The 56,791-nt window shown below is 63.6% G+C and carries 50 protein-coding genes (2 of these 50 only partly in view); 24 read left to right on the top strand and 26 right to left on the bottom strand.

Translation table 11 applies throughout. The annotated features are described in order from the left end of the window. Positions 1–405, bottom strand: partial view of a LamB/YcsF family protein gene (locus LOC57_RS11940; protein ID WP_229959936.1) — the 5' portion only. The gene continues 354 nt to the left of window position 1, outside the view; 405 of the gene's 759 nt are visible here — the first part of the coding sequence; it begins with the start codon at positions 403–405; the stop codon falls past the left edge of the window. A gap of 395 nt (positions 406–800) precedes the next feature. Between LOC57_RS11940 and LOC57_RS11935 the strand changes: the two genes are divergently transcribed. After that, positions 801–1,193: a hypothetical protein gene (locus LOC57_RS11935; protein ID WP_229959933.1), complete on the top strand. Its 393-nt coding sequence runs from the start codon at positions 801–803 to the stop codon at positions 1,191–1,193. A gap of 2 nt (positions 1,194–1,195) precedes the next feature. Next, the gene (locus LOC57_RS11930) at positions 1,196–1,765 is read left to right on the top strand and encodes a hypothetical protein (protein WP_229959931.1); all 570 of its coding nucleotides are present in this window, start codon (positions 1,196–1,198) and stop codon (positions 1,763–1,765) included. A 56-nt stretch (positions 1,766–1,821) separates the two neighbouring features. Here the strand turns inward: LOC57_RS11930 and LOC57_RS11925 are convergent, their stop codons facing one another. Next, positions 1,822–2,946 carry a thermonuclease family protein gene (locus LOC57_RS11925; RefSeq protein WP_229959929.1) on the bottom strand — a complete coding sequence of 375 codons (1,125 nt, stop codon included), beginning with the start codon at positions 2,944–2,946 and terminating at the stop codon, positions 1,822–1,824. Positions 2,947–3,256: 310 nt separating this feature from the next. Between LOC57_RS11925 and LOC57_RS11920 the strand changes: the two genes are divergently transcribed. The 5 genes from LOC57_RS11920 to LOC57_RS11900 all read left to right on the top strand — a co-directional run bounded on the left by LOC57_RS11920 (position 3,257) and on the right by LOC57_RS11900 (position 8,433). Then, positions 3,257–3,649 carry a hypothetical protein gene (locus LOC57_RS11920; protein WP_227913432.1) on the top strand — a complete coding sequence of 131 codons (393 nt, stop codon included), beginning with the start codon at positions 3,257–3,259 and terminating at the stop codon, positions 3,647–3,649. A gap of 249 nt (positions 3,650–3,898) precedes the next feature. Further along, positions 3,899–5,020, top strand: coding sequence for a multiple monosaccharide ABC transporter substrate-binding protein (chvE, locus tag LOC57_RS11915; RefSeq protein WP_229959928.1), 1,122 nt, complete (start codon positions 3,899–3,901; stop codon positions 5,018–5,020). 122 nt (positions 5,021–5,142) lie between these two features. Next, positions 5,143–6,705 carry a multiple monosaccharide ABC transporter ATP-binding protein gene (mmsA, locus tag LOC57_RS11910; protein WP_229959926.1) on the top strand — a complete coding sequence of 521 codons (1,563 nt, stop codon included), beginning with the start codon at positions 5,143–5,145 and terminating at the stop codon, positions 6,703–6,705. A gap of 23 nt (positions 6,706–6,728) precedes the next feature. Further along, entirely contained in the window at positions 6,729–7,904 is a 1,176-nt protein-coding gene (mmsB, locus tag LOC57_RS11905; protein ID WP_229960078.1) for a multiple monosaccharide ABC transporter permease, read from the top strand. Positions 7,905–8,016: 112 nt separating this feature from the next. Continuing rightward, the gene (locus LOC57_RS11900; RefSeq protein WP_229959924.1) at positions 8,017–8,433 is read left to right on the top strand and encodes a VOC family protein; all 417 of its coding nucleotides are present in this window, start codon (positions 8,017–8,019) and stop codon (positions 8,431–8,433) included. Positions 8,434–8,444: 11 nt separating this feature from the next. On the opposite strand, the gene LOC57_RS11895 is transcribed toward LOC57_RS11900, so the two are convergent. Next, positions 8,445–8,714 carry an Atu4866 domain-containing protein gene (locus LOC57_RS11895; RefSeq protein WP_229959922.1) on the bottom strand — a complete coding sequence of 90 codons (270 nt, stop codon included), beginning with the start codon at positions 8,712–8,714 and terminating at the stop codon, positions 8,445–8,447. A 154-nt stretch (positions 8,715–8,868) separates the two neighbouring features. Here LOC57_RS11895 and LOC57_RS11890 point away from each other — a divergent pair, with 154 nt between their 5' ends. Next, positions 8,869–9,672, top strand: coding sequence for a helix-turn-helix domain-containing protein (locus tag LOC57_RS11890; protein ID WP_229959920.1), 804 nt, complete (start codon positions 8,869–8,871; stop codon positions 9,670–9,672). 30 nt (positions 9,673–9,702) lie between these two features. Here the strand turns inward: LOC57_RS11890 and LOC57_RS11885 are convergent, their stop codons facing one another. After that, on the bottom strand, positions 9,703–10,299 hold the full coding sequence (locus LOC57_RS11885; RefSeq protein ID WP_229959918.1) for a VOC family protein: 597 nt from the start codon (positions 10,297–10,299) through the stop codon (positions 9,703–9,705). 98 nt (positions 10,300–10,397) lie between these two features. Here LOC57_RS11885 and LOC57_RS11880 point away from each other — a divergent pair, with 98 nt between their 5' ends. The 3 genes from LOC57_RS11880 (at position 10,398) to LOC57_RS11870 (ending at position 13,492) form a co-directional block, all read left to right on the top strand. Continuing rightward, positions 10,398–11,264, top strand: coding sequence for a helix-turn-helix transcriptional regulator (locus tag LOC57_RS11880; protein ID WP_229959916.1), 867 nt, complete (start codon positions 10,398–10,400; stop codon positions 11,262–11,264). Positions 11,265–11,317: 53 nt separating this feature from the next. Continuing rightward, positions 11,318–12,496, top strand: a complete 1,179-nt coding sequence (locus LOC57_RS11875) for a GDSL-type esterase/lipase family protein (protein ID WP_229959914.1) — start codon at positions 11,318–11,320, stop codon at positions 12,494–12,496. Between the two features lie 150 nt (positions 12,497–12,646). Continuing rightward, a complete protein-coding gene (locus LOC57_RS11870; protein WP_229959912.1) occupies positions 12,647–13,492 on the top strand; it encodes a DUF3883 domain-containing protein in 846 nt (281 codons plus the stop codon). A 273-nt stretch (positions 13,493–13,765) separates the two neighbouring features. On the opposite strand, the gene LOC57_RS11865 is transcribed toward LOC57_RS11870, so the two are convergent. The 8 genes from LOC57_RS11865 to LOC57_RS11830 all read right to left on the bottom strand — a co-directional run bounded on the left by LOC57_RS11865 (position 13,766) and on the right by LOC57_RS11830 (position 25,960). Beyond that, positions 13,766–16,855, bottom strand: coding sequence for a Z1 domain-containing protein (locus LOC57_RS11865; protein ID WP_229959910.1), 3,090 nt, complete (start codon positions 16,853–16,855; stop codon positions 13,766–13,768). After that, on the bottom strand, positions 16,855–17,853 hold the full coding sequence (locus tag LOC57_RS11860) for a PD-(D/E)XK motif protein (protein WP_229959908.1): 999 nt from the start codon (positions 17,851–17,853) through the stop codon (positions 16,855–16,857). Before LOC57_RS11860 ends, LOC57_RS11865 begins: the two co-directional genes overlap by 1 nt. Beyond that, positions 17,850–19,415 (bottom strand): ATP-binding protein, encoded by a 1,566-nt coding sequence (locus tag LOC57_RS11855; RefSeq protein ID WP_229959906.1) that lies wholly within the window; start codon positions 19,413–19,415, stop codon positions 17,850–17,852. Before LOC57_RS11855 ends, LOC57_RS11860 begins: the two co-directional genes overlap by 4 nt. 4 nt (positions 19,416–19,419) lie before the next feature. Further along, a complete protein-coding gene (locus LOC57_RS11850) occupies positions 19,420–22,758 on the bottom strand; it encodes a sacsin N-terminal ATP-binding-like domain-containing protein (protein WP_229959904.1) in 3,339 nt (1,112 codons plus the stop codon). A gap of 107 nt (positions 22,759–22,865) precedes the next feature. Then, entirely contained in the window at positions 22,866–23,975 is a 1,110-nt protein-coding gene (locus LOC57_RS11845; RefSeq protein ID WP_229959902.1) for a DNA cytosine methyltransferase, read from the bottom strand. Positions 23,976–24,480: 505 nt separating this feature from the next. Continuing rightward, the gene (locus LOC57_RS11840) at positions 24,481–24,765 is read right to left on the bottom strand and encodes a hypothetical protein (RefSeq protein WP_229959900.1); all 285 of its coding nucleotides are present in this window, start codon (positions 24,763–24,765) and stop codon (positions 24,481–24,483) included. Positions 24,766–24,945: 180 nt separating this feature from the next. Beyond that, a complete protein-coding gene (locus LOC57_RS11835; protein ID WP_229959898.1) occupies positions 24,946–25,590 on the bottom strand; it encodes a hypothetical protein in 645 nt (214 codons plus the stop codon). Between the two features lie 7 nt (positions 25,591–25,597). After that, a complete protein-coding gene (locus tag LOC57_RS11830) occupies positions 25,598–25,960 on the bottom strand; it encodes a hypothetical protein (protein WP_229959896.1) in 363 nt (120 codons plus the stop codon). A 299-nt stretch (positions 25,961–26,259) separates the two neighbouring features. On the opposite strand from LOC57_RS11830, the gene LOC57_RS11825 reads away from it, so the two are divergent. From LOC57_RS11825 to LOC57_RS11815, 3 genes are all read left to right on the top strand, one after another. Then, a complete protein-coding gene (locus LOC57_RS11825) occupies positions 26,260–26,778 on the top strand; it encodes a hypothetical protein (protein ID WP_229959894.1) in 519 nt (172 codons plus the stop codon). A 257-nt stretch (positions 26,779–27,035) separates the two neighbouring features. Continuing rightward, complete coding sequence (locus LOC57_RS11820; protein WP_229959892.1) at positions 27,036–28,307, top strand: arginine deiminase; 1,272 nt, start codon at positions 27,036–27,038, stop codon at positions 28,305–28,307. Between the two features lie 298 nt (positions 28,308–28,605). After that, entirely contained in the window at positions 28,606–30,054 is a 1,449-nt protein-coding gene (locus tag LOC57_RS11815) for a basic amino acid/polyamine antiporter (protein WP_331460665.1), read from the top strand. Positions 30,055–30,209: 155 nt separating this feature from the next. Here the strand turns inward: LOC57_RS11815 and LOC57_RS11810 are convergent, their stop codons facing one another. From LOC57_RS11810 to LOC57_RS11775, 8 genes are all read right to left on the bottom strand, one after another. Continuing rightward, positions 30,210–30,503, bottom strand: a complete 294-nt coding sequence (locus LOC57_RS11810) for a putative quinol monooxygenase (RefSeq protein ID WP_229959890.1) — start codon at positions 30,501–30,503, stop codon at positions 30,210–30,212. Between the two features lie 90 nt (positions 30,504–30,593). Further along, positions 30,594–30,995, bottom strand: coding sequence for a carboxymuconolactone decarboxylase family protein (locus LOC57_RS11805; protein ID WP_229959888.1), 402 nt, complete (start codon positions 30,993–30,995; stop codon positions 30,594–30,596). Beyond that, complete coding sequence (locus LOC57_RS11800) at positions 30,992–31,906, bottom strand: NAD(P)-dependent oxidoreductase (protein ID WP_229959886.1); 915 nt, start codon at positions 31,904–31,906, stop codon at positions 30,992–30,994. The genes LOC57_RS11805 and LOC57_RS11800 overlap by 4 nt, the downstream gene beginning before the upstream one ends. A 10-nt stretch (positions 31,907–31,916) precedes the next feature. Beyond that, positions 31,917–33,116, bottom strand: coding sequence for an alpha/beta fold hydrolase (locus tag LOC57_RS11795; RefSeq protein ID WP_229959884.1), 1,200 nt, complete (start codon positions 33,114–33,116; stop codon positions 31,917–31,919). Then, positions 33,106–33,906, bottom strand: coding sequence for an N-acyl homoserine lactonase family protein (locus tag LOC57_RS11790; RefSeq protein WP_229959882.1), 801 nt, complete (start codon positions 33,904–33,906; stop codon positions 33,106–33,108). The genes LOC57_RS11795 and LOC57_RS11790 overlap by 11 nt, the downstream gene beginning before the upstream one ends. After that, complete coding sequence (locus LOC57_RS11785) at positions 33,903–34,610, bottom strand: GntR family transcriptional regulator (RefSeq protein ID WP_229959880.1); 708 nt, start codon at positions 34,608–34,610, stop codon at positions 33,903–33,905. Before LOC57_RS11785 ends, LOC57_RS11790 begins: the two co-directional genes overlap by 4 nt. Before the next feature lie 57 nt (positions 34,611–34,667). Then, complete coding sequence (locus tag LOC57_RS11780) at positions 34,668–35,645, bottom strand: carbon-nitrogen hydrolase family protein (protein ID WP_229959878.1); 978 nt, start codon at positions 35,643–35,645, stop codon at positions 34,668–34,670. Continuing rightward, complete coding sequence (locus LOC57_RS11775) at positions 35,638–36,969, bottom strand: MFS transporter (RefSeq protein WP_229959876.1); 1,332 nt, start codon at positions 36,967–36,969, stop codon at positions 35,638–35,640. Before LOC57_RS11775 ends, LOC57_RS11780 begins: the two co-directional genes overlap by 8 nt. Before the next feature lie 309 nt (positions 36,970–37,278). Here LOC57_RS11775 and LOC57_RS11770 point away from each other — a divergent pair, with 309 nt between their 5' ends. Then, positions 37,279–37,890, top strand: coding sequence for a phosphatase PAP2 family protein (locus LOC57_RS11770; RefSeq protein ID WP_229959874.1), 612 nt, complete (start codon positions 37,279–37,281; stop codon positions 37,888–37,890). Here LOC57_RS11770 and LOC57_RS11765 read toward each other — a convergent pair. Continuing rightward, positions 37,887–38,276: a hypothetical protein gene (locus LOC57_RS11765; RefSeq protein ID WP_229959872.1), complete on the bottom strand. Its 390-nt coding sequence runs from the start codon at positions 38,274–38,276 to the stop codon at positions 37,887–37,889. The two genes, LOC57_RS11770 and LOC57_RS11765, sit on opposite strands and share 4 nt — an antisense overlap. A 172-nt stretch (positions 38,277–38,448) precedes the next feature. Between LOC57_RS11765 and LOC57_RS11760 the strand changes: the two genes are divergently transcribed. Continuing rightward, positions 38,449–38,931: a hypothetical protein gene (locus LOC57_RS11760; RefSeq protein WP_229959870.1), complete on the top strand. Its 483-nt coding sequence runs from the start codon at positions 38,449–38,451 to the stop codon at positions 38,929–38,931. 356 nt (positions 38,932–39,287) lie between these two features. Beyond that, on the top strand, positions 39,288–42,044 hold the full coding sequence (locus LOC57_RS11755; RefSeq protein WP_227926803.1) for a beta-glucosidase: 2,757 nt from the start codon (positions 39,288–39,290) through the stop codon (positions 42,042–42,044). 46 nt (positions 42,045–42,090) lie between these two features. Here the strand turns inward: LOC57_RS11755 and LOC57_RS11750 are convergent, their stop codons facing one another. Continuing rightward, positions 42,091–43,026, bottom strand: a complete 936-nt coding sequence (locus tag LOC57_RS11750; RefSeq protein WP_229959868.1) for an alpha/beta hydrolase — start codon at positions 43,024–43,026, stop codon at positions 42,091–42,093. Positions 43,027–43,304: 278 nt separating this feature from the next. Between LOC57_RS11750 and LOC57_RS11745 the strand changes: the two genes are divergently transcribed. After that, a complete protein-coding gene (locus tag LOC57_RS11745) occupies positions 43,305–46,064 on the top strand; it encodes a glycoside hydrolase family 3 protein (protein WP_229959866.1) in 2,760 nt (919 codons plus the stop codon). Positions 46,065–46,167: 103 nt separating this feature from the next. On the opposite strand, the gene LOC57_RS11740 is transcribed toward LOC57_RS11745, so the two are convergent. Next, on the bottom strand, positions 46,168–47,418 hold the full coding sequence (locus LOC57_RS11740; RefSeq protein WP_229959864.1) for a serine hydrolase domain-containing protein: 1,251 nt from the start codon (positions 47,416–47,418) through the stop codon (positions 46,168–46,170). Positions 47,419–47,587: 169 nt separating this feature from the next. On the opposite strand from LOC57_RS11740, the gene LOC57_RS11735 reads away from it, so the two are divergent. Both LOC57_RS11735 and LOC57_RS11730 read left to right on the top strand, forming a co-directional pair. Beyond that, positions 47,588–48,817 carry a sensor histidine kinase gene (locus LOC57_RS11735; protein ID WP_229959862.1) on the top strand — a complete coding sequence of 410 codons (1,230 nt, stop codon included), beginning with the start codon at positions 47,588–47,590 and terminating at the stop codon, positions 48,815–48,817. Then, positions 48,814–49,488, top strand: a complete 675-nt coding sequence (locus LOC57_RS11730) for a response regulator transcription factor (RefSeq protein ID WP_229959860.1) — start codon at positions 48,814–48,816, stop codon at positions 49,486–49,488. The genes LOC57_RS11735 and LOC57_RS11730 overlap by 4 nt, the downstream gene beginning before the upstream one ends. Positions 49,489–49,529: 41 nt before the next feature. Here LOC57_RS11730 and LOC57_RS11725 read toward each other — a convergent pair whose 3' ends face one another. Further along, on the bottom strand, positions 49,530–50,057 hold the full coding sequence (locus LOC57_RS11725) for a hypothetical protein (RefSeq protein ID WP_227926809.1): 528 nt from the start codon (positions 50,055–50,057) through the stop codon (positions 49,530–49,532). Positions 50,058–50,336: 279 nt separating this feature from the next. Here LOC57_RS11725 and LOC57_RS11720 point away from each other — a divergent pair, with 279 nt between their 5' ends. After that, entirely contained in the window at positions 50,337–51,122 is a 786-nt protein-coding gene (locus LOC57_RS11720; protein ID WP_229959858.1) for a hypothetical protein, read from the top strand. A 196-nt stretch (positions 51,123–51,318) separates the two neighbouring features. Further along, entirely contained in the window at positions 51,319–52,509 is a 1,191-nt protein-coding gene (locus LOC57_RS11715; protein WP_229959856.1) for a hypothetical protein, read from the top strand. Here the strand turns inward: LOC57_RS11715 and LOC57_RS11710 are convergent. After that, positions 52,506–53,666 carry an acyl-CoA dehydrogenase family protein gene (locus LOC57_RS11710; protein ID WP_231700787.1) on the bottom strand — a complete coding sequence of 387 codons (1,161 nt, stop codon included), beginning with the start codon at positions 53,664–53,666 and terminating at the stop codon, positions 52,506–52,508. The two genes, LOC57_RS11715 and LOC57_RS11710, sit on opposite strands and share 4 nt — an antisense overlap. Positions 53,667–53,995: 329 nt before the next feature. On the opposite strand from LOC57_RS11710, the gene LOC57_RS11705 reads away from it, so the two are divergent. Together LOC57_RS11705 and LOC57_RS11700 are read left to right on the top strand one after the other, a co-directional pair. After that, complete coding sequence (locus LOC57_RS11705) at positions 53,996–55,132, top strand: hypothetical protein (protein WP_229959852.1); 1,137 nt, start codon at positions 53,996–53,998, stop codon at positions 55,130–55,132. A 51-nt stretch (positions 55,133–55,183) separates the two neighbouring features. Next, positions 55,184–56,368: an acetyl-CoA C-acyltransferase gene (locus tag LOC57_RS11700; protein WP_229959850.1), complete on the top strand. Its 1,185-nt coding sequence runs from the start codon at positions 55,184–55,186 to the stop codon at positions 56,366–56,368. Between the two features lie 103 nt (positions 56,369–56,471). Here the strand turns inward: LOC57_RS11700 and LOC57_RS11695 are convergent, their stop codons facing one another. Beyond that, on the bottom strand, positions 56,472–56,791 hold the 3' end of the coding sequence (locus LOC57_RS11695) for an FMN-dependent NADH-azoreductase (RefSeq protein ID WP_229960074.1). 337 nt of this gene lie beyond the right edge of the window; only the last 320 of its 657 coding nucleotides appear in the window; the start codon falls outside the window, past its right edge; its stop codon occupies positions 56,472–56,474.

Below are 56,791 nucleotides of genomic sequence, written 5' to 3'. Positions count from 1 at the left end.
GGTGCGGACCGCATCGATGACGGCGCGGGCGTGCACCTCATGGCGCACGATGGTGTTGTACAGCGCGCCGTGCGGCTTGACGTAGCGGATTTCCGAGCCGGCCGCGCGGGCCAGGCCCTGCAGGGCGCCGAGCTGGTAGAGGACGTCGTCGAACAGCTCGGTGTAGGAGCAGTCCAGGAAGCGCCGGCCGAAACCGGCCAGGTCCCGGTACGCCGGGTGCGCGCCGATGGTGACGCCGGCGGCGACGGCGTCGCGGCAGGTCTGCGCGATGGTGGAGGGATCACCGGCGTGGAAACCGCAGGCCACGTTGGCGCTTGAGACGGATTCGAAGACGGCGGCATCGTCGCCCATGGTCCAGTTGCCGAAGGACTCGCCCACGTCGCTGTTCAGATCAATGACCGTCATGGTTCTGCCTCCGCGCTCGGGTGATGCAATGGTGTTCCTACAGTGTGCCCCGTCACGTCGGATTGTTCAACAATCAGTGTGAATGTCGTGGGTCAGGGCTCCGAAGTTCCGGCGGTGCATGGGTACTTCTGCCCATGTCCGGCGATCAGCACATGCCATAGGCTGTCCGCGACAAGGGGGAAGTTGTGAATGATATGGCTGTGCCAGCTGACAGGCTGAAAGTACGGGCAGCTGCGCTTGTTGCGTTTTTGGTGGCGGTCCTCTGCGGTTGCGCGGGCGCGGGCGATGCCGCAGATCCGGCAGAGGGCACAAACCATTCGTCGCAAGCGTCTACAAACAAAACGTCCCGGGAGTCGTACGACGAGTTCAGGGCGCAGCTGGATGAAATCCTGGCGGTGACCGGAGAGTCCGCAGGCTGGACCACTGAATTCGGCAAGCCGTGGGACTCTGACCTGGATATCGTCCTGGTGCCGCGGGCCTGTGATACCGAGAACTGGGAGGACTCGCCGCAGCGGCTGCAGCTGACGGTGATCGGACCGGGAACGGAGGACCCGCAGACGGACCGCGCCGCCATAATCCAGTATATGGAGGACAAGGGGCTGACGGTCAGTGGTCTCTTCGGTGACCCTTCCTATCCCGACGGTGTGTCCTGGGATGCTTCCGGCCTCGGTGAAAACGGCTTGGAGATTACTTACGGCACGAGCTCCCAGTCACGGGTGATAAGCCTGTACGGGGAGTGCTCCAGCCACCCGTCCATGCAGAATAAGGTCTCCGGGGACACGCCCTAGCCATGCGGATTTCCCGGCGGCTAGTGATGATGGTGTGTGCTCTGTCCGTCGTGTCGGGCGGGCTTGCCGGCTGCGGAATTGGCGCCCAAGGGCTGGAGGATGCTCCTGCCGGTTCCGCCGACAAAACGTCCCGGGAGTCGTACGACCAGTTCGTAGCCCAGATGGACGAGATCCTGGCCGTCACCGGAGCAACCACGGGATGGACGTCTGAATACGGGTATGCATGGCCCCCGGAACCGGACAAGGCCCTGATCCCGAGGCCGTGCGACAGTGAAAACTGGAAGGATTCACCGCGTCAGATAACGCTCCAGCTCCTTGGACCGGGGACGGAGGACTTTGAAGCTGATCGGGATGCAATGATCCGGTACATGGAGGGGCGGGGTATGGAGATCAGCGGCGTCCTCGGGGATTCGTCATATCCGGAGGGGGTGGCCTGGAATGCCGTCGGCCAGGGCGCGAACGGGCTGACGATTGACTATGCCACCAGTCCGAGCCACCGGGCCGTGACTCTGTACGGAGAGTGCTCCAGCCATCCGTCCATGCAGGAGGGTGTTTCCCGCACCGCGCCCTAGCCCGCAACAGCAACGGCTGCCGAGCGAGCGGCAGCCGTTGCTGTTGCAGAACCCGTTTAGCAGGGACGCCAGGACTTGCCACCGGGTGCGTAGCAACGCGGACCGGTGTAACCGGCATACGGGTTGCTCTGCACCGGCGGGGCAGGCGCAACATACTGCTGGGTCTGGCGGTTGGCCTCCGCCTGACGGTTTGCTTCAGCCTGGGCAGCGGCAACACGGTTGGCCTCGGCCTGCTCGGCCGCAACCCGGTCCGCTTCGGCCTGGGCAGCCTGCGCGGCCTCAGCGGCAACCCGCTGCGCTTCGGCTTCCGCCGCTACACGTGCTGCCTCGTCTTCGGCGGCCTGCCGTTGATCCTGCAGGGTGACGAGCTGGTCGTGCCGGGTATGGATGGTGGACTTGGCCGCAGCAGACCGCGCCTTCAGTGCGGTGCGTTCCGCCTCGGTCAGTGCCTTCCACATCAGGTTGTCCCCGGTCTTGAGCGCGGCTTCCACGGCGTCAGCCGTTTCATCCGCAATGTTGACCAAGGCGTACACGGCGGCGACGGCGGCGGCGGCCTCATCCGCAGTGGAGCCCGTGCCGGCCGCGGCAGCGTCGGAAGCTGCTTGCTCCGCGGTTCCGACCATGGCCGGCACCGTGCATTCAATGGTGGTGCTGTACAGGCCAACCTTGTTATCCCGGGCCTCCTGATACGCCGCATCCACCGGCGGCCGGAACTTTACGTTCTTCCCGAAGGTCACCGGGAAGCCCAGGCCCGCCCGCGCCACTTCGGCGTTCATCAGTCGGTCCTTGGCGTCATATACCCCTGCAAGGGTGCGTCCGTAGCGGTCCTCGCGCTCGACGTCGTACTCCAGTTCCACGGTGCTGCCGGCCGGAAGTGCCTTCTTCAGGAATTCCGTGGCCTCCGGGCCCAGGCACTGCACGGGCTCGTTGGGGTCCTTGGTCTCGGGGGTGTCCACATTCAGCAGCCGAACGGTGACGTCCTCGTCGTCGAGGTCCACCACCAGGGTGTCGCCGTCGATCACCCGGACCACGGTCGCTTCGTCGCGGGGCTGGACCTCTGCATCGGCAGCGGCCGGCGCGGAGCAGGAGGATCCTGCCAGAACAACGACGGCGGCGGCCGCGACGGCGGCCGCCTTTCTTTTCAGTGCGGAGCGGTGAACTCCGACGGTAGTGCGATACAAAATGTTCCCCATCTATAGAAATAACCGGTAGAACTATCGGCACAAACCGTCGAGGGGGTAGCAGTAGGGCTGGAGGTGCACGGCATCGACTGAGCACATAACGGGCTATTGGCGCCCGGGGAAGCCCGGGATCTGCTCAGTAGAACGCTTCCAAAAGAGATTGTGGCCACTAAGGGTGCTGCCAACGGGCATTGCGCGGCGCAAACCTGAAAGAATGGGCAAAAGCCGGCTCGGGGGAGTTCAGCTGAAGAACCCGTTGTGGAATTCCCCGTGCCGACGCGCCACCGTCAGTCTCATGCAGGAGCCCTCCATGTCATCCGAATCATCCGCCTCGCCCTTCGCCATTGCCGACGGCGCCCGCGTTACCGTCTACGGTGCGCACGGCCGCCCTGAGCTGTCCGCGTTTGTGCCCGCCACCGCGTTCCTGGCCGAGGACAGCGGACGGTTCCCGGCCGACGTCGTTGTCCTGTTCGTTTCCACGGCGGCGGACCTGGCCCACGAACTGGCCACCGCGGCGGCCTCGGTGGAGTCGGGCGGCACGCTCTGGGTCTGCTATCCCACCGCAGAGGTGGACGGGGTGGCCCCTGACCTGAACCGCGACACCGTGGCGTCCCTGTTCGAGACGAATGACTGGGAACCGGTGGGAGACACCGTGCTCGACGGCGCGTGGTCGGCAGTGCGGGGACGTCCCGCCGGGGAGTAGTGCAAGTAAACCGGTAGGTAATCTGCTCCGTTCGAGTAGGTATCTGCTCAATTTCTCTTGTCGTAACCGCCGCAGGGTGGATATGTTGTCTGCGCCTACAAATAAGTTGACGGCCTCGGCCCTCAACGGGCGTTACAGCGTTGTATCCGCTCGATCCAGCCGCCGGGCCAGCCGGGGCCCCCTCCGCCGTGTTCCCTAGGTGCCGGGTACCCGAATTCCGTCAGCAGGATCCTTTTCGAAGGTTTCAGCATGAGCAGAATCAAAAATGTCTCGGCTATCCTCCTCGCTTTCGGCCTTGCCAGCGGCATGGCCGCGTGTGCCCCGGCGGGAACTTCGGGAGACGGGGAGGGGGAGGGCGAGGCCGCTTCCTGCAACGTCGGCATCTCCATGCCCACCCGGAGCCTGGAACGCTGGATCAATGACGGCGAGGGCCTGAAGGAAAAACTCGAGGCCAAGGACTGCACCGTGGACCTGCAGTACGCCGATGACAAAACCGACCAGCAGATCAGCCAAATCCAGAACCAGATTGCCGGCGGCGCGGAGATCCTGGTGGTCGCGGCCATCGACGGCGAGGTCCTCGGCCCCACCCTCGAGGACGCCAAGTCCCAGGACATCCAGGTGATCGCGTACGACCGCCTGATCAACGGCACCGACGCGGTGGACTACTACGCCACCTTCGACAACTACAAGGTGGGCCAGCTGCAGGGCGAGTTCATCGAGGAGCAGCTGGGCCTGGCCGACGGCAAGGGACCCTACAACCTCGAACCGTTTGCCGGCAGCCCGGATGACAACAATGCGGCGTTCTTCTTCGCCGGCGCCTGGGACGTGTTGCTGCCGTACGTTGAAAGCGGGCAGCTGGTGGTTCCCTCCGGCAAGTCCCCGGCCAGCAACGAGGACTGGACCTCCATCGGCATCCTCGGCTGGAAGTCCGCGGATGCGCAGGCGGAAATGGACAACCGGCTGCAGTCCTTCTATACGGGGGACAAGAAGGTTGACGTGGTCCTCTCCCCGAATGACAGCCTGGCCCTGGGCATCGAATCCTCCCTGGATGCCGCCGGCTACGAACCGGGCACGGACTGGCCGGTGATCACCGGCCAGGACGCCGACGTCGCCAACGTCCAGGCCATGCAGGGGGACCGCCAGTCAATGACCGTCTGGAAGGACACCCGCGAACTCGGCACCCAGGTGGAAACCATGGTGGACGCGATCGTGGCCGGTAACGAGGTGGAGGTCAACGACACCGAAACCTACGACAACGGGGTGAAAGTGGTCCCCACCTACATCCTGGAACCAGTGGTCGTCACCAAGGACACGGTCCAGGAGGAACTGGTGGACTCCGAATTCATGTCCGCTTCCGACGCCGGCCTCTGACCCGGCGCCCCTTCCGGACTGATCCCGTCCCTCCTCCGGCCAGGACCAGGGGCACGACGACGGCGGCCGCCTCCCGCCGTCGTCGTACCCCCTGGCCCGCGTAAGCGATAGCGAGAACGCGTATGAGTGACGTCATCCTGCAAATGGACGGCATTGTGAAGGAATTCAGCGGGGTCCGGGCGCTCGACGGTGTCTCCGTGGACGTAGAACGCGGCGGTGTGCACGCGATCTGCGGCGAAAACGGCGCCGGGAAATCCACCCTGATGAAGGTGCTCAGCGGGGTGTACCCGCACGGCAGCTTTGACGGGACCATCACGCTGGAGGGCCAGCCGGTCAGCTACGGCTCGATCAATGATTCCGAGCGCGACGGCATTGTGATCATCCACCAGGAGCTGGCGCTGAGCCCGTTCCTCTCCATTGCGGAGAACATTTTCCTGGGGAACGAGGTGGCGCGCGGGGGAGTGATCGACTGGCACAAAACCAACCTGGAAGCAGCGAAGCTGCTGCAGCGGGTGGGGCTGGCGGAGAACCCGGCCACCAAGATCGTGGAACTGGGCGTGGGCAAGCAGCAGCTGGTGGAGATTGCCAAGGCGTTGTCCAAGGAGGTGAAGATCCTGATCCTGGACGAGCCCACCGCCGCCCTGAACGACGACGACTCCGCCCACCTGCTCGGCCTGATCCGGCAGCTGCGCGACACCGGGATCACCTCGATCATCATTTCCCACAAGCTCAAGGAAATCCGTTCCATCGCGGACATTGTCACCGTGATCCGGGACGGGAAAACCATTGAGACCTTCGACGTGCAGGACAGCGACGAAATTGAAACCCGGATCATCCGGGCCATGGTGGGCCGGCCGCTGGACCACCAGTTCCCGGAACGCGACCCGGAAATCGGGGCGGAGAAGTTCCGGGTGGAGGACTGGACCGTGCACCACCCCATAGACGTGGACCGCGTGGTAGTGGACCGGGCGTCCTTCAACGTGCGGGCCGGGGAGATTGTCGGGTTTGCCGGGCTGATGGGCGCCGGCCGGACCGAGCTGGCCATGAGCATTTTCGGCCGCTCCTACGGCAGCGGCATTTCCGGGCGGGTCTTCAAGGACGGCGTCGAAATCCGCACCCGCACCGTGGACGAGGCGATCGGCCACGGCATTGCGTACGTCAGCGAGGACCGGAAACGGTACGGGCTGAACCTGATCGGCAGCGTCACCGTGAACGTGTCCGCAGCGGCGCTGGGCAAACTGGCCCGGCTGGGCATCATCGACCGGAACCGCGAATACGGGGTGGCCGATGACTACCGCAAACGGATGAACATCCGCACCCCCAGCGTCTCGTCCCTGGTGGAGAACCTCTCCGGCGGGAACCAGCAGAAGGTGGTGCTGAGCAAGTGGATCTACTCCGGGCCGGAAGTGCTGATCCTGGACGAACCGACCCGGGGGATCGACGTCGGCGCCAAGTTTGAAATCTACGGAATCATCAATGAAATGGCGGCGCAGGGCAAGGCAGTCATTGTCATTTCCAGTGAACTGCCCGAACTGATCGGGCTCGCGGACCGCATCTACACCATTGCCGAGGGCCGGCTCACCGCCGAAGTGCCGCGGGCCAAGGCCACGCAGGAGGAACTGATGCGCCACATGACCGCCGACCGGACCCAAGCTGACCGGACCCAAGGAGCACAAGCCTCGTGACCACCACAACTCCAGAGCAGGCCATGGCCCCGCTGCCGCCCAAGCCCGGAAAGACCGGCAAGAAACGACGCCGGGTGGACCTGCGCGCGTACGGCATCCTCGGCGCGCTGGCCGTGATCATCCTGCTGTTCCAGATCCTCACCGGCGGCCGGCTGCTCTACCCCGGCAACGTCAGCAACCTGTTCCAGCAGAACGCGTACGTGCTGATCCTGGCCATCGGCATGGTGATTGTCATCATCGCCGGGCACATCGACCTGTCCGTGGGGTCGGTGGTGGCCACGGTCGGGGCCATTGCCGCGCTGGCCATGAACAACTGGGGGATGCCCTGGTGGGCGGCGGTGCTGCTCTCCCTCGTCGTCGGCGCCGTGATCGGTGCCTGGCAGGGGTTCTGGGTGGCGTTTGTCGGGATCCCGGCGTTCATCGTCACCCTGGCCGGGATGCTGGTGTTCCGCGGCACGGCCCTGATCCTGCTCACCGGCGGCACCATCAGCGGCCTGCCCCGCCCGTACACGGCAATCAGCAGCGGCACGCTGCCGTCCACCGGCACACCGGACCTGGTGACGCTGGGCATCGGGGCGCTCGCGTGCGTGGCGCTGGTGGTGCAGCAGCTGCGGGGCCGGGCGGACCTGCGCCGGCTGGACCTGCCGCGCGAACGCAACGGGTCTTTCATCTTCAAGATCGCGCTCGCCGTGGTGGCGATCATGTACCTCTGCTACCTGCTCGCCTACAGCCGTGGCATGCCGATCATCGTGGTCATCCTGGCGGTGCTGGTGCTTGCCTATTCGTTCCTGCTGAACCGCACGGTGTTCGGCCGGCACGTCTACGCGATGGGCGGGAACCTGAACGCGGCCATGATGTCCGGCGTGAAGACCCAGTGGGTGAACTTCTTTGTGTTCGTGAATATGGGGTTCCTGGCCGGGCTGGCCGCAGTGGTCAGCACCGCCCGGGCCGGCGGTGCCGTGGCCTCGGCCGGCGGCGGGTTTGAGCTGGATGCGATTGCCGCCGTGTTCATTGGCGGGGCGTCGGTGCAGGGCGGCGTGGGCACCGTGGTGGGCGCAGTGATCGGCGGCCTGGTCATGGGCGTGCTGAACCAGGGCCTGTCCATCCTGTCCGTTGACGCCGCCTGGCAGCAGGTGATCAAGGGTTTGGTGCTGCTGGCCGCGGTGGCCTTCGGGTTCAGCCGGCGCAAGGCGCGGTAGGAGGTTTTTGCCCTTTTCGCCGGCGGGGCGGGAGGCCTACTCTGGCGAGGTACTGTCCGCGTAAGGAACCCCGTAAGGAACGCCCGCAAGGAACCCCCACAAGGAGACAGCTATGCCCAGCCAGATGAATCCCTACCTCAGCTTCCGGGACAACGCCCGGGAGGCGATGGACTTCTACCAGAGCGTGTTCGGCGGCACGCTGGAATCCAGCACGTTCGCCGACATGAACATGGCTGACGACCCCGCCGAGGGCAACAAGATCATGCACTCCGCCCTGACCACCGACAACGGCTTTGTGCTGATGGCCTCGGACACGCCGTCGGGCATGAACCTGAACGAGGGCAGCAGCTACTCCATCTCACTCAGCGGCAACGACGCGGAGGAACTGCGCGGCTACTGGGATCGGCTGCTCGACGGCGGCCAGATGGACCTGCCGTTGGAGAGGGCGCCGTGGGGTGACCTGTTCGGGATGCTGACGGACCGGTTCGGGACGAGCTGGATGATCAGCATCGAGGGGCAGGACTCGTAGGGCCGGCTGCTCTACTGGATCGGAGTCTCGCGGTAGAGCACGAGGTGCTCGTGGTAGAGGACGCCGTCGCGGATGTCGCCGGTTGCGGTGAAGCCGGTGTCGTCCCGGTAGTCCAGGTGGGCTCCGGTGACCGTGTAGCTGCCGGTGTAGGCGCTGGCCCGGTCGCCGCGTGCTTCGTCGTAGCGTCCGTTGGGCAGCAGTTCCTGCCGGATGTAGCCGTCTGCGGTCACCCACATACCGACGACGTCGAGGTCCTGGGTCTTGCTGCCGTGCGTTGCCATGCTGAGTTCTCCTAGGGGTCGTGCCGGGAAGTGCCGGGAGTCGGGAAGAATCGAGGTAGATCCCGGCAGTCTTGGTTTCGAGCCTAGGGAGAATCCCGTCGTCGAGCATGGGTGCGCTTCACCCACCCTTGGTGGCAATCGATAGGCTGGTGACATGGGGGAAGACAATCTGGGGGCGTTCCTGCGGGCCCGCCGCAACGCTGCGGACGCAGCTTTGTATCCGTTCGCCAGCCACACCCGACGCCGGGTGCCCGGGCTGCGGCGCGAAGAAGTTGCCGAACTGGCGGGGCTGAGCACCGACTACTACCTGCGCCTGGAGCAGGGCCGCGAGAAGAACCCGTCCGGGCAGGTTCTCACCGCCCTGTCGGCGGCACTGCAGATGACCCGGCACCAGGACGAGCGCCTGCACCTGCTCGCCGGGCGCTCGCCGCAGCGGACCTCGTCCCCTCGGGCGGTGGATCCCTCGCTGGCACACCTGCTGGAAACGTCCACGGATTCGGCCGCGTTCATTCTGGATTCACTGCTGAACATCACGCAGCTCAACCCGTTGGCGGAGGCGCTCTTTAGCGGCTTCGCGGACGAGGGGAACTTTGCCCGGAACGTGTTCCTGGACCCGGCGGGCCGGCACTTCTTCGCCGACTGGAACCGGGCGGCCGAGTCCTGTGTCGGCGCGCTGCGCACCACCATGGATTTCCACCCCGATCGGCAGGAACGGGAGGCGCTGATCGCCGAGCTGCGGACCGACTCGGAGTTCGACCGGTTGTGGCAGTTGTTTTCGGTCGAGCCGAAAACACGGGAGGGCAAGGTCCTGCACCACGAGCGGGCCGGCACGATTGCCGTCACCTTCTATACCTTCCAGGTGGCAGAAGCACCGGGGCAGCAACTGGTGGTGTACGAGGCCGAGGCCGACGGTTCCAGCCAGCAGCGGATGAAATCACTGCTGGCTGTGCGGTCCTGATGGCCGCGCGCCCCTAAAAGCCGCGCGGCCCTAGCCGGACTGCTCTGCCGCCCATTCCGCGACCCGGCGGGCGCTTTCCTCCTCGGACTGCTCTGCCGCCCATTCCGCGACCCGGCGGGCGCTTTCCTCCTCGGACAGGTCTTCCACCCGGCTCATCACGGACCAGCGCACCCCGAACGGGTCGCGGATACTGGCGAACCGGTCTCCCGAGACGAAGGTGCTCAGCGGTTCCCGGATGGTCGCGCCGGCGGCTTCGGCCCGCGCCACGGTCTCGTCTGCGTTGGCGCAGTAGAGGCCCATGGAATAGCAGTCCTCGTCGCCGGACGGCATCGGGACCAGCCCGAACTGCGCGTTCGGTTCGCCCAGCTGGAGCCGCCCGGTGCCGAAGTCCAGGTCCGCATGCACCACCACCCCGCCCATCTCGGTGATGTCGACGGGCCGGGCGCCAAAGACGTCCCGGTAGAAGTCGATCGCGGCCCGGGCATCCGGGACGGCCAGGAACGGGGTCAGGGTGGTGGCACCGTGCGGTATGCCGTTGGTGGTGTGGGTTCCGGTGACGCCGGCCGGGGTCTTGCCGGTTGTCCCGGTGTTCGGTGTGCTTGAATTCGGTGTGTTTGTTGTAGTCATGGTGCCAGCGTAGGCAGCGCGGCAGGGGCCGGGCTTGAAGATTCGCGACAGGGTCCGGGCAACCGGTTCAGGAAGTTCATTGCGGGGATAGGGGAGCGATGGTCGAGCAATGGCGCGGCACCTTGTACCCGGCACGGCTGCCTGAGTTCCACCGGATCCTGCCGGCGGAAGAGTTGGCGGACCGGGTCCGCTGGGTGTGGATTCCGGAATGGAACCTTGCTCCGGGGCGGGTGTCCCGGCAGGAGGTCCTGCCCTTTCCAGCGTTGAACCTTGTGGTGGACAAGGACGGGGTCACGCTTTCCGGTCCGGCCACCCGGCGGTCCTTCCGCGACCTGTCCGGCCGGGGCTGGGCGGTGGGCCTGCTGCTGCGTCCCGCCGCAGTGCCGGTATTCACTGACGATCCGGGCAGCATGCGCGACACTGAAATCCCGGTCAATGCTCCGGACTTGCTGGCCGCGGTGGTGGAAGCGATGGCCGGCGAGCCAGAGGGGGACGACGACGCGGCCGGGGCCGACCGCGAAGGTGCCGGGGCCGGCGTCGTACCGCATGCCGCCGTCGACCCCGCTGAGGTGCGCCGCACTGCCGCCGTCGCCACGGCCGCCCGTTGGCTGGAAGCACACGTTCCCGCTCCCGACGCCGAGGGGCAGCTCGCGAACCGGCTGGAGGACCTGATTCCGGCGGATGCGTCGATCACCCGGGTGGACCAGCTTGCCGGGCAGCTCGGCGTCTCGGTGCGGACGGTGCAGCGCCTAGCCCGGCGATATGTCGGCTTGCCGCCGCTGGCCATGATCCGCCGCTACCGGCTGCAGGAGGCGGCGGAACGGCTGCGGCTGCATCCGGAAACCGCCATTGCCGACGTTGCCGCCGACCTGGGCTATGCCGACCACGCGCACCTGGCCGCCGACTTCCGTGAGGTGCTCGGCTTCACACCCAGCGGCTACCGCCGCTCCGCGGCTGAGTCCTAGCGGCACCGCCGGCGCTTTTCGGAATTGACCGAGCCTGCGATAAGACTTAACCCGTGATCACCACTGCCATTACGCCCTCACTCGTTCGCGGCGCCGCGGAACTCGAAACCGCCGCCCGGGGGCTGCGGCCGCACCGGCTGCCCGCATCGGTGCGTACACGTTTCCCCGATCCGCAGCTGATGATGGCCGAGTCCCAGCCCTCCGGCGTCCGGCTGGTGTTCACGACGACGGCGGAACAGGTCGAGCTGGTCACGCATCCCACGCGTGTGGTCTACCTGGGCGCGGACCGGCCGCGGGGATTCGTTGACCTGCTGGTCGACGGCGAGCTGGTGCACAGCGACGAGCTCACCGGCGGTTCGTACACCGAGGTGAACATGTCCACCGGGGCGAGCCGGCATGTGGACGGGGAGTCGCACGTCAGCGCGTTTTCCTTGCCTGCGGGATCCAAGCTGGTGGAGATCTGGCTGCCGCACAACGAAGCGGTGGAGCTGGTCGAGCTGCGGTCGGACGCTCCGCTGGCGGCGCACGACTCCGGGCGGCCGGTGTGGCTGCATCACGGCAGCTCGATCAGCCACGGCTCCAATGCCGCGACGCCGTCGGGCATCTGGCCTGCGGTGGCGGCGCGGCTTGGCGGGGTGGAGCTGCACAACCTGGGCCTGGGCGGCAGCGCCCTGGTGGACCCGTTTACCGCGCAGGTGATGCGGGATACCTCGGCGGACCTGATCAGCGTGAAGCTGGGCATCAACGTGGTGAACATGGATTCGATGCGGCTGCGTGCGTTTGTGCCGGCGGTGCACGGGTTCCTGGACACCATCCGCGAAGGGCATCCGGAAATCCCGCTGGTGCTCATTTCGCCGATCTTCTGCGGCATCCATGAGGACACTCCCGGGCCCGGTGCTTTCGATCCGTCGTCGTTTGGGACGGGGCAGGTGAAGTTCATTGCCACCGGTGCGGCGGAGGGTGTGGCTGCGGGCCAGCTGACGCTGCGGGTGATCCGCGAGGCGTTGGAGTCGCTGGTGGAGCGGCGCGCGGAGGATCCGAATCTGTTCTATCTGGACGGGCTGAGTCTGTACGGGGCCGGGGATGCTGAGGAGCATCCGTTGCCTGATGCGTTGCATCCTGACGCCGCTACGCACCAGCTGATCGGGGAGCGGTTTGCGAAGTATGCCTTTGCGGCTGAGGGGCCGTTTGGGAAGGTGGCTGAAGATACAGATTGTCCGGCGCAAGCCTGATACTCATACTGACTGGTGGAAGTACGGACCCGGCAAGTATTCGATGGGGCTAGCGGGAGCAGCTGCATGCCGTTAGAACGCGACGAGCGACGAAAGCGTTCGCCATTGTATTCTGCGGGGCCGGTTCCATCCGACGGTTATGCTCAGTAAATGACACTGGGGGAAACAGGTAAATCGTGGAGCGACGCAGAGATCGTTCTGACCATTGAAGCGTATTTCCGGATGCTTCGGTCTGAGCTGGAGGGGAAGCCGTATAACAAGCGCGCGGCCAATCGAAAGCTCCAGGAACAGATAGGCAGAAGCCCCGGAGCTATTGAGTTCAAGCACAGCAACATAAGTCACGTACTGCGTGAAATGGGCTCGCTGTATATCGAGGGATACAAACCACGAAGTAATGTTCAGGAAGCGCTGCGCAGCGCTGTGCAAGCGGAACGCCAGAGCAATTACGACCTCGACTCCCTCATGCTGAAGGTGATCGATACACCGGAGATCGGGCCCACTGACTACCTCTTGGAGGAGGTTGCCCCACCGGTGGTCGAAGTCTCCGAAGAAATTTTTCACGGGCATTCCGCTGGACGGATTGATTTTCCGAGAGTTGAAGCGATGAAGAGAGCGCTAGGACTTGCCGGAGAAGAATCAACCGTGGAGTTTGAGCAGCTCCGGTTGCATGCCGCTGGGCGTATGGATCTGGCGAAGAAAGTTCAGCATGTGTCCGTGTCTGAAGGAGACGGTCTGGGGTACGACATTCGTTCGTTCAATACCGACGGAAGCAGCAGGTTCATCGAGGTCAAGACTACTCGCAGGTCAAAGGAGTGGCCCTTTTTCGTGAGCCGCAACGAGTTGAGGTTCAGCAGGGAAGAGCCAATGAACTACTACTTATATAGATTGTTCCAGTTCGGCAAGCCAAAGCAGGCGTTTTATACCCTCCGAGGGTCACTTGAGGAAAGCTGCGTCTTGCGGCCGTACGACTATTCCGCTGTACCTCGCAGTTCCTGAGCAGACGAGATCTCGACCAGAGGGGGCAGTCCATGCCTATATGGTTACCGTGGTGTCCCAGCGTCTCCGACATCCTGCTGTTCCCCGATGGGTGCGTAGGCGCCGCCGTCATCGACGGCGGCGCCTCATCAACTCGGATCTAGCACGACACCGGTGAGCTCCGAGGACTCGGGAACAATCTTGGTGGAACTGGCAGAGGAACAAAGTCGCGTCATCTTTATCCAGCCGTCTACCCAGGGGCTCACGAGGTGCCGACAGACCGTGGGCCAGAAATCAGCGTGCTTCTACGGTCGGTTCATCTCGGCGGTCGGGTACCAGAACGCTGAAGCCGGCCTTGCCCTTCGGCGCAGCAGCATGGGGGAGGGCCCACGAGAAAAGTGTCGCTATATCTTCGGGACTGACCACATCAGGATTCAAACCAGCTGGGTTGGAGAATGGTCCTTGGTCGCCCCACTGATCTGCAGCAAGGGTCACTATGACGGCACCCGTCGTGCGGGAAGACGAATCGTTTGGTTCTTTCTTACTAGTGAAATTTTTCTCAAGAGGCTGTCGCGTCCACCGGGATGATCCGGAGAAATCGCCGCGTGCACGTCTCTTTCGCTCAATGATCGGGAAGTCAGTGGCCCCCGTCTCATCAAGATCGATCATTCGAGTGACTACATCCTTAGGTATTGGCATTACGACCTTGAAGTGCGTGATGCTTCCCTTCCCAATTGATTCTTCAACAAACTTAATATCTGCGTCAGCGAGGCCAGGCTTACTCCAAGCGAAACCGCGTAGGGCGTCAACAACTAGTTGCGCGGGGACAAGTCCGGCTCGCGCCTTATAAGAAGATAGTTCCCCGGTTACTGTCTTGTATTCGAACGACTCCCTATTCGTGAGTAGACGCAGGACGGGGGCGATGGCTTTCAAGTTTTCGCGATTTCGGTTTTGCTTCGGATGGCGAGGAGGGAGATAGAAAAAATCCTTGAAACGATCGCCCTTTGCATATTGAACAATCTGGGCGTTGTACATTCGACTGCGAGCTGTGGGTCGGAGCCATGGCAAACTCTGTGACACCAGCGGTGGTATCTCAATTGGACGCACCTGAGGCTGGCCGTTTTCATCGAGCTCAGCAAACTGCTCAAGCTGATCACGAAATTCTTCCTCATCACCAATAATTGACTCGAAAGCCTCATAGAGATCGTAGGTCTGAGAGCTCTTAGCTGAAGCTGGAACATTGCGCCCGATGTATAGCCGCACGAGATCCCGATAGCCAGGGCGGTACCCGAACCAACGGCCCATCTGCATCAGGGTGTCCGCTGCCAGTGCTTTGCGTGAGTACCAAGTTACCGTGAGCCCTTCGATTGTGTAGCCGCGAGAGAGCTTGGCTCCACCCACGAGTATTTTCCAAACGGGCCCCTTCTGGAAATCCGCTCCAGCCTGGGTGTACTCACTGTCTTTATCGCCGTTCACGACAGCAATTGGCCGGAGGCCGTTCTCTACACGCTTTATAACTTCTGGCAGATAAACTGCAACGTCATCAAACGAGGACGGAATTAGGTGCATTCGTGGATCGGGTAACTCAATATCAGTCCTGCATGCCAGATCCTGCATTACGATGGAATAATCATCTTCCCAGAGCTTCGCCAAGCGGTCATATCCGTCAAACCCAAGATAATCCGACCGCTTCCATAGCCGATGGATTTCGTCAGCGAGAGCATTGTGCTCTACCTGCTTCACCGATTCGTGAAAGAGCATCGTGTGGTGCTTGAAGTCCCCCCGGCTGCCTCTTGCTTCGCGCCATAGTTTGATTACTCCGGAGAGAACAAATGAATCTACGGACCGCTGCATTTCGCATTCTCGGTCTTCGGCCATATCCGGCGTTGAACGAATATCCCTCACATATGCCGCCTGATTACTGGTTGCGGGGGTCTTTTCCTCGTCGGGACCGAGGACTAACTGACGGTCATGAAAGGACCTACCGCCCATGTAGGCGTCGGGAGGAGTCAAACTGAAAATAAAGTCCTTGGGATAGATATCATCGACGTCTGACGCATCGATAAAGACGTTTGCAAACGGGGTTGCGGTGTATCCGACGTACTGGGAGCGCGGCAATATACCCAGCAGTTCCGACAGGAGCTTGTTGATTGCAGTGCGCTCCCTTGTTTGTTTATTTTCTTCCTCCTGTTCTTCCTTAGATAGCTTCACGGGAGGTTTCTTGGTATTGATGCCAGCCTGGTCGGCCTCATCGTCAATAATCAAAGCCGGATAGTCTTGAGTGTTGCCTCTAATCTGTTTGAGATCTTTGATTAGTTTGCGCAGGACTGTGGCGTTCTTCTTGATCACAACCAGACGAACGGGGGTGTCCCACAGGTTGTCTGGATGGTAAATCTTCTGCTCCGGATTACGGATATGGGATTTATAGTCCAATGTGCTGAGGCCCGCGCGAAGAGATTTATAATCGTCACTGCTTTTCGTAAGGCGAATAATATGCGGGACACCCGGAACGCTCTCTGGGTCGTAGCCGAACTTTACGAACTTGTCGCCCGCTAGCCAGTCGGCGTCCTGGTTAGCAATATAGTCGATGGTTTCGCGTGCGAGCATTTCGTCCGACAGATCGATTCCGCCTACGATGTTCTCGAAGCCGACCAGTTCCTTATCGAGCCGGCGTTGGGTTTGGCTTCGAAGGAGCTCGAGAGTGCCGGTCAGGACGATGATGAGGCGGTAGCCAGCATCGATGGCTTTTGCCACTGTGCCGGTAAAGTTCGCTGTCTTCCCGCTTTGGACATGACCTACGACGAGGCCTTTTGCTTGGTAGGTTTCGTCCCACGTGGGGTCCGCGAACCTGCTGACTATCTGGGTAGTTGACTCATCCAGTGCGACGATGGCATCAGGATCGAAACCTCGGCGTTTGAGTATCCCCTGATATACATCCCAATAGTGGCTACGTGCTCGACGGTCTGACGAATACCATGGCCATCGCCCATCCGTGGGATTGGCGACCATGACGCCAGCGTTGATGACGGGGTAGAAGGAGTTGATGGCCTCAAAATCGTGCTCGGAAAAACCGAGTCTGCTCAGTACGTAGGCCCGGCGTTCCCTGCCTTTTGGCTGGATGGCTGCTTGCGGTGCCTCGCTAAGCCAATGGGAATCTGTTGTTTGATCCCACCGGGACAACGCCAATCGGAATTCGACCTGGGTGGAATCGTTCGGATCACCTTCCGCCGTGAGGAGGTCAGTCAGTTCCTCACGCGTGATCGTCTCCACGCCGTCTTCCTCCAGAGAAAAATTGACACGACCGAGGAGGGGTTTGGGTCCTTTTTCAGCAATCATCGCGATGGCGCTGGTGATTGCGTCTTTTTTGGTTTCGGTTTGGAACATCAAGACCTCCGTAAAAGCGTATCGGCATAAGTGGAGAATCCACTTAGTGTTTCAGGAACAGTTGCCGAATCTAGGTGTGAAACATCCGTCCGGTATGAAATATCTGACAAGTGCTCGTAGTTGAGAATTACTCGGCGTAGAACAGCATCCTGGAGAGAGGGAAATCGGTCGTCCACGGGGTAGAACGCCGGGTGGGACCGGAGCATGTACTTACGGCGATATGATTCGACGTCCGATGCCCGCCATCCAAGGTGGGCCATGTAGCCGTTAAAAGCGAGGTCCTCATACCCAAGGAGGGACTGAATGTCTTCTACCAGGTCTACAAGGCTAAATGCCCTGTCTGCGCCGCCGGCAGCGGTGACTTGAATGGACAGGAACATAAGAGGGCGGTTTGCGGTGGGTTCAAGTTGAGTAGCTGACCCGATGCGGTGAATGCGCCGTTCTAACCTGGTGGTTTTAACTTCCAAGTCAAAAGTATTGAACGAGAAGTCGTGTTGCTCTGCCTCCGGTCCTAGCCACGAGGCAAGGGCCAGCCCCGGGTCTATGGTGCAGAGATGCCTCAGGAGCAAAAGTTCCCCCAGGAGTCCTGTTTGCTTCTCTGGACTCAGCAGCTTGCGGCTCCGAAGGAGTAACTCATATTCGGCGATACCGTGTGAGATTGCGGTGGCGAAGAAATGTCCGTGTTGTAGTTCCTCGACGATTTTGGCGATAAATGTGTATGCGGCGTACCGCATTCCGTTAGCTGCGAGACGGAGTATGAAACAATTCCGATCCGGGTCTGTGACATAGTCAATTTCGATGTTCTCGAAAAGACTTAGATCTGGGTAGGATCCGTCGGCAGGGACGCGTAGTTCCATGTATTCCGTGGCAGGTTCGATGCGGAGTTCGCACCTGGGGCTTTGGGAGAGCAGATGCACGACGGTATTTGGGGACCTGAAGTATCGCTCAATAGTTTCGGGGTCAAGTCTCCGGCCCTCTTCGGATGAAGGCCAAATCATTTGCTAGTTCCCCCACTCGGCACTTCGTTTTGGTCTCGGTACTGGCCTATGCAGCCGAAATCCTCAGCGAATGCACGCAAGAGCACGTTATTCAAGATATGATGCCTGTCTTCCCGCACGCCGGTCCACCTTTTCTCAACTTTAAAGTCCTCTTCCAGGAGGAAGTAGAGGAAAGTCTTTAGGAGTTGTCCGTCTCGGTTACTCAGCCTGCCCACGGACCCATAAACTTTTCGGATAACTTCCGCATTAACGTCGATGCGGCGGGCGATGCGATCTGCGCGAAACAACTCCGTGGACGGGAGTGTGACGAAACGCAGGTCGATCGGGTCAAAATCAGCAAATTCTTGAAGATCTCCGAGGTCTGATAGGACGGCTGGATTCAGACCTACAGCGGGTTCTACTAGTCGTATCGCTTGGCGCTTCGATTTCTTCGAGACTTTGTAGTGACGTTGAAGATCGTCAAAGTACGAGTCCAAATACAAAGCCGAAGGACCCGAGGTGCGGGCACTAACCATAGCCTTGGTGAAATCGGCTGAGTATACTGGTGTCACCTTCTCAGGGTTCAGCGCTATGTAATGCTCGTTGTCCGGACCTAAGTCGATTTTTATCCTGCCGAGCCCTAACTCTTTCTTTTGGAGACGGAGGCCCGCCCAGTTGTGTCCCCCGGACAAAAGACGGTCACGTCGGTACAGATAGATTCCCTGTCTGGCTTCTCCTGGCTCGCCATACAAATCGAAGGCAGGAGAGCTCAAACGTGGAGGAAACACATGTGCCTCGATCACGCACGATGCTCCGTTGGGGAGTTCGATGACGAATTCCCGCGGATAACCCTCCTGCTTCAGGGAATCCTCAAAGGGGTCGATAGGGTCGACTTGCAATGGAGGCAGGGTTCTTTCGCGTTCGACATCGAAAGTGTCTAAGTCAATTTCAACGCTGCCTCGCTGCAGATGGCGGTGAAAGGTCACACCCAGATGTTCGCGGATCGAACGAAGTTTAGCGTTTCTCCATTCAACCAGTTCGCCTTGATCGGATGTGTGGATTATATCTTTGAGGCCGCGCCACTCCACCAACGTGCCGCTCGTCAGGTCAATGCCTGGGACGGCATCGAGCCGTTCGGATGCCGCACCTGGATCCATTACACCGACGCTGTAATCCTCGCTCACCGTCTGATCCATTCGCCGGCCCACGGCCGGGGCCCATTTCTGACGAGAGTAGATTTCGAAGGCGGTGGCCTGCGAAAGGGACGCTGCCTTTAGACCGAGTCCGAAGTGCCCAAGGTCTTGAGACGAGTACTCGCGACGGGCACCAAACGTCATTGCCCGTTTGACCCCCTCAGCTGTAAGGCCTTTGCCATTATCGATTATTTGGAGTCCGAGAATGGCGGTGCCCCGCTGGATGAACCGAATCCGAATGCGGCTGGCTTTGGCATCAATGGAGTTGTCGACTAGGTCGGCGATAGCGCTCGTGAGGTCATGGTGCGTTCCTATCGCCGCAATTGTGGAGGGAGCCGGCAAGACGGTCTCGATGGACCATTGCCGTTCGTCCAGCCCATATCCATTCATGTCTCTAGTCCTCGAACTTTGCTTGACCTTGGAGCTTCGAAATGTTCTCTACAACCATATTGACCGTTTCACTTGCCATGCCCTGCGACGTATCCACCTCAAAGTTCAGTCGGAGGTCAAATACATTTGCATCTGGAGTGTCCAAGTAGCGGAGGACCGCTCGTTCGATTAGCTTCATTTGTTCCGTGAGATTCCTTGACGCGTCCAACGGGATAAATCCGGTGACGTGCGTCTTGAGCCGCTCAACCGCTGGTTCGAGCTCTGGTTCCTCCGTCGGTGGTGTTCGATGTATCTGCGCCAGTCTTCGCATCTCTGCTTCGACGTCGGCTCCACGGCGGGAACTGCCAGCATCCTGCAGTAGGGCTGTAAGCAACCGGCGGCTTGACAACGAGGAGGAATAGTAGAAATTGGACCCGAGCCGAAGCGTCTCATGTTGTTCCACGTCTTGCTCGTCGGCATAGCTGTTTGAACGGACGGTGCGCAGCGACAGGCAGGGGATGCACTTGGTGCTCCGCTTAATTTTCGACTCGACCTGGTGAAGGAAGGGATACAGAGCGCCAACCGTGGAAACTTCACGCTCATTATCGGTGTCGTGCTCGAAAGCGCTAAAAAACTGCACTTTGAGAGACTTGAGTTTCCACTGCTCTTCAAGGGCTTCAGTCAGCTCTGCTGTTCCTGTATGAAGGACAGGGACCTTCGCCTTTTGCAGAAGGAATTGATATGTGTCGCCGTCTTCGGCTACCGCGATGAACTCCGCTGGGTATCGGGTAGTTGAGCCATCTGGCTGTTGGACTAGTAGCTCCTTAGGTCGGCTAACTCCAAGTTTTGCCAGTAGACCGTATAGCTCGTGCACGCGCCCACAGGGGAGTTTCTGCTCCGCTAAGGGAAGCGCGAAGCCCCAGTTGACCGCGCCAACAGAGTCTGGAAGCTGCAGCTTTTCAGCGTGTTCGGGCCCGGGGTAGGGAAGGAACCCTATAGGAATTCCTTCCACTGCGCCTACACAGTACTTGACGTCCACTAAGTCAAGCCTGGTTTGTAGGACACCGTAGTTCCGAACCCACCACATATCAGGACCCTCGACGAGTTGTGGTTTCTTGTAGGCCGTACTGTACTCCACTTTAGTTTTGTATTGACTGTTTGAGAGTATCTTCTGCGTAACCTTCTCCCGTGTGCGGGGGGAAGCCTTGGAGAGAAGATGAAGGCCATCAGTTGTCAATGCGGGACCGAAACGCAGAGACGCTTCCGACACAGGTACCGGTGAGCTTTTCGATTCTGCAGAAAGGCGTGCAGACTCGGCTGATTTCCATAAGTCATAGGTGAGCCCACTCTTTGCAGTGGTGGGTTCCGGAAGTGTGGTCCTTACCTTCAGGTTCTTCAGCAGTGTGAGGTCATGCCGATGAAAGAGATCGTCAACGATAAGGTGTTCGTCGCCGCTGCTGTTGCTGGGAATCAGGCCATTGGGCAGCCAGACATCAGTTGTCGGACGCCATCGACCGTCCTTTGCACGAACGCGGAGTTCGCTGACGTCGATCCGGTTGCCAATGATCGCCAGCATTTCCGGGACTGGTAGAGACCTGGAAAGACGCCAAAGCGATTCGGCTGCGCCTTCGTCCTCGTAATCCCTTGCCACCTGGCGGGCGATGCGGTCTACTTTCCCTCGGTCATCAAGGGCCTGAAAATCTAGTGCCTTTAGGTGCGTGCTGGCGTCGCCGTGATGCAGTAACTCGTAGGAGACGAGATTCTCTCCGATGTCATGTTCGTCAATCGGCAGGAAGACCTTGGTAGTGATTGGCGCACGCGCGCTTCCGTCTTGCATGAGCACGATGCGACTTCGGCGCATCGCGGTCCGATGGTCAGGATGACGCTTGTCGATCTCGACTGCTAGCCGTAGGGCATTTTCAAAGTCATCGAGTTGTTTACGGTATGTGATTTCCTCGAGCCACTGTTCTACGGCGGTTCGCCCCTTGTTCGCTAGCGAGAGTAAACGCCGCACGATTACCCGGCGTTCCTTGGACGCGGAAGCCGATCGATGCAACCACGGCCGATCCTGCCCGACCCAGTTGTCCCACATCTCCTCAAGTCGTGTCGCTTCCTCCAGCTCCGGCGGGAACAACAGATCAGATATAGGCTGCAGATCGCCCGCTCTGTCGGGCAGGGATGGTACGGCTGCAAGGGCAATAAAGACTGGTTCGTTAATGGTAGCGTCAGCCCACGACAGAGGCTCGCGTCCACGTGCGGGTAAAAGGTCCAAATAGCTCGCAGGGTCGGATTCGTCTTGGAATGTTGCTATTGCGCCCGCAACCATCATTGGGACAGCTTTTTGCAGGATTTCCTTGTTATAGACCGTGTGCAGCATGCTGTGGCGGTCTTCGTTCATCTTGAAAGCCGCATTCACGATCCCTCGTAGAGAGGTCTTGTAACTGGTTGGGAAGTAGTTCCAAAATTGCCCAACCTGACGTCGGGGGTTGCCTACCATTGGAACAGCCCACGTTACGTCCACTGTCTCCCGTGCTGCAATCGACCCTGCCTCAACGGCGGCCTGGGGACTGACGTGATGCCGGTGCCGGAAGATCTTCCATTCCTCTCGCACATCTCCGTTCTCCAGGAGGACGTCTGAGCCATTTCGTCTCGCGGACCACGCGGTCACCGATCCTTCGACTCGATCGTCAAATTCAAGAAGACCAATATTTTGCGAAAACAATAGGAACTCATGCGGAAACTTTCGCATCTCTTCACTGAGCCAAGCAGTCTGCTGAACCAACGGAAGTTTCACAACCGTTGTCGCCCAGGACATGAGTTCGTCCAGAATGGAATCTGCGTTGGCCGCTTCAACAGGGCTCACCGGCGTAGCGATTCGCAAGACCGGGTACGAACTCAATCCGGGCATTAGCGGCGCCAACAACTCCGTACTATGCGTACGGTCCCACCTGACCGAACCACTCGTACTAAAAATCTGAGGCGAGTCAGATATTTGTATAACGGATTTGAATCCGAGCCCGAAACGACCGATCTGGTCGTCCCGCTTCTCCGATGAATGCGACAGCATTAGCGTGCGGTACCCGGCTTCAGTAAAAGGTGAACCCTCATTGGCGCAATACAATGCTTCAGCAGTCAGAACCACGCGTATGCGTCCATCTGGGACGTCAACAGCGTCTGCAGCATTTTGAATTAACTCGTTGAGCTGCTTGCGCCCATAGCCGCTCTCAGTAATTGCCTGTTCAATATTGCTATGTTCGCGAACAAGATCCGGGCGGGCTCGATAAGCATTCAGGGCTTGGTGTGTCTCACTGGCAACAAAGCGACTTAACTCGCTCTCTATGTCAGCCCAAGAATCATGTGGCAAAGTTTCCCCCCAAAGGATTGCTGTATGTCGACGCTACGCTGCTGTTGATCAGTTTTATCAAGGCTCCATGCGCTGTCAGCGCGGTGTTGACTGGGCCTCCGACTCCGCTACGCCGCTAAAGACTCCACATCAGCAACGCAGACCTCGCGACTGAACTGGCCAGCTATTAGGTCTGCCAGGTGCTTGGCGAGCTGCACAGGCACCGCGTTACCAATCTGGCGAGCGATGGAAGTCTTTGAACCCGCCCATTTATAGTCGTCCGGGAATCCCTGAAGCCTCGCGGCCTCAAAGTGCGTTATAGCCCGGTGCACACTAGGGTTGGGATGCAGGTACCTACCCTTTTCCGGTTTGAAAAATTCGGTGCGGATAGTAACTGATGGCCGGTTGCTTCGTAGACGGCCCATGACATCGCCGGATCCCGTCTTGTGTTTTTTCCAACACTCAGCGAGCAACTCATCAGGGATGTCGAAGCGATTTCCTCCTGCCGGAATCGCTTTAAATCGATCAAGCGAAAGTTTTGTATAGTTCCTGGTCACATGAAGTTCGTGGGAGTGATACGGCCCAGGCATTTGCTGACCATTGTATTCGAACGACATCTTTGGGAACTCAGTTGCTACTACGTGTTCGCTAATTGACGCGAAGGCTTCGCCTACCGTTCGATGAGAGCCAACAAACGGGCCCTGAGGATCTGGTACCGCTGGGAGTTCCCTCAGCCGGCCAATCACTATGCTCCGCACCCGTGATTGGTATGCACCAAAATCTGCGGCATTGAGGAGATACGGCTGCAGAGTATATTTCTCTAAAGGCTGTCCCTGCTGTGTCCATTGCTCGAATTCTTCATACTGTGAAGACTTTAAGAACTGTCGGACGTTTTCAACGACGAAGTATTTGGGTTTCGCCGCTATTATAGTTTCGGCATATTTTCGCCAGAGGAAATTTCGCTCATCCTGGACGTCCTGCTTGCCTAGGGCTGAAAAGCCCTGACAGGGTGGCCCGCCTATGATCACGTCTGCTTCGGGCACACGCCCCTCCGCAAGCCAATCTTCAATTTTTCCTGCGTACACCCGTTCGGCTTTCTGATTGAGGGCATACGTCGCTGCGGCGTGCTGATCATGCTCCACTGCGACAACGGTCTCGAATTTTCCGGTGGACTCAAACCCTTCGGTCATTCCGCCTGCACCGGCGAAGAGATCAATGAGTCGTAGTGGTTCTGCCATGTCTAGGATTCTAGCTGGCTTCTGCGCGCATCCCGTAACAACCACTCCGGCATTGTGGGGATGGAATCATGTCGGTACGCATGCGGGTAGTCACCGGCGAGCGCCTCCCCATCGCAGCCTCCGCCCGATTTCGGTCTCTGTTTATGCGCCCGCGTGATTCAACGCTACCGCACCTCGCAACCGGCTTGCCTACCCCTTCCGGGACCGTACGCTGGCCCGCCGCCGTACGCAGCCTGGCGGAAAGAAACCTAGAAATGACTCGATCTCTGGAACGTTTCCCAGCCCGTTTCGGGGCGGCTTTCCACGTCGGTCTACCAGTCGCCCTAGGGCATGGTTTCAGTGACACTTGCAGAGAGATGGGTGTTCAGCGGAGAGGGGTCGTTCAGGAGAGGGCTGTTAGGGCCCCCACCCCTCCGCCCGCCCCTACGCCAGTTCGACCTCCCTTCCGCCGGCCTCCGCAATCAACTCCGGATCGCCGACCGCCACTACCTAGTCGAGTGCCGCTCTACAAACCTGCGGCTGACGATTCGTTTGAGAGGTTCTCGAACATGCGAGCAGCATTCGCGAGGCGCTCACGCTCAGCTTTCGTGACATGTTCGTAAACCTTTTGTGCATCTTCAATTGTATAAAGAGCGACAGTGCCGGAGCGGTTGGAATAGGTCGCTTGGGGGAAATCAGTGTCACGCGACTGTCGATTCGCGAATGCCTGCGAAGACATCCCAAGTGCCTTAGCAATGTCGGACTTGGACAACAGGTTGTGATTAGTTTGGGGGCTCTTTGAGTGTTCCATCCGGCATTCCTTGGGCATGGGTGTGTTGGCAATATAGGCATAAGAATCGCAATTGGTGCGACTCACCACTTCTGCAGCGATACCTTCGAATGCACGCGTTTATCCTATATTTGTACCAGTATAGTGATGGGTTTGATGCGGCTAGGACAAAGTTTCACAGTACGCTCCGCCGAAGCTGTCTTATGATGCCTGCTCCTGCAGCTCCTCATAGATCAGCCCGCTCAACGTCGCTAGCAGCGCCCGCATCTTCGTCTTCTCACCCAGGGCCTGCAGGCTCAAGTTGTAGTGACTTTCCATCGAGTTCTGAACGGCATCGTTGACCGCGTTTTCAAAATGAGGACTGCTGCCGAAGTGGGTGCGAGAGTTATTGCGCGCCTGGGTTTGAAGGGTCTGATTTTTCACCAGCTCACGCCGCACCCCCTCCACGAAGTGTGCCACGGCGTCCAGCTCTTCGCCTTCGAAAGGCAGATTCGCCTGCTGGATAATCTCCTCCCACGTCGCAAGCGCTGGGTCCTTCGTCTGACCTGAACCTACGTCGAGCGCGGGTTTCAACACCGCGTCGTTATCGCTCAACTGCAGCTGCGCCTGCCCCTTGTCTTTCAGCGCGTACTTGGCCAGGACAACGCCGGACAGGTCCAGTGCCACCGGGGCATCGTTTGCCCGTAGAACTGGCAGCAGGTGCTTGTAGTAGATGGAGCGCTTCTCGAGGTCAGGATCAGCAAAGTTCACGATCTGCGAGAGGAAATCATAGGCCCGGACAAAAGAACCCAAATCCTTGCGGAACAGGTCCAGCTCGTCCTGATCAGTTTTGTCCCCGGCAGCCACACCGGCGTTATACCTGGTGTTGAAGCGCGACTTGGCAGGCGCCACCCAGCCGGAGAGAGCGTTGTTGCCCTCTTCGCGGATATACGCCCAGACCGTCCACTTCGGAATCCAGATAAATCTGCGCGGCGTCCAGCTTGTTTTGCAGATCGTGCACCATATTGGGATCCGAGGTGCCCTCCAGCCGCACCTCACGGAAATATGGCTTGAAGGACGCCAAGATCACGGAAAGCATGCCGGCTTCCTTGGTGGCGGGTTTGTTTAGCACTTTGCACAGCCGGTTCAGCAGCTTGTGTTCTGCCAGGATGCGTTCGGCCGGGGAATCACCGGGTTTGAGGACCTTGGCCAGCTCGTGGGGCTGGGAGTCCTGCAACCAGCCGATAATGTCCTTAGGTACGACAGCGCGTCCGCGGTCAGCGTCACGGGTATGCGTCTAAACTATGCCCGTTTCCCTAGAGATAGACACAGGCGTCCATGGCACATAACTCAGCCTTTGACCGTCCACCAAATGCGCCTCGGGGCAGCTGTGCCGCCCTTTTTGTTACGCCATATCGACATGCGGTTAGAATTACGCTCTTCATAGTTCATACAGGAACGCCGTGCCTAAAAATCTCCGAAACCGCGGCTGTCCGTAAATTGCATCGGCCGGCTGAGGGTCGGAAAGGAGGGGCGTTGCAGCCTGTCGACATCGAGTTAATTGTCGGTATATTTGCGACGGCGGTGGGCTCGGTAGCCACAATTCTCAGTATGTCAAGCCGCAAATCTCGGGCTTTTTCCCTGGCTACAGAGTCTTTTGCGTTAGCTGAAACGCTTAAAATGCAAACAAGTGCCGAAGAAGATGAAGCACAGCGGGTGGCGGTACAGCTACACAGAGAGCTCTTGGCCAGAGGACATGAAGCGTGTCAGGATTTCCTATCCCGTACCGCTCCTAAGAGGATGAATCTGGTCGAGGTCTTGGCAGTGTTGCTCATATGGATTCCTCTAAGTTTCAGCTTTTGGATCATCGATAACTCGACAGTTCCTTGGATGGTGCTGAGATGGACCTCCGCTGGTATCGGCGTCCTGCTTATCGGCGTGCTTTGGAACACGAACAAGAAAATCGATATTGAGGAAGCACTAGCATTGAAAAGAGCCGTTCCAGGCCAGGGGGCTGATTCCCGGGAGGGCCAAGACGTTACCGCGCAGGTTTAGTGCATCCACAAGATGCCCGCCGCGCGACTGCAGCTGAGGCGCGACTTGCTGGGTGGGTCCCAAGTCTATGGGGTGACCCAGAAGCAGCGGGGAACGTCAAAGTGGGTGCAAAGGCATGGGCATTATTCCGACCGCGGCATAGAAGTACTTGGCGTCTATGACATCCGCTCGGTCGTCCCCATATGGCCCCGACCGATTCGGTCCCCGCCCCTCCATCTGGAAGGATGCTGCTAAGCCTGCTGATAAAGGAGTCACCCATGCCTTCCCCCGCCCCCGCCGCCGCACAAGGACCCGCCGCCACCTACGGGGTGCACTCCGAGGTCGGAAAACTCCGCAAGGTCCTCGTCTGCGCTCCAGGCCTCGCCCACGAACGGCTTACCCCTACCAACCGCGAAGACCTGCTCTTCGACGACGTGATGTGGGTGGAGAACGCCCAGCGCGACCATGCCGACTTCGTCACCCAGATGACCGACCGCGGCGTCGACGTCGTCGAACTTAACGACCTGCTCGGCGCCACCATGGACATGCCCGAAGCGCGCACCTGGCTGCTGGACCGCAAGATCATCGCCAACCGGGTCGGCCTCGGCCTGGTCGCCGGCACCAGGGCTTTCCTGGATTCGCTCACCGGCGCGGAGCTGGCGCGCTACCTCATTGGCGGGCTGACGACGTCGGACGTTCCCGACGACTACCTCGGCAGCTACGTCGCCCTGGTCCGCGAATCCACCGGCCGGCCCGAGTACCTGCTGCCGCCGCTGCCCAATACCCTCTACACCCGGGACACCACCTGCTGGATCGGCTCCGGGCTGACCCTGAACCCGCTGTACTGGCCGGCACGGCACGACGAAACCCTGCTGATGCAGGCCATCTACCGGTTCCACCCGGACTACGTAGGCGCCAAAATCTGGTGGGGCGACGCGGAAAAGGACTGGAGCCAGGCTTACCTGGAAGGCGGCGACGTGATGCCCGTGGGCAACGGCACCGTGCTGCTGGGCATGGGGGAGCGGACCTCCCGGCAGGCCATCACCCAGCTCGCCCAGGCCCTGTTTCAGGACGAAGCAGCAGAACGCATCGTCGTCGCCGGCATGCCCAAGCTGCGCTCGGCGATGCACCTGGACACCGTGTTCACCTTCGCGGACCGGGACCTGGCCACCATCCACCCGGCCATCGTGGACGGCATCCACCCGTTCACCATCCACCCCTCGGACAAGGCCCCGGGCCTGGAGGTCCGCGACCACCGGGACCGCCGTTTCGTGGACGTGGTCGCCGAAGCCATGGGCTACAAGCAGCTGCGCCTGGTGGAGACCGCCGGGGACTACCACGCCAGCGAACGCCAGCAGTGGGACAGCGCGAACAACGCCGTCGCCCTGGAGCCGGGCGTGGTGTTCACCTACGACCGCAACACCCAGACCAACGCGGCGCTGCGCAACGCCGGCGTCGAGGTCATCCCGATCGTCGGCGCCGAATTGGGCCGCGGCCGCGGCGGCGGGCACTGCATGACCTGCCCGATCATCCGCGATCCGCTCGACTGACGACGACGACGGCGGGGGGCGGGGGCCGCGGCTGGCATGTGACCGCGGTCCCGGCCACGGTTTCGACGTGGACTCCAGCGAACGCACGGCCTTTGACGGGTACACGCCTTTCCACTGCAAGGACCCCTTCGGCAACCGCCTCCGGGCGCTGGCCACCGATTCGGACCCCGTCGTCTCCTTCTGAGAGGATTGTGGTGAGCCGCTGACGGAGGAGCCTCCGGAGGAAGCGGTCCGTCACCTCCACAGATGTCTAAGCGGTGTTGCCTCAGTGGCCGCAACATCCGATTGGAAAAGAAACGTGTCTAATGCGCCTGCTTCAGGGGACAAAGCCCCAGCGGCCAAACTCTCCCTGCTGACCCTCACCACTGTGGTGATCGGGTCCATGGTCGGGGCCGGGGTGTTTTCCCTGCCCCAGCGCTTCGCCGAGGAAACCGGGGTGTGGGGTGCGCTGGTCGCCTGGCTGATTGCGGGTTCCGGCATGCTGATGCTGGCTTTCGTGTTCCAGCGGCTGTCCATGCGCAAACCAGACCTCGATGCGGGGGTCTTCGCCTACGCCAAGGCCGGCTTCGGGAATTACGTGGGGTTCTTCTCCGCAGCGGGTTACTGGGCCAGTGCCTGTGTTGGAAACGTCACTTACTGGGTGCTCACCATGTCCACGCTGGGAGCCCTGTTTCCGCAGCTGGGCGCAGGGGACACCCTCCTCGCCGTCGTGCTGTCCTCGGCCGGGCTGTGGGGATTCTTCTTCCTGATCAGGCGCGGCATCAGGGAAGCCACGGCCATAAACCGGATAGTCACGATCGCCAAGGTTGTTCCCATCCTGGTCTTTGTGCTGTTTGCTGTCTTTCTGTTCGACCCCGCCGTCTTCGCGGGAAACCTTAGCGGGGCGGACTACACGGGGCCGCTGTTCGAGCAGGTCAGGGACACGATGCTGGTGACGGTGTTCGTGTTCCTGGGTGTTGAAGGTGCCAGCGTGTATTCGCGCCATGCCCGACGGCGGGAGGACGTTGGCAGGGCGACCATCCTCGGCTTCCTGAGCGTCTTTGCCATCTTTGCGTCGGTCACGATCGTCTCCTACGGCGTCCTGCCGATGGAACAGCTCGCCGAGCTGCGCCAACCATCCATGGCGGGGGTCCTGGAAGCGGGAGTGGGGACCTGGGGGCTGGTGTTCGTCAGCGCAGGCCTGATCATTTCAGTGATGGGGGCTTACCTGGCTTGGAGCCTGATGGCAGCGGAGGTTCTCTACGTGGCAGCCACGGAGAAGGACATGCCGCGGTTCCTGTCCCGGGTCAGCAAGGACGATGTCCCGGTCAACGCCCTGCTGCTGAGCACACTGCTCAGCCAGCTGGTCATGGTCATCACCTACTTCTCCGGGGACGCCTTCGACTTCGCACTGGACATGACCGCGGTCCTGACGCTGTTTTCCCTCCTTTTCGCGGCGCTCTACGCCCTGAAGCTCGGCTGGAGCGGCGAGACGTATGAAGGAGCCCCGAGCCGCATTCGGCGGGGCGACCTGGCCATTGCCGTCACTGCCACCATTTACTCGGTGTTCCTGGTCTACGCCGCCGGGCTGTCCCTGGTGCTGTTTTCGATGCTCTTCTATGCCCCCGCCACCGTCCTGTTTGTGATCGCGCGCCGTGAACAACGGCAGCGCGTCTTCCGGGGAGGGGAAATTATCCTTTTCCTTCTTACCTTGGCCGGAGCTGTCGCAGGCGTGCTCGCCCTGGCCAGGGGCTGGATAGAGCTCTGAGCCAGCGGACTGGCGGGCTGGCCACAAAGCAGAACCGTACGCTTTCCACAACCGGCACCGGTAGGGGCACGTCCAACGGCGTGCACTCTGAGGTGGGTAAGTCACGAGGGTGGAGAACGCCCAGCGCTCCCGCCAGCGTCGCCGGTCCTAACCGGTCAGGACCCGTAGATGGATACCGTCCGTTCCTGCAACAGCGGAATGATGCGGCCTACGCCTATCTGCTCGAAATGATCGCTTGCCCGGTGGGCGTCAAAATCGGCAGCCGTGCGGTAGGACTCCAGAATGACGACCTTGAGCGGGTCTTCCACTCCGCGGAAATACTCATAGCGGAGGTTGCCGTCCTCATTCCTGCTGGCTTCAGCCAGCAGCCGCACCTGCGCAAGTACTTCGTTCTCGGAACCGGGCTTGACGGTGTACATGGCCACGACGTCGAAGGTCTTCTCGGGCACGGTTACTTCCTTAGTAGTCGAAGAAGAGTCAGCAGCCCCTCGGGCCGTACCCGAAAGCACGGCCCGAGGGGGCAGTGATACCGCCGGAGCCTATTCGGTGCCGGTATGGACTGAAACAGTCGGTTCCAGACGTTCTGCACCGACGACCTCGGCCCAGGCCTCCACGCCGTACTGGAACGAGACGATGCCGGCCTCGGGCAGCGAGATCTCGATGGCCTCAAGGATTTCCTGAGGGGAGAGGCCCAGACTCAGGCCCACCTGAATGTGGCTCTTGAGCTGCGGTTTGGGGGCACGCATGACGGTCAGGCTGAGGATGAACAGAAGTTCCTTGGTTTTGCGGTCCAGCAGCCGTTCGCTGAGATAGGCGGCCTGGACCAAATCATTGGCCGCTTGAAGGGCAGGGAAGTCGGCCGCGGCCATTACCTTGTGATAGTCGAGGACATATCCCCGGCTGGTGGCCATCTGGTCGATGTATTCCTGTGCTTCACTCATTCTTGGGTCCTTTCGTCGTCCCCGGTGTTACTGATTTTGATGGAGGTGATGGTTTCGTAGTACCGGGCCAGCTCGGTGTGGTCCGGATGCTCTCCGAGCAGGGGACGGTTCTCTTCGGCAACGGTCAGCGCCCGGTCGGTGACGGGTGTGGTGATGCCCCCGGTGAGGCCCTGGGCGATCCGCAGGTCCTTGAGCATCAGGTCATAGGCGAATCCCGAGTCGAAGGTTCCGGTCAGGATGTGGTTCGGGTACTTCACCTCGCTGGCCTGGCTGCGCCCTGTAGACGCGTTCAGGACAGTCACCATGGTCTCGGGTGCGATGCCGAACTTCGCCGCTGCGGTGATGACTTCGGCAGCGGCAACGATGTTTGTTGCGGAAAGCAGGTTGTTGAGGGCCTTCGCAGCATCTCCGCTGCCGGCAGGGCCGATGTGGTGGACGGCGCTGCCCATGGACTGGAGCAGCGGCTTGGATCGTTCGAACGCCTGATGCGTACCGCCGGCCATGATGGACAGTTCGCCGGTTACGGCTTTGCGCTGGCCGCCGGAGACGGGGGCGTCCAGATAGTCGATGCCGCGTTGTGCCGCGGCCGCAGCGAGGGACTTGGAACTTTCCGGTTCCGAAGAACTCATGTCGATAACCAGCGACCCCGTGGCGAGCCGCGCCAAGAGACCGTCCTCACCCTGCAGGATCGATTCAACGATCGCGGAGTTCGGCAACATGAGTACAACGGTGTCTACGGACCTCGGTACGGACGCCAGCGTGGAAAGTCCGGACACGGATAAGTCCCGGGCCAGCTTTTCCGTCACGTCCGGGCGCACATCAAAAACCGTGAGCCTATCGCCGGCATAACCGTGCAGGTTACGCACCATGGGCTCACCCATGGTGCCAAGCCCAATAAACAGGACTGTCATGTATTTGCTCCTAAGAACCACTTATGGATAGTTGCTGTAATGCTTTCTGCAGATACCGGGCAAAGCTGCGCGGTGCCTCCGCATGGGGAAAGTGGCCCAGATCCTCCATCAGGATGAATTCGGCGTTGGGGATCCTGGCCGCAAGGTCCTTCACTTTTTCCGGGGGGACAGTGGTGTCGTAGGCTCCGCCAAGCAGGATTATGGGCAGGGTTGACTCGTCCAGGGTGCTGAGCTCGTTACTCAAATCCCACGCCACATAGCTCTTGATATCCGCGGGATAGGTGCCGTACCCGCCGCTGGTGTAACCCCACCACACGCGGTCGCGCCAGAATTTCGGGGACGACGGCGACATGGCGCCGAAGGTCCATTCGGCCGCGGCGATGTTCTGGTTCACATCCATGGCATCAAACCAGGGCGCTGTCCGATTGCCCACCTGCACGCAGGTTTGCGCCGCAATCGCACCACGGAATACATCGGGGTAACGAATAACTGCCCGGACTGCGGCGGCGCCGGCCATGGATGCACCCAAAATGACAGGGTGATCCAGATCCAGCGCCTGCGCCACGCTGACCACGGTTGTCAGGTAATCGTTCTCGCTGAGGGTGTAATCGGTTCCTGTTCTGCCCCAGGCCGGCTGCGATTTCCCGTGCCACGGCAGGTCCAGGCAGATCAGTTCGATCCCCTCCGGCAGGCACCCCGCAAGTCCGTGGAACTGCGTGGTGTCGCTGCCCGCCGTGGGGACGCACAGTACAGGGATACCGCTGCCGGCACGCTCCACGAAAACATCGCATGTCCCGTAGGTGCTGTGTTCGATGCGGTGGTAACTGCCTTGCAGGGGCGGCGGCGGGGGAACCGGTTCATCTGCTGACGGCGCGCCGCGAAGGACCTCGTGGGCACGGCGGACTATCTGCAGGTGTTGTTCCAGAACCTTCCGGGATCCCGTCAGGCTCAGATCGCCGCGCAGCAGGCAGGACAACACGGACTGCCACTGCGGTTCCGGGGCTGGATCCAGCAGCCGCTGCCAGGTTCCATCGGTGCCGTGCAGGGAAAAATCGACCTGGCCGGGCTCGGCGTCCAAGAGCTTACCCCCGCTGAGGTGAACGGTGAGGCCGCCACAATCGGAGAGCAGTTCAAAAGCCACCTCGGCGCCGCGGGACAGTGCCCCGAACTCGACGTCGTCCCGCAGGGCCTGGATGCCGTTATCCCACATAATGAGTAGCTTTCACTGTGCTGGCGAATGTCCCCAGAGTGCCTTCCAGCCGCTCGTGCCGGTCCAGCTCGCTGATGTCATGGCCGCTGATGACGCCGGCGTAGGCGCTATCCCGGATGCGTTCCAGCACCCCGTAGGAGGTGGGCCAGTCCGCCATGGATTTGAAGAGCATGTCCTTCTCGATCTCCTCGTGGAAATGCCCGGCATCGCTGGCCAACAGCACGGTTCCCGACGGGGTATCCACCTCGACGATGCTCTGGCCCGGGGTATGCCCGCCGACCGGAATCATGCGGACGCCGTCCGCGACCTGGACAATCCCGTCAACAAGCTCAAGCGTTCCCGCGTCATGAAGCTTGACCAGTTCAGCGATTTCCCGAGGCTCGGCGAAATTGGCGAACAAGGGCTTCCCGGCGAGCGGGCCGGTCCAGAACTCATACTCTTTCCGGGCGATGTAGGCACGCCGGGGCGAGACCCGGTCCACGTTGCCGATGTGGTCGTAATGCGCGTGCGTGAGGATTAGGGCGTCGGGACTGGTTGTGACACCCAGGTTCTGGAGCGCCGTCAGCGGATCCACCAATATTTCGCGGTTCCGTGCCAGCGCCGGGGCGGCCGCGTAACCGGTGTCCACGAGGATGGTGGTCTGCGCGCTGCGGATCACCCAGAAGTAGTACCCCATGGCGTACTCGGCGTCGGGTTCGCTGTACCAGTCGTAATTCAGGTACGCGTCGCTGCGTGTGGTGGTGCGTTGTCCGTGCCGGACAATCAGGATTTCCCATTCCTGCCGTGTCATAAACGCGCCCCCTCAGGCTCTGGATATTCGGTTCCGGATAGGCTCTCAGGGGTTTCGCTCCTCAGGTGTGCCAGGGCGATGTCCCGAGCAATGTGGACGTGGGTCCTGGCGCGTTCCAGCGCCCGGACCTCGTCGCCGTCGACCACCGCATCCACCATGGCCTGAATCTCTTGGAGCATCTGCTCGCCCCTACCGGGGGAGGAGAGCGTCAGACGCCGCAACTGGCTGATGCGTGTCTGCACGTTCTGCAGCATTTCCCCGATGGTGTGGTTGCGCGAGATGGACACCAGCAGTGCATAAAAGCGGTCCTTGATGGCCGTGATGTCCTCGACGTCGGCATGGAGCGAATCCCGCAGTTCGACCATCAGGGTCGCCATGTCCGCAATGTCCGTGCTGTCGCGGCGCCGAGCCGCCAGCCGCATGATGGCGCATTCCAGGGCTTCCCGCACTTCGTAAAGTTCCGTGGCTACCTCCACGGTGAGGCGTTCCACGATCGGGCCCACATTCGGTTCAATGCGCACGAGCCGCTCCGATTCCATCTGCCGCAGGGCCTCACGGATCACGGTCCGGCTGACGCCGAACTTTTCCATGAGGTCCTTTTCCTTCAGACGCATTCCCGGGCGGAAGGACCCATTGATGATTTCCCGCCGGATGGCCTCGACGATCTGCTCTCGCAGAGGTGCTGCAGTCTTTTGGATGGTCATAGCGTTATTCCTTACCCGGTCTTTTCTTCGAAGTGCATCTGCGCGGAGCAGACACACTCAGTCTGGTGCCTTTGCAGTGGGGACATCCCACTGACCCGCGAGGGGTACCGGATTATCCAGCCATGTGACCGGAGACTTCGGCTGGCGGTCCACGCGCAGCTGGAAAACATCGGGGCGTCCGTAGTGCCCCACCACATCCATGTCGAGGTGGGCCCTTGTCTGGTCAGCCAGGTCAATTTCGGCGTAGAGGATACCCTCTTCGTCAAAGAGCGGCCCGGCCAGCAGTTCGCCGAGCGGCGAAATAATGGCGCTGCCGCCTCGGAGGGCCAATTCCTGCTCTTGGGGCAGCTCGGGCTCCAGTTCAACCGGGATGTCCCGTTTCCGCAGTATCTGGCAGGCACTGAGCACATGCACCCGTCCTTCCAGCGCAATATGCGTCATGGTGGGCAGCCAAGTGGGGCGGTCGTCCACGGTGGGGGCGCAGTACAGTTCGATCTGCTGGGCGTACATGGCACACCGCAGCAGTGGCATGTAGTTCTCCCAGCAAATGACCGCGCCCACCCGGCCGACGGGCGTGTCCACGACATCGATGGTAGACCCGTCGCCGAATCCCCAAATGAGCCGTTCGGATCCGGTGGGCATGAGCTTCCGGTGGATATTCAGTATCCGGCCCGAGGGGCCGATTGTGACGGCCGTGCAGTAGAGGGTGTTGCCCAGGCGTTCAATCACGCCTATCACGACGGTGGTCTGCCCTTCCCGGGCAGCCTCTCCCACCTCTCGCAGCTCCGCTCCGTTCAATTCCACGGCGGACTCGAAGTAGCGGCGGAACAACTCCCGTCCCTGCGGGGTACGCCGGCCGACGTAGGAGTCCAATCCCGCACCCTTCGGATAGCCCCCAAGGAAAGCCTCTGGAAAAACGACGAGCTGCGCGCCGTTGCCGGCGGCTTCCCGGATGAGGGACACCGCCCGGCCTACGGAGGCCGGCGTATCAAACAGTGCTGATGCTGCCTGCACTACGGCCACTCTTTTAGTCATGGAGGTTCCTGTGTCGCGTCTCGGGCATCAGGGGAATAAGGATCGCACCGCAGACGACAGCGACGGCGATCAGGTAGTACGACGGCGCGACGGGGCCTTGGGAGGCGACCAGCCAGGTGGCGATCAGTGGGCCGGGGCCGGCCAGCAGGGCATAGGAAACGTTGTATCCCAGGGATGATCCGGTGGAACGGATTGAAGCCGGGAACAATTCGACCATGGCGACAACACCCATCACGGCGATCATGGATTGCAGCACCGCCCAGATGATGAGCGCTGCGAGGACCACCCAGAACTCACCGGTGGAAAGCATCAGGAAGAGTGGGTAGCCCAGGACAGCGAAACCAACCGTGGGAATGATGACCATCGGGCGCCGCCCGATCCGGTCCGAGACCATGCCCGCCACCGGATTCAGGAGGGCGTAAATGACCAGGCCGATGATGGAGACGGTCAATGCCGCGATGGTGCTCATGCCTGCAACCTGCTGCAGGTAGTTGTTCATGTAGGTCACCACGTAGTACAGGGAAACCCCGAAAATGCCAGCGATGGCAAAAGCCATGAGGAAGCCGCGCCAGAAGACACTCTGGGAAGTGTGGATCACTTCACCGGCGTCGCGGCGGATTTCGAGTTGCTGGAAGACCACCGTTTCATCGAGGCTGCGGCGGATATAAACCGCAATCACTCCGAGCACGAGGCTGAGGATGAACGGAATGCGCCAGCCCCAGGAAGCTACGGTCTCTTCGCTCAGGACAGTGTTGATGAGCAGCGCGACCCCGGTGCCTGCAATGAACGCCATGGCTGCCGAAGCGGAAACAACGCTTGCACGGGTTGCACGCTGTGAATCGGGCGCGCTTTCCACCAGGAACATCGCGGAACTGGTCCACTCGCCGCCCACGGACAGTCCCTGGATAAACCGGAGTGCGGTGACAATGATCGGCGCCGCAATCCCGATGGTGTCAAAACCGGGAGTCATGCCGAGCAGGGCGGTACACAAACCCATGACCAGCACTGAAATCATCAGCACCAGACGCCGGCCGTAGCGGTCGCCCAAGGGGCCAAGAATCGCTGCGCCGAGCGGGCGGGCTAGGAATCCGACGGCAAAAACGGCGAACGCAGAAAGGGTGGCGGAGGTTTCGTCGTGGGTGGGGAAGAAGGTGGCGCTGATATGGGCAATGAAGTAGCCGTAGATCGCGAAGTCAAACCACTCCATGAAGTTGCCGATACCAACGGCAATCTCGCGTTTGCCGAATGGGTAGCGGGCTTCCTTCACCACCGAGCCAGCGGAACTCGTTACCGGTGACGACGACGTTGTCGGTATTTCGGACATAGCTGCCTTCCAAAGGGGGCTCGTATGACGGTAATACGGTATGACGAGAAACGTAGATCCCCCACGTACGGTGTGTCAAGGGTCACACGCACTGGCGGGGTTGTGGTTCCGCGAGAGGCGACGGTGATCCGGGCGGCCCGACGACGGTGATCCGGGCGGCCCGACGACGGTGATCCGGGCGGCCCGACGACGGTGATCCGGGCGGCCCGACGACGGTGATCCGGGCGGCCCGACGACGGCGATCCGCCGCCCGACGTCGGCGATCCGCCGCCCGACGGCGACACCCGCCGTTCCCAGTAGGATCGACTGATGCCCGAAACCCTCCAGCAGCACACCCCGCAAGCCTCCGCCGCCTCCACGCGCGCGGCGCGCATCGTCACCGAAACAACCGCCCCGACCGTCCTGGTGGGGATCCTCCTGCTGCTCCAGCCCCTGCTCACGCCGGGCGTGACCTGGCTGCAGGGCACCCTCGCGGCGCTGTTCACCGTTGGGCTGCCGTTCGCCGGGATCCTGGTGCTAAAACACCGCGGCAAGGTGAGTGACCACCACATCGGCGTGCGCACCCAGCGGGCTCCGATCCTGGGTGCTTCTGCAGCGTGCATGGGCATCGGCGCACTGATCCTGGTCCTGCTGGACGCCCCGGCGGAATTGTTCGGCGAAATTGGCGGGGTCTTCATCGGCATGATGCTGTGCCTGGGAGCGAACCTGGTGTGGAAGCTTTCGGTACATTCCGCCGTCGCCGCCTACGTCGGGCTGGCCCTGCTGGCCCCCATCCCGGCAGTCGGAGCGGCGCTGGCCCTGCTGCTGGCCTCCGCCACCGGTTGGTCGCGGGTGAAGCTCGGCGACCACACACCCACGCAGGTCCTGGCCGGGCACGCCGCCGGCTGCCTGGCCTTCGCCGCGGCCCTGTTGCTGCCCTAACCGCTCACGCGGGCGGGCTGCACGTTGTTCCTCTCCACAGCCTTTCGGGCGGCAATGTTCCGTCTGTGAAGAACCAGCGCAAGAATGATCAGTGGGACGTGGATGGCGGGAAGGTTCTTTGCCAGCCAGCGGGGGAGATAGATGTCGGTGACCGATCCGGTTTCGTCTCCCAGATCCCGCGCCACCGCCGTAAGCGGGCAATGAAATCCGTTGCCGGCGAAGATCAAGGTCTCAGCAGCGACCACCGCGGCCGCGGCCCCTGCCCTGCGGTCGGAGCGTTTCCGGATCCCGGCAACCAGCACGTAAAGCATGCAACCCTCAATGGTGAACCACGCGACCGTGTGGAACACCTTCACCGCTCGAAGCAGCACCCTGCGCTTATCCATGCCCCATTATCGTGCCGGTTTGGGGGGAAGCGACCTCCTTCGCTCCTCAGGCACCCCGCGCCTGCCCCCCACCAACTCCCACCCCAACGTGCGATAAAGTCGGTTCAGTCTCTTTCCATAGACGCAACTTGTGAAACACGGACGCGTGAAACAACAGGGGGAAGCAATGCCAATGCGTTTTCGGAAGCCGAAGCGGGCAACCTCGAAAGCGGTAGTCGACGCCCTGGAGCTGGACGAGCACGTCACGTTCGATGACCTGCTCGCCGCCGTGACGAAAACGCATGGCAAACCCATTGAACTGCGCGACATTGACTCCTCCGTGATCCCGTCCGTCACCGGGCTCTGGATCGAGAAGGAAACCAAGTCCATCATCCTGCTGCCCTCCGGCGACCACCGGCTGCACCGCACGCACGCCGCCTGCCACGAATTCGGGCACATCCTGCTGCGCCACCGCGGCTGCGGGGGAGTGGAAACCACCATGCCCTCGGTGTTCCAGCACGTCGGCAGCCGGCAGGGCATCCGCCGGATGCTCGCCCGCTCGCTGGACTGGAACGAAACCGAACGCGCCGCCGAACAGGTGGCCTACCTGCTCTCCATGGCCCTGCTGCCCGAGGAATGCGACAGCGACAACCCCTTTGAACGAACCTTCCGGTAATTACCCTGTAAATCCTGCCCGCCCGCCGCGCTGTGGGCAGTGGTTCCCCTGCCGGGGAGGGCGGGCCCTGCTCAACCTGGTTGTCCACCTTGGTTGCGCACCCCCTCGGCAGCACCAATCTGCCCGCGTCGCTCCCAACCCCGCCCATCTCGGTTGACTCTGCCCGGACGCCTCCATAGCGTTCCCCCATCACTCGCCGCACCCGCACTGACGGGGCCGGCAGGTCAGCGGCCGGGGCACCCCGTGGGGGACGCAGGGGAGCCCCGGCGGCGTATTGTCCGCACGCCAGTGGCGGCGGATTCCAGCGGTAGCCGCCGCGCCCAGGGGGTGAACGCGGCCCGTATGAGGGAAGCACCATGGAACCAAAGCGAAGTATCAACCAGTCACCCCGCCGCCGGGCCACCCGGTCCCGGCCAACCCCACACATCTTCCGCAAAACCATCCCCAAGAGAAGCATCCGCAAGAGAACCACCGCCCTGCTCGCCGGACTGCTGATGGCCGGCAGCTTCCTGCCGGTGGCCGCCGTGGCCGCCGAACCGGCGCAGACCGGCGTAGACATCCTGCAGGCCGCCCCGCCGGACATCTCCCAGTTCCCCTGGGGCGATCCCAGCCTTTCCCCGGACCTGCGGGCCACCCTGGTGGTTGCCGCCATGTCCCTGGAACAGAAGGTGGAACTGCTGGTCCAGAGCGGCGGCACCGGGGTTCCCGAGTTCGGCATCCCGCCCATCCGCAGCAAGGACGGCTGCTGCGGGCTGGCCCTGGAAACCGAGCCCAGCACCTCCCTCCCGGTGGGGCTGAGTCTGGCATCCGCCCTCGATCCCACCCTCGGCCGCGCCTACGGTGCCGTTGCCGGGGAGGAAGCCCGCGCCACCGGCTACAACACCATTGCCGGCCCCACCATGAACCTGGGCAAAACCCCCTACAACGGCCGGCTCTGGGAGGCCTTCGGCGAGGATCCGCTGGTCAGCGGGGACAGCGCCGTCGCCCAGGTGCAGGGCGAGCAGGGCGCCTCCGTCTCCGCCCTTCCCAAGCAGTACATGCTCAACAACTTCGAGACCCGGCGCGGAAACGTGGACGTGCTGGTGGACCAGCGGACGCTGCAGGAAACCTACGTCCGGCCCTGGGCGCAGATGGTGGAGGAGTCCGATCCCGGCTCCATCATGTGCTCCTTCAACAAGGTCAACGGTGAGTACGCCTGCGGCAATGACCAGCTGCTGAACCAGATCCTCAAGACGCAGACCGGGTTCGCCGGGTTTGTCACCTCGGACTTCAACGCCGCACACAGCTTCGCGGACTACGCCGCCGGGCTGGACGTCTCCGGGCCGGGGCTGGAATTCTCCGGCCCGAACCTGCTGGCCGCGGTACAGAACGGCACCGTGTCCGAGGCGCGGGTGACCGACGCCGCCCGCCGGGTGGCGCGCACCATGTTCGCCAAGGGCATTGTGGACAACCCGCCCATCGACACCTTCGTGAATCCGCAGCCCACCGATATTCCCATCCCGGCGAACATGCTGGACGCGCACGACGCGATTGCACAGAGCGTCGCCGAGGCGGGCACGGTGCTGCTGAAGAACGACGGCGCCCTGCCGCTGGCAGCGGGCACTCCATCCATCGGGGTGATCGGCTCCGACGCCGACTGGTACATCGACGGCGGCGGCTCCGGTGCCGTGCCGACCCCGGCACGGCTGACCACCATCCTGGACGGCATCACCGCCCGGGCCGGGGACGCAAGCGTGGAATACGCCCGCGGCACCGACCCGGTGGGCCTGGGCGACACCATCCCCGGCCCGCCTCCGCTGCCCAGCGGAGTGCTGACCGACGTGAATGCCGAATACCGGCTCGGGCTGAACAACTTCGAGGGAACCCCCACCCTGGCCCGCACCGAACAGCAGGTGAACCTGCGCACCGGCATCTCCGCGGACGAGATCAACACCTCCCAGGTGCCCGGCGTGGGTGGGGAGCTGGCCGCCTCGCCCATGACGGCGGTGTGGACCGGCACCATCGTGGCGCCGGCCACCGGGAACTACACGTTCTCGCTGACCCACCTTGGCACCGCCCGGCTGTTCCTGGACGGTGCGGAAGTGATCAACGAGCCGGCGGACAACCTGGCCACGCAGGAAATCGGCGTGAACATGGCCGAAGGCCAGCGCATTCCGATCCGGATCGAATACATCACCGACGCCCCGAACCAGTTCAACGGCGGACTGAACGACCAGCCGGGCGCAATGATCCGGCTGGGCTGGACCCCGCCGGCCGGCGTGCTGCAGCCCTCCATCCAGGAGGCCGTGGACGTTGCTTCCCGCAATTCCGTGGCCGTCATCGTGGCCCGGGACTACACCGGCGAGGCCGCGGACCGCGGTTCCCTGACCCTGCCGCAGAACCAGGACGCGCTGATCAGCGCGGTCACTGCGGCGAACCCGAACACCGTGGTCGTGCTGGCCACCAGCGGCCCGGTGACCATGCCGTGGATCGACGCGGTACCCTCCGTCCTCGAAGCTTGGTACCCCGGGCAGGCGCAGGGCCGGGCGGTGGCGTCCGTGCTGTTCGGGGATGTGAACCCCTCCGGCAAGCTGCCGGTCACGTTCCCGGTCAGCGACCAGCAGGCGTCTGCGGTGACCCCGCCGTATCCGTTCAACTTCCTCACCACGGTGTCCCCGGTGGTGCCGTACGCCGAGGGCGTTTTTGTCGGCTACAAGGCGTACACCACCCAGGGCGCGGTGCCGCTGTTCCCGTTCGGGCACGGGCTCTCCTACACCCGGTTCGACTACGCGAACCTGTTCGCGACGCCGGAGGTGGACGCCAACGATCCGGACGCCGAAGTGGCGGTGCAGGTGACCAACATCGGCACCTATCCGGGTGAGGAAACCGTGCAGGTGTACGTGGGGAACCTGCCCACCGGCGTGCCGACGCCGGCCCGGCAGCTGGCCGGCTACGGCAGCATTTCGCTGCCGGCCGGCGGGATCGGGACGGTGAATATCGACCTGGATCCGCAGTCCCTGCAGTACTGGGACGTCAACGCGGGCGGCTGGGTCACCCCCACCGGCCAAGTGCCCATCTACGTGGGCCGCTCCGTGGATGACATCCGGCTGGCCGGGTTCATCACGGTGGTCTAACCCGGACGCAGGGGCCCGGAGCGCTACGCTCCGGGCCCCTGTTTTCCTATCCGGGCAGGACCGCGTCCGCTGCCAGGGCCTGCCGGAGCCGGGCGCCGATGAACTCCCGTGCCGCGCCGGCGTCGTCAATCAATCCGGCCATGTACAGGAAGGGATGCACCTGCCCGCCGAAGCGCACCGCGGTGGTGGGCACGCCCGCCTCCCGCAGCTGACGGGCATACGCCTCGCCCTCGTCCCGCAGCGGATCGCACTCGCCGGTGATCACGGTTGCCGGGGCCACACCGGAAAGATCAGGATTCCGGGCAGGGGACAGCCGGATATCGTCGCGGTCCGCACCACCGGCGTACGTGTCCACGAAGTACTGCATGTCCCGCCGGGTCAGGAAGTGCCCGTCCGCGAACTCGGCGTAGCTCGCCGTGGAGCCCACGCGGGCATCGGTCACCGGATAAACCAGCACCTGGTGCGCCAGCGGCGGCATGTGCCCGGCCAACTGCTGGGCGGTGACCGCTGCCAGGTTGCCGCCGGCACTGTCCCCGGCCACGGCCACCCGGTTCGGATCGATGGCCAGCCCCGACTCCCCGGAGAGCAGGGCAAGGGTGACCGCTTCGGCGTCGTCGGCTGCCGCGGGAAACACGTGCTCGGGCGCCTTGCGGTAATCCACGCTGACGACGACGGCGCCGGAATGCCGCGCGAGGGCGCGGGCCGTCGTGTCTGCGATCTCCAGATCACCGAGGACCCAGCCGCCGCCGTGGAAGTAGGCAACTGCCCCGGGCAGCGTCCCGTTCGGTGCGTCCGGCGAATAGACCCGGACCGGCACCCCAGCAATAGTCCGGTCCCGGACCGAAAACAGGTCAACAGCGGCGCCGGTCAGGGGCAGGGCATTCTCCAGATCAGCGCGGTTCTGCTCGGCGGTCTGGGTGTCCAAGGGCGGGGCATCCTTCAGGAGGTCGAGAAAAGCCTGTGCCTGGGGGTGGACCTGCATGTGCTGCTCCTGGAGTCGCCGGATGGGACAAGCAATCTAGCACGGCCCGCAGCCAACCCCGCACATCTCGGTTGACCCTGCCCGCACGCCTCCATAGCGTCTCCGGCATCACTCGCCGCACCCGCACTTTCGGTCCGGCAGTCCAGCGGCCGGGGCGGCCTCACCGGGGGATACACCGAGCGCCCCGTCGTGTCCTGATCCGCCCGTAACACCCGGCGGATGTCCAGCGGTAGCCGCCGCGCCCAGGGGGTGAACGCGGCCCGTATGAGGAAACCACCATGGAAGAAAACCGCAGCACCGGCGGGCCGCCCCGCCGTCGTCGTACATCCACCTCCCCGAGCCCGGCAAAATTCCTCCGAAGGTCGCTGGCCCTGCTGGCCGGGACACTGCTCGCGACCACCAGCTTCCTGCCGTCCGCCAGTGCTGCCGGCTTCCCGGCCACCGTCCGGGCCACCGTCGCAGCCGCTGTACCAGCGATAAACCTGGACGCCCCCGAACCGCAGCAGGTCGAGGACCAGCCCTGGCGCGATGCCTCGCTGTCCCCGGAGCTGCGGGCCCTGCTGGTGGTCAACGCCATGACCCTGGAGCAGAAGGTCAACTATCTGGTCCAAAGCGGCGGCCCCGGCGTGCCCGAGCTCGGCCTGCCGGCCATCCGCAGCAAAGACGGCTGCTGCGGCCTGGCGCTGGAAGACACCGTGACCACGGCGCTGCCGGTCGGCGTCGGCCTGGCCTCCACCTTCAACAACACCTACGCCCGCGCCTACGGGGCGGTGGGCGGGGAGGAAGCCCGCGCCACCGGCTGGAACGCCCTCGCCGGGCCCACCATGGACCTGGTCAAAACCCCGTACAACGGGCGGATGTGGGAGGACCTGGGCGAGGATCCGCTGCTCAGCGGGTCCATCGCCGCCTCGCAGGTGCAGGGCGAGCAGGGTGCGGACATTTCCGCCCTGGTCAAGCACTACAACCTGAACAACTTCGAATCCCGGCGCGGACACGTGGACGTGGAAGTGGACGAGCGGACCCTGCAGGAGACCTACACACGGCCATGGGAAACCGTGGTCCGGGACGCCGATCCGGGCGCCATCATGTGCTCCTTCAACAAGGTCAACACCGAGTTCGCCTGCGGCAACGCGCCGCTGCTCAACGGGATCCTCAAGACCCAGCTCGGCTTCCGGGGGTTTGTTTCCTCGGACTTCAACGCCGCGCACAGTTTCGCGGACTACGCCGCGGGGCTCGACGTCGCCGGGCCGGGCCTGGAGTTCTCCGGGCCGGCGCTGCTGGCGGCGGTGCAGAACGGGCAAGTGTCCGAGGCACGGGTGACCGACGCCGCCCGGCGGGTGGCCCTGACCATGTTCGCGAAGGGCATTTTCGACAACCCGCCTCCGGGATCCTTCGTGAACCCGCAGCCCACCAACGTGCCGGTGCCCGCGAACCAGCTGGACGCGCACGCCGTGATTGCCGAGGACATTGCCGAGGACGCCGCGGTGCTGCTGAAGAACGACGGCGCGCTGCCGCTGGCCTCCACCACGCCTTCGGTGGCGGTAATCGGTTCCGACGCCGACTGGTACATCGACGGCGGCGGTTCCGGGGCCATTCCCAACCCGGCACGGCTGACCACCATCCTGGACGGGATCACCGCCCGGGCCGGGGACGCCACGGTGGAATACGCCGCCGGCACCGACCCGGTGTCGCTGGCCGACACGCTGCCCGGCGCCCCGCCGATCCCCAGCACCGTGCTGACCAACGTGCAGGCCGAATACCGCAGTGGGATCAACAACTTCACCGGCGAGACGGTGGTGGCCCGCTCCGAACGGCAGATCAACCTGCGCACCGGTATTTCCGCGGACACCATCAACACCTCCCAGGTGCCCGGACTGCCGGTCCCGCTGGTCTCCGCGCCCATGTCCGTGGTGTGGACCGGAACCCTGGTGGCTCCGGCCACGGGGGACTACACCCTGACCATGGCGCATCTGGGCACCGCCCGGCTGTACATCGACAACACCCTGGTCAGCACCGGGGAGCCGGCGCCCTACAACCAGACCGAATCCGCGATCAACCTGGCGGCGGGGCAGGAAGTGCCGATCCGGGTGGAATACACCACGGACGCACCCAACCAGTTCAACGGCGGCCTCAATGACCAGCCCGGCGCCATGATGCGGCTGGGCTGGTTCGCGCCGGAGAACGCCCTGTCCCCGTCCATCCAGGAAGCGGTGGACGTCGCCTCGCGCAACTCGGTGGCCGTCGTCGTCGCCCGCGACTACACCGGGGAGGCCGCCGACCGCGGCACGCTGACCCTGCCGCAGGACCAGGACCGGCTGATCCGGGCCGTGTCCGCGGTGAACCCGAACACCATTGTGGTGCTGGCCACCAGCGGACCGGTCACCATGCCGTGGCTGGATGCCGTGCCGTCAGTACTGGAAACCTGGTATCCCGGGCAGGCGCAGGGCACCGCGGTGGCCTCGCTGCTGTACGGGGACGCGAACCCGTCCGGCAAGCTGCCGGTCACCTTCCCGGTGTCCGAACAGCAGGCCACGCAGGCCGGGCAGCAGAACACCTTCTACCTGATCAACGAGGTGGATCCGGTGGTTCCGTATGTGGAGGGCGTGTTTGTGGGCTACAAGTCCTACACCACGCAGGGCCTGACGCCGCTGTTCCCGTTTGGGCACGGGCTTTCCTACACGCGGTTCCAGTACGGGAACCTGCTGTCCACGCCGGTGGTGGACGCCGCGGATCCGGCGGCGGAAGTCTCGGTGCAGGTCACCAACCTGGGCACCCGCGAGGGGCAGGAAACGGTGCAGGTGTACGTGGGGAACCTGCCCACGGTCATCCCGACGCCGGCCCGGCAGCTGGCCGGGTACGCCAGCATCACGCTGCCTCCCGGGGCGGCCGGAACGGTGAACATCGACCTGGATCCGCGCTCCCTGCAGTACTGGGACACCGCGGCGAACGGCTGGGTGACACCGACCGGGCAGGTGCCCATTTACGTGGGCAGCTCCGTGAATGACACCCGGCTCGCGGGGTTCATCACGGTGGAGTAGCTGCTGGTTAGCTGAGCGCAGGAGTGCAAAGCAGGGAGCCCGGGGCGTTTTCGCCCCGGGCTCCCTGCCGTGAGGACCCGCTTTCCGCGTCGAGCACCAGCATCTACTGCGAGCACAAGACCGTGTCCAGGGCCTGCGTCACGGACTTGTAGTTCTCCAGGACCAGCTCCTCGTTTGCCGGGTCACCAATGGCTGCGGGGAGGGACGTGACTGCAACGGTGAAGGCAGTGCCGTCGGCGGTCACCCCATTGCGCGTCTCGTAGCCCTGGATGTCTCCGCCGTGGCCCCAGATCTCGCCGCCGCAGCTCAGCGGGTAGCGCTCCAGGCCGAGCCCGTACTCCGCGCCCGGAAACAGGGTCTCGTCCGAGGGCACTGTCTTTTGCATTTCGGCCATTGACGCCTCGTTGAGCAGGCGGCCGTCGACCACGGCCCGGTTGAACTCGTTGAGGTCGCTGGGGCTGGCGATGATTTCCCCGGCAGCCCAGGCCCAGGAGGGATCCAGCTCGGTCACGTCGAACCGTTTGAGGTCAGCCTCCATGTGGTAGCCGGACGGGTGCGCCCCGCGGATTTCCTGTTCGCCCAGGTCCGGGAAATAGGTGTGCTGCAGGCCCAGGGGTTCGATGATGCGGCGGGTGATTTCCTCGCCGAGGGGGCGCTGCGTCACCTTTTCCACGAGCAGCCCGAGCACAACGTAGTTGGTGTTGGAGTATTCCCAGCGTTCACCCGGGCTGAACAGGGCCGGCTGCGCCAGGGCCATGTCCATCAGGTCCCGGGGAGACTTGTAGGAGTGCTGCATCTGCTTGAAATCAACGGCCAGCGCGTCCGTATACTCGGGCAGTCCGCTGGTGTGCTGCAGCAGCTGCCGGACGGTGATGTTCGCGCCGTCGATCCCCTCGCCGTGCAGCAGGCCGGGAAGGTACTTCTCAATGGGAGCGTCCAGCTCCACCTGCCCCTGCTCCACCAACTGCAGCACGGTGACGGCGGTGAACATTTTCGTGTTGCTGCCAATGCGCACCTCCCCGTCCACCGGAACGTCCTCGCCGGTCTCGACGTTTCCGACGCCGGACACAAAGTCTTCACGGCTGCCGTCCGGATGCGTCAGCGAGGCCAGGGCTGCGGGAAACCCGCGGTCCACCAGGGCGTCCAACTGCGTTTGGATCACTGTGTTGCCGGCAGCCGCGGTTGGGGCGTCGGTGGTGTCGGCGGCGGCAACGGAGCTGATGCCCCACCAAGCGCCGGCACTGACCGTGCCGGCGGCCAGGAGGCCTGTCGCCGCGAAGGCGATGGTGCGCTTGAGCGACGACGGCGCCCTGGTCTCGTGGGTGGTGGCCGCGGATTCTGTTTCGGGATTCATGGTGGCGTTCCTTCCGGTTATGGCGGGGCACCTGGTGCTCGTTGCCCTCGGTTGGTGGTGGGAACCAGCCTTCCCGGAAGCGGAACGCAGCGCCCCCAGCCTGCGAACAGGATCGGACCTGTTCTTGCGGATAGGGCGCCCTCCACCTGGGGTAAGCGAGAATGATCCGATGCTCATCATTTCCGGCCCGGCCCCGGCCCCGGCCCCGGCCCAGGCCCAGCCCCGGGCGCGGAAGGCCCGCTGGAAGTTCGCGCCCACCGTGCTCATTGTTTTGCTGGCAGTGGGCTATGTGTGGGGCGTCCTCACCTTCGAGGCGGATTCGGTTAAAGGTCCGCAGGATTTGATGCCGGTTCTGCTGATGCTGGCCCAGGCAGCGGTATTGCCCGCACGCCACCGTTTTCCGTTCGGTGTTCTCCTTTTGGTCACCGCCCTGGACGGCCTCACATTGTTGTTTTCCGCGGGCGAGGTGGGCACCGGAACTATTGCGGTAATAGTTGCCGTGTATGCCTATGTCCGTGAAACCGCCGGCCCGAAACGTTACCTGGTGCCGGCAGGGCTTGCCGCGGCCGCCGTCGTCGTGACGATGTTCGCCGTGCAGGCCAGCGCCGTGGTTCCTGCCGAACTCATTCCGACCTTTGCGGCGGCACGCACCGCTTTGGTCTTTGGGCTGGGAGTGGTTGCCGCCGAGATTATCGGCGGGCGGGTCCGGCTCCTGGCGGCACTGCGGGAGCGGGCCGAAGCCGCGGAACGCGAAAAGGAACGCCTGGCCGAAGAAGCCGTGCTGCGGGAGCGGACACTGATGGCCCGGGAACTGCACGACGTCGCGGCCCACCATCTGACCGGCATCATTGTCAGCGCCCAGGCTGCACAGGCACTGCGGACCTCCAACCCTGAGGAAGCCGGCGAATACATCCGCCAGGTGCAGCGCGCGGCGAGGACCACACTGGACAATCTCCGCCAAACGGTGGGACTCCTGCGGCCCGACGCCGAAGGCGAGCTTGCGCCCGTTGCCTCCATGGAGAACCTTCCGGCGCTGGTGGCCGAAGCATCGAAGGCGGGGACCCAAGTCCGCTTTGAAGAGTCCGGGACGCCGCGGGAGCTCCGGCCGCTGGCGGGGATCGCGGCGTACCGGATGGTCCAGGAGTCCCTCGCCAATGCGCTGAACCACGCTCCCGGTGCATCCCGTGCTGTTCGCGTGGACTACGGGCCGACGTCGGTGCGGCTGACGGTTGCCAATGACGCGCCGTCGGCTAAACCGCGGCAGGGATCCCGTTCCGGGTACGGTTTGATCGGCATGGCCGAGCGTGCGGAACTGATCGGCGCAACCCTGCGCACAGGGGCCGATGACGACGGCGGCTGGACCAATACCCTGGTGATTCCCTATGAGGACGAGACATGACGATCACAGTAGCCATCGCCGACGACCAAGCGATTGTGCGGGCCGGACTCCGGGTAATCCTGGAAGCCGGCTCCGACGTCGAGGTGGTGGGTGAGGCCAGCGACGGAAACGAGGCCGTGGCGCTGGTGCGCGAGCTGCGCCCGGACGTCATCTGCATGGACATCCGGATGCCGGGCCTCAACGGCATCGCTGCGACGCGGACCATCACCGGCGATCCGCAGAACGCCACGGGGGTGCTGATGCTGACCACCTTCGAACTCGATGATTATGTTTTCGGCGCCCTCGAAGCCGGAGCCTCCGGGTTCCTGCTGAAAGGAGCCGACGAGGACGCCCTGCTGGGTGCAATCCGTTCCGTCGCCCGCGGGGACGGCACCCTGGATCAGCGCCTGACCCGCCGTGTGCTGATTGAGTTCGCTAACCGGACCGCCGGGCCGCGCAGCGCGCCGGCGTCGCTGGTTGTGCCGCTGACAGCGCGGGAGACCGAAATCCTGACCCTTCTGTGTGAAGGGCTGTCAACGCAGGAGATCAGTGAGCGGCTGTTCGTGGAGGCCACCACCGTGAAATACCACGTGGCGGGAATCCTGACGAAAACCGGTGCCCGCGACCGGATGCAGGCCGTGGTGTGGGCGTTCCGGAACGGCGTTGTGCCCTTGCCCCGGGTTGGCGGCTGACAGGGGAAGCGTCCGGGGAGCGTCAGCGGGGTGCGGCCGGGTCAGCGGGCGAGGTGGTCGCCTCGTTTTCGCGGCCGGTCCGGTTTCTTTTTCGGCGCCGCTTTCCGGGCTGCACGTTCCGCTCCGTGCTCGCCCGGTCCGCGGTACAGCACGTCCCGCCGGCCGTCGCTGAGGATCCGCAGTTCCCCGACCAGGCCCCGGCGCAGTTCCATGAGCTCGAACTGATAACGTGCGGGATCGTCGCCGGCCACGCGCAAATACCGGGTGCAGGCTGCGGCCATGCGCATCAGCACTTCGTTGGCTCCGGACCGGGTGTGTACCTGTGCCAGGGTTTCGATCACTTTCTCCCGGAGGTCGGCCACTGCGGACCGGGCTCGGTCCACCTCCGGCCCCGGGGTTGCCGCCCGCGGCTCTATGGGCGCCAGGGTCTGCTTCAGGTGCAGGTACGTCACCAGCTCGTTCAGGGCGCGCGACCCCTCCCGCCGGTCGACGGACGCCTTGGCCAGCCAGCCGGTGCCAAAGCCGACCGCAAGCACCAGCACCACGGTCAGAACAAGCAGCCAGTCCATAACGCGCCTCCGAAGCTCACCCGATCACCGTGCGTGCGCCGGTGGCGCCTGGTCACAGGGGGATGGAAGCTACGTGCCCGGGCGGGGACAAGCCAGAGAAGCCGGGGGAGCAGAAGAGCTGCGGGCCTCGAATCGGCGGTCAAGGTGCCTCAACTACTTGGATTCGGACGGCTGATGAGAATCTGGTTACTGGTCGGTAACATTTCGGCCCGCGGGCTGCTACTGTGTCACTCGATGCGTTCGCATCCACTTTCACACGCTTTCTTTCCTGGGGGATCCATGTCATTTCTGCCTCGCGCCCGTTCACTATCGTTAGGCGCGGTCACCCTGACTGCGGTCCTGGCCCTCACCGCTTGCGGTGGCGGGTCGGAAGGGTCTGAGCCGACGGCGTCCGCAACGCCGTCGCCCACCAAATCCACCGCATCGGCTTCGCCGACGCCGACCGTTGTTGCCAACCAGGCCTGCAAATCAGCCGGAGTCACGCAGACGGTCAAGCAGTCAGCGACAGCGACGCCGACGCCGACGCGGAGCGCGAAGGGCTCGACCGCCAAGGCCAAGGCTTCGCCGTCGTCCTCACCCTCGACCACAAAGGCGTCCCCCTCGGCGACGCCCACCGCACAGAGCACCGTGTATGTATGCACGGAAAATGACAACGGCAAGCTCGTCTGGATGACCGAGGACGATTCCACCAAGATCGTTGCCGCCCGCCAGGAGAAGGCCGATAAGGAGGCTGCCGAAAAGAAGGCAGCCGAGGAAGCGGCCGCGGCTGCCGAAGCGGCCGAACAGCAGCGCCTTGCCGACGAGGCCGCCGCCGCAGCGGCCGCTGAAGCGCAGCGGGTAGCGGATGAGCAGGCCGCTGCCGCTGCTGCCGAAGCCCAGCGGGTAGCGGACGAACAGGCACGCCAGCAGTATGTTGCGCCGCCCGCCCCGGCAGCACCGGCGGGTCCCAACGTCGTACACCCCGGCGCTTTTTGCAGTGGCGGCGTCGGCGTGAGCAGTACCGGCAAGGCGATGGTATGCGCGACCGCGAAAGACGGTCGCTTGCGGTGGATGTCCGCTGGCTAAGCCATGACACGTGCAATAACCAGTTTCGGCAACCCCTAGATGTTGCCCTTGGAGCCGCCTAGCGTGGTTCCAAGGGCAGCCCCCGCCGGAGCTCACCGGAGCCTCGAACCCGGACGGTAAAGCTGCTGCAACAGATGCCGGACCAATCCCGACCGTCAGCGGCGGGAGCGCACCGGCACCGTCCCGCCGAGGCCCTATGTCCCACCAGCCCACGCCCGACCAGCCGGATCCCGAGTCCGTTTCCTCCGCCGGTCCGTCGGCCAATGCCCGACCCTCACCGCTCCGCAATCCCCGCACCGCTTGGCCAGTCCTCGGAGTGGTGGCGGGGCTGTTGTGGGTCGCGGTGCTCCAGGGAGTCGGTGGGGTAGCGGTGTGGATCCTGGCCGCCGGAGTCCTGCTGCTGTGCAGCGCCCTCTATGCCCTGGGTTTCCGGCGCCGCAGCTGGGCCGGGCTGGACACGCTGCAGCAGCGGAAGTTCGCCCTCTCGGTCAGCGGCATGGTGCTGGTGGTGGGCGTGGTTGCCGGGGTGATGTCCGTGCCGCAGCCGGCACGCACCACCACCAACGACGACGGCGCCGCGGCCACGCCGCCCCCTGCGACGCAGCTCGAGCAGTCTTCCCCCGAGCCGTCTTCGCCCGAGACCACAGACCCGCGGCCGCAGGACGCCCGCGCCGACGTGCAGGGCGCTCGCCTGCCCGCGGACGCACCGGAAAGCAGCCCGACGGCTGAAGCCGCACTGGCCAACTCGCCGTGCACCGCCGAGGGTGCTCAACGGCTGCAGCGCGAGATCGAATACCGTTGCACAGCCACCACCGCAGGGGAGCTGGTTTGGATGGATAGGGCAACAGCGGACCTGCTTGTCGAAGCGCGGGCCGTGGCACAACGCGCTGAAGCGGACAGGTTGCAGGCAGAACAGCAGGCCCGGGAAGCCGCGCGCCGGGCCGCCGAACAAAACCCCTCCGCCACCCTGCCGCCGGCACCTCCGCCCGAAGTTCCGGGCGAGCCCGGACCTCCGGATCCGCCGTCCCCGCCTGACCCCAGCGAACCGGCAACGCCGGACCCGACGACGCCGCCCCCGGCGCCGGGCACGCCTCCGCCGGGAACACCGGACCCGGGAACACCCACCCCGGGCACGCCTGATCCGGTAACGCCACCGCCTGCCCCCGGCACGCCGGACCCCACCGTACCGCCGACCCCGCCGCAACCGGACCCCACCGTGCCCCCGGACCCACGCGTGCCCCCGAACCCGCCCGCACCTCCGGATCCGACTGCGCCGCCGCCGTCGGGCCGCTCGGTTACGCCTCCGGTGTCGCCCCCGGCGCCGACCCGGGACGCGGACACCGACCAGCAGGACCTGGAGGCAGCGCAGATCCCGGCACCGGTCTAGCGGAAGGCTGCGATCCCGGTGAGGTGCTGGCCCAGGATGAGGGTGTGGACCTCATCGGTGCCCTCGTAGGTGCGCACCGATTCCAGGTTGTTGGCGTGGCGCAGCGGCGAGTAGTCCAGGGTGATGCCGTTGCCGCCCAGCAGGGTGCGGGCCTCGCGGCAGACGGCGATGGCTTCGCGGCAGTTGTTCAGCTTGCCCAGCGAGATCTGGTGCAGGCCCAGCGTGCCGGCGTCTTTCTTTCGGCCGATGTGCAGGGCGAGCAGGAAGCCCTTGTTGATTTCCAGGGCCATGTCCACCAGTTTCTGCTGGGTCAGCTGGTACCCGGCCAGTGGCTTGTCGAACTGCATCCGGGTCCGGGAGTAGGCCAGTGCGTCTTCGAAGGCATCCCGGGCCGCGCCCATAGCTCCCCAGATGATGCCGTAACGGGCCTCGTTCAGGCAGGAGAACGGCCCCTTGAGGCCGACGACGCCGGGCAGGACAGCGTCGGCGGGCAGGCGGACATCGTCGAGCCGGACGTCGCATTGGATGGAGGCGCGCATGGACAGTTTGGGTTCAATGGGGGTGGCGGTGAAGCCGGGGGAGTCGGTCGGGACCACAAAGCCGCGGATGCCGCCGTCGGTCTGCGCCCAAATCACGGCCACCTGCGCCACCGAGGCCAGTCCAATCCAGCGTTTGGTGCCGCTGAGGACCCAGTCGCCGCCGTCGCGCCTCGCGAAGGTGCTCATGCCGGCCGGATCCGACCCTGCGGTGGGCTCGGTGAGGCCGAAGCAGCCGATCGCCTCGCCGGCGGCCATAGCCGGCAGCCAGCGCTGTTTCTGTTCCTCGGAGCCGTGCTTGTGGATGGCGGACATCGCCAAGGAACCCTGCACCGAGACGAAGGTCCGTATTCCGGAGTCCCCGGCCTCCAGCTCCGTGGCGGCCAGTCCGTACTCGACGGCGGAGCGGCCGGCGCAGCCGTAGCCGTCCAGATGCATGCCGAGCAGCCCGAGCTTAGCCAGCTGAGGGACGATCTCCAGCGGGAACTTTGCATCCTCGTACCAGCGGGCGATGTTCGGTTTGATTTCGGCGGCCACGAAGGCGCGGACGCTATCGCGCAGGGTGATTTCCTCCGCGGTCAGGAGGCCGTCGAAGTCGATCAGGTCTCCGGGGTCCGGCAGGGAGTTAGCCGGCAGGGAGTCAACAGTTGTCACGGGGAGGCCTTCGCGTTGGCAGGGGTAAAGAAGAGTATGAGGAATGCTAGCGGAGCGTGCGGGGATTAGCCTGCAAAGGGGCGGCGTCGAGGCGGGGACGTCGGGGTGCCGGTCGCACCGGGGCGGCGGCGGGGCGGCGGCGTCGTTACCGGTCGCGGCGGGCGATGTTCGCCCTCGCCCCTAGAGGTTTGCCCGTGGCCGCGCCTACCGTTGATGCCAAGGGCACTGGCCGTGAACGGGTGCATGGGGTCCGGGACGGCCGCTGCTGACGAGCTGAATCTCCTCCTCGAGGCGCCATGCTCTACGACCCCACTCCGCCGCGCGGTCCGCGCCGGCGCCGCCCGCAGGTCCCGGGCCAAACCCCGCGCTCGGCCTGGCCCGTCGTCGTCGGCGCCGCAGTTCTGCTTGGCGTAGCGGCGTTTTTCGGGGTGATGGGCCTGGCCGTCTGGATCCTGGTTGCCGGTTTCCTCCTGCTGCTCACGGGGGTGTACGCGCTGGCGCTGCACCGCCAGTCGTGGGCCGGACTGGACACCGGCAGGCAGCGGAAAGCGGCGCTGGCCGGCAGCGTCGTCGTGCTGGCTGTCGGTACGGTGGCCACCAGCATGGCAGCCCCCTCGGTGGGGACCGAGCGGCCCGCCGCGGCACTGGGCGTTATCGCACCGCTCGACCCTGGGCCGTCCCCGCAGCGCGGCGGCCTGCTGGAACGGGCACCCAGCCCGCAGGTGGATGTGGACCCGCCGACGCCGCCGCGCAGCAAGGCAACGCGCCCGCCGTCGCCGACCGCCGGGCAGGAGGCATCGCTGATGAACCGGCGCTGTTCCCCGGACGGGGCCGCGCGCACGCAGGGCCGGACGGCCTACCGCTGCACCCGGGACATGGCCGGGAAACTGGTGTGGATGGACCGGGCCTCTGCGGAGCGGATCACTGCGGCGCGTGCCGCCACCGACCGGCTCAACCGGCAGGCAGCCGCGGACCGTGCGGAAACTGAACGGCTGCGCGGGCAGATTGACGCGGATCGGCAGGCCGCCGAACAGCGTGCGGCAGCGGAGAAGGCGGCGGCTGAGCAGGCAGCGGTGGAGAACGCCCGTGTTGCCGCCGAACAGGCCGAAGCGCACCGGCAGGCGGATGCCGCGCGCCGGAACGCAGCCGAAGAGCACACCAGCCAGCCAGTGCCTACGCTGCCCCCGGCACCGCCAGTGCCGGCGGAACCAGTGCCTACGGATCCGCCCACTCCGCCGCCGCCATGTCCGACTCCGCCCGTTCCGGCACCCACTCCGACCGCAACGCCCACACCAACGATGGTCCCCGTTCCGGTCCCGACTGTCCCGACGCCACCGTCGGGCCCCTCTCCGTCCGTACCATCGCCGTCGGAGCCATCGCCGTCGACCCCCTCGCCGGCAGGACCCCCACAGTCCCCAACCAGCGGCACATAGGCGCCGCCGACGGAACCCCTAAGTGGCACGCATCACAGTACGATGGCCAGCATGACTGAGGCCTATCTGATTTCCGGCGTCCGTACCCCCGTGGGCCGCTACGGCGGTGCCCTGTCCTCCGTCCGGCCCGACGATCTGGCTGCGCTGGTGCTCGCCGACGTCGTCGCCCGCGCCGGACTGGACCCCGCCGACGTGGACGAGGTGCTGCTGGGCTGCACCAACCAGGCCGGAGAGGACAACCGGAACGTGGCGCGGATGGCGACCCTGCTGGCCGGCTTCCCGGACACCGTGCCGGCCATGACCGTGAACCGGCTCTGCGCATCCGGGCTCAGCGCGATCCTGCTCGCCTCCCAGATGGTGAAGTCCGGGGCGGCGGATGTGGTGGTTGCCGGGGGAGCGGAGTCGATGTCGCGGGCACCATGGGTGCTGGCCAAACCGGAAAAGGCCTTTGCAAAGCCCGGGGAGCTGGCAGACTCGGCCATCGGCGCCCGGTTCACCAACCCGAAGTTCTACGACCTGCCCGGCACCACTTATTCCATGCCCGAAACCGCCGAGGAACTGGCCTCCCGGGAAGGGATCAGCCGGGAAGACTCGGACGCCTTTGCGCTGCGCTCGCACACCCGGGCGCTCGCCGCCGTGGACGAGGGCCGGTTCGCAGCGGAAATCGTGCCGGTGGAAACAAAAAAGGGCGTGGTGAAGACCGATGAGGGTCCGCGCCGGGAGACCAGCGCCGAGGCGCTGGCGAAGCTGCGGCCCATCGTGCGGCCCGACGGCGTGGTGACCGCCGGGAACGCCAGCTCGCTGAACGACGGCGCGTCCGCCGTCGTCGTCGCCAGCGCCGACGCGGTGCACCGGTTGAAGCTGGACGCGCGTGCCCGGATAGTCGACGGCGCCTCCGCCGGGGTGGATCCGGCGGTCATGGGCATCGGCCCGGTGCCGGCCACCCGGAAAGTGCTGGAACGGACCGGCTGGACACTCGGGGACATTGGTGCGGTGGAACTGAACGAGGCCTTCGCCGCGCAGTCGCTGGCCTGCATCCGCCGGCTCGGCCTGGACGAGGAGCTGGTGAACCGCGACGGCGGGGCCATTGCGCTCGGGCACGCGCTCGGTTCGTCCGGGTCGCGGATCACGGTGACGCTGCTGAACCGGATGGAGCGCGAGGGTGTACCGCGTGGCCTGGCGACCATGTGCGTGGGGCTCGGCCAGGGTGTGTCGATGCTGCTGGAGCGGGTGTAGGTCCACGCTGGCAGCAAAGCGGCACCCGGCCTTTGGGCGGGTGCCGCTTGTCCTCGGACGGTCGACCAGCGCGCGTGGGTGGTGGTGCGTGGACGGTGGGAACCTAGACGACGGGGTTGGGGCGCAGCTCGGCCAGTTCCCGGCCGAACTTCACCGCGGCGGTTTCCGCTTCCTCCTTCAGAGCGGCAGCCATGTCCTTGAAGGGATCCAGGGCTGGGTTCATGCCCACGAGGGTGAAGGGGCGCTCGACAACGCGCAGGTCCAGCCCCCAGACATCCGCCAGCACGCGGCGCAGCCAGGGGGTGGAGTGGTCCCACCCTTCCTTGGGGGTGCCCGGATTGTAGTTTCCGCCCAATGAGGTGACCAGCACGGCCGGCTTGCCGCGCAGGGCGGTGCCCTCCGGGCTGATCCGGGGATCGGTGT

The organism is Arthrobacter sp. zg-Y750 (assembly GCF_020907365.1).
Lineage (GTDB): Bacteria > Actinomycetota > Actinomycetes > Actinomycetales > Micrococcaceae > Arthrobacter_B.
This window is presented reverse-complemented; position numbering and strand designations above follow the sequence as displayed.

Excerpts from the sequence above, each read along its gene's own strand:
- LOC57_RS11870 (WP_229959912.1), top strand. The coding sequence starts at position 12,647 with ATGACACTGGGGGAAACAGGTAAATCGTGGAGCGACGCAGAGATCGTT.
- LOC57_RS11700 (WP_229959850.1), top strand. The coding sequence starts at position 55,184 with ATGACTGAGGCCTATCTGATTTCCGGCGTCCGTACCCCCGTGGGCCGC.
- LOC57_RS11860 (WP_229959908.1), bottom strand. The coding sequence starts at position 17,853 with ATGATTTGGCCTTCATCCGAAGAGGGCCGGAGACTTGACCCCGAAACT.
- LOC57_RS11895 (WP_229959922.1), bottom strand. The coding sequence starts at position 8,714 with ATGGCAACGCACGGCAGCAAGACCCAGGACCTCGACGTCGTCGGTATG.
- LOC57_RS11715 (WP_229959856.1), top strand. The coding sequence starts at position 51,319 with ATGTCCCACCAGCCCACGCCCGACCAGCCGGATCCCGAGTCCGTTTCC.
- LOC57_RS11885 (WP_229959918.1), bottom strand. The coding sequence starts at position 10,299 with ATGACTACAACAAACACACCGAATTCAAGCACACCGAACACCGGGACA.
- LOC57_RS11735 (WP_229959862.1), top strand. The coding sequence starts at position 47,588 with ATGCTCATCATTTCCGGCCCGGCCCCGGCCCCGGCCCCGGCCCAGGCC.
- LOC57_RS11890 (WP_229959920.1), top strand. The coding sequence starts at position 8,869 with ATGGGGGAAGACAATCTGGGGGCGTTCCTGCGGGCCCGCCGCAACGCT.
- LOC57_RS11725 (WP_227926809.1), bottom strand. The coding sequence starts at position 50,057 with ATGGACTGGCTGCTTGTTCTGACCGTGGTGCTGGTGCTTGCGGTCGGC.
- LOC57_RS11780 (WP_229959878.1), bottom strand. The coding sequence starts at position 35,645 with ATGACTAAAAGAGTGGCCGTAGTGCAGGCAGCATCAGCACTGTTTGAT.
- LOC57_RS11845 (WP_229959902.1), bottom strand. The coding sequence starts at position 23,975 with ATGGCAGAACCACTACGACTCATTGATCTCTTCGCCGGTGCAGGCGGA.
- LOC57_RS11920 (WP_227913432.1), top strand. The coding sequence starts at position 3,257 with ATGTCATCCGAATCATCCGCCTCGCCCTTCGCCATTGCCGACGGCGCC.
- mmsA (WP_229959926.1), top strand. The coding sequence starts at position 5,143 with ATGAGTGACGTCATCCTGCAAATGGACGGCATTGTGAAGGAATTCAGC.
- LOC57_RS11855 (WP_229959906.1), bottom strand. The coding sequence starts at position 19,415 with ATGAATGGATATGGGCTGGACGAACGGCAATGGTCCATCGAGACCGTC.
- LOC57_RS11795 (WP_229959884.1), bottom strand. The coding sequence starts at position 33,116 with ATGTGGGATAACGGCATCCAGGCCCTGCGGGACGACGTCGAGTTCGGG.
- LOC57_RS11755 (WP_227926803.1), top strand. The coding sequence starts at position 39,288 with ATGGAACCAAAGCGAAGTATCAACCAGTCACCCCGCCGCCGGGCCACC.
- LOC57_RS11805 (WP_229959888.1), bottom strand. The coding sequence starts at position 30,995 with ATGAGTGAAGCACAGGAATACATCGACCAGATGGCCACCAGCCGGGGA.
- LOC57_RS11785 (WP_229959880.1), bottom strand. The coding sequence starts at position 34,610 with ATGACCATCCAAAAGACTGCAGCACCTCTGCGAGAGCAGATCGTCGAG.
- LOC57_RS11800 (WP_229959886.1), bottom strand. The coding sequence starts at position 31,906 with ATGACAGTCCTGTTTATTGGGCTTGGCACCATGGGTGAGCCCATGGTG.
- LOC57_RS11745 (WP_229959866.1), top strand. The coding sequence starts at position 43,305 with ATGGAAGAAAACCGCAGCACCGGCGGGCCGCCCCGCCGTCGTCGTACA.
- LOC57_RS11730 (WP_229959860.1), top strand. The coding sequence starts at position 48,814 with ATGACGATCACAGTAGCCATCGCCGACGACCAAGCGATTGTGCGGGCC.
- mmsB (WP_229960078.1), top strand. The coding sequence starts at position 6,729 with ATGGCCCCGCTGCCGCCCAAGCCCGGAAAGACCGGCAAGAAACGACGC.
- LOC57_RS11790 (WP_229959882.1), bottom strand. The coding sequence starts at position 33,906 with ATGACACGGCAGGAATGGGAAATCCTGATTGTCCGGCACGGACAACGC.
- LOC57_RS11840 (WP_229959900.1), bottom strand. The coding sequence starts at position 24,765 with ATGGAACACTCAAAGAGCCCCCAAACTAATCACAACCTGTTGTCCAAG.
- LOC57_RS11880 (WP_229959916.1), top strand. The coding sequence starts at position 10,398 with ATGGTCGAGCAATGGCGCGGCACCTTGTACCCGGCACGGCTGCCTGAG.
- LOC57_RS11740 (WP_229959864.1), bottom strand. The coding sequence starts at position 47,418 with ATGAATCCCGAAACAGAATCCGCGGCCACCACCCACGAGACCAGGGCG.
- chvE (WP_229959928.1), top strand. The coding sequence starts at position 3,899 with ATGAGCAGAATCAAAAATGTCTCGGCTATCCTCCTCGCTTTCGGCCTT.
- LOC57_RS11865 (WP_229959910.1), bottom strand. The coding sequence starts at position 16,855 with ATGTTCCAAACCGAAACCAAAAAAGACGCAATCACCAGCGCCATCGCG.
- LOC57_RS11770 (WP_229959874.1), top strand. The coding sequence starts at position 37,279 with ATGCCCGAAACCCTCCAGCAGCACACCCCGCAAGCCTCCGCCGCCTCC.
- LOC57_RS11760 (WP_229959870.1), top strand. The coding sequence starts at position 38,449 with ATGCGTTTTCGGAAGCCGAAGCGGGCAACCTCGAAAGCGGTAGTCGAC.
- LOC57_RS11765 (WP_229959872.1), bottom strand. The coding sequence starts at position 38,276 with ATGGATAAGCGCAGGGTGCTGCTTCGAGCGGTGAAGGTGTTCCACACG.
- LOC57_RS11775 (WP_229959876.1), bottom strand. The coding sequence starts at position 36,969 with ATGTCCGAAATACCGACAACGTCGTCGTCACCGGTAACGAGTTCCGCT.
- LOC57_RS11900 (WP_229959924.1), top strand. The coding sequence starts at position 8,017 with ATGCCCAGCCAGATGAATCCCTACCTCAGCTTCCGGGACAACGCCCGG.
- LOC57_RS11705 (WP_229959852.1), top strand. The coding sequence starts at position 53,996 with ATGCTCTACGACCCCACTCCGCCGCGCGGTCCGCGCCGGCGCCGCCCG.
- LOC57_RS11720 (WP_229959858.1), top strand. The coding sequence starts at position 50,337 with ATGTCATTTCTGCCTCGCGCCCGTTCACTATCGTTAGGCGCGGTCACC.
- LOC57_RS11750 (WP_229959868.1), bottom strand. The coding sequence starts at position 43,026 with ATGCAGGTCCACCCCCAGGCACAGGCTTTTCTCGACCTCCTGAAGGAT.
- LOC57_RS11820 (WP_229959892.1), top strand. The coding sequence starts at position 27,036 with ATGCCTTCCCCCGCCCCCGCCGCCGCACAAGGACCCGCCGCCACCTAC.
- LOC57_RS11930 (WP_229959931.1), top strand. The coding sequence starts at position 1,196 with ATGCGGATTTCCCGGCGGCTAGTGATGATGGTGTGTGCTCTGTCCGTC.